Annotated in this window: 43 protein-coding genes; 41 read left to right on the top strand and 2 right to left on the bottom strand. The window is 48.6% G+C overall.

Annotated elements, in window-relative coordinates; translation table 11 throughout:
* The 30 genes from OXH39_02090 to OXH39_01945 form a co-directional block, all read left to right on the top strand.
* Nucleotides 1-3,015 (top strand): c-type cytochrome (locus tag OXH39_02090; GenBank protein ID MCY3549222.1); only part of this gene is annotated, 3,015 nt, incomplete at its 5' end.
* Between the two features lie 132 nt (nucleotides 3,016-3,147).
* Nucleotides 3,148-3,504 (top strand): cytochrome c, encoded by a 357-nt coding sequence (locus tag OXH39_02085; protein ID MCY3549221.1) that lies wholly within the window; start codon nucleotides 3,148-3,150, stop codon nucleotides 3,502-3,504.
* Nucleotides 3,505-3,620: 116 nt separating this feature from the next.
* Nucleotides 3,621-4,370: a hypothetical protein gene (locus tag OXH39_02080; protein MCY3549220.1), complete on the top strand. Its 750-nt coding sequence runs from the start codon at nucleotides 3,621-3,623 to the stop codon at nucleotides 4,368-4,370.
* A 94-nt stretch (nucleotides 4,371-4,464) separates the two neighbouring features.
* Nucleotides 4,465-6,360, top strand: a complete 1,896-nt coding sequence (locus OXH39_02075; GenBank protein ID MCY3549219.1) for a cytochrome ubiquinol oxidase subunit I — start codon at nucleotides 4,465-4,467, stop codon at nucleotides 6,358-6,360.
* Nucleotides 6,361-6,428: 68 nt separating this feature from the next.
* Nucleotides 6,429-7,937: a hypothetical protein gene (locus OXH39_02070; protein MCY3549218.1), complete on the top strand. Its 1,509-nt coding sequence runs from the start codon at nucleotides 6,429-6,431 to the stop codon at nucleotides 7,935-7,937.
* 191 nt (nucleotides 7,938-8,128) lie between these two features.
* A complete protein-coding gene (locus OXH39_02065; GenBank protein ID MCY3549217.1) occupies nucleotides 8,129-8,905 on the top strand; it encodes a cytochrome c in 777 nt (258 codons plus the stop codon).
* Between the two features lies 1 nt (nucleotide 8,906).
* Nucleotides 8,907-10,625, top strand: coding sequence for a c-type cytochrome (locus OXH39_02060; protein ID MCY3549216.1), 1,719 nt, complete (start codon nucleotides 8,907-8,909; stop codon nucleotides 10,623-10,625).
* A 184-nt stretch (nucleotides 10,626-10,809) separates the two neighbouring features.
* Nucleotides 10,810-11,586, top strand: a complete 777-nt coding sequence (locus OXH39_02055) for a carboxypeptidase regulatory-like domain-containing protein (GenBank protein ID MCY3549215.1) — start codon at nucleotides 10,810-10,812, stop codon at nucleotides 11,584-11,586.
* Between the two features lie 36 nt (nucleotides 11,587-11,622).
* Nucleotides 11,623-12,597, top strand: coding sequence for an ABC transporter ATP-binding protein (locus OXH39_02050; GenBank protein ID MCY3549214.1), 975 nt, complete (start codon nucleotides 11,623-11,625; stop codon nucleotides 12,595-12,597).
* 96 nt (nucleotides 12,598-12,693) lie between these two features.
* The gene (locus tag OXH39_02045) at nucleotides 12,694-13,464 is read left to right on the top strand and encodes an ABC transporter permease (GenBank protein ID MCY3549213.1); all 771 of its coding nucleotides are present in this window, start codon (nucleotides 12,694-12,696) and stop codon (nucleotides 13,462-13,464) included.
* A 72-nt stretch (nucleotides 13,465-13,536) separates the two neighbouring features.
* Entirely contained in the window at nucleotides 13,537-14,202 is a 666-nt protein-coding gene (gene coxB / locus OXH39_02040) for a cytochrome c oxidase subunit II (GenBank protein MCY3549212.1), read from the top strand.
* Between the two features lie 20 nt (nucleotides 14,203-14,222).
* On the top strand, nucleotides 14,223-16,043 hold the full coding sequence (locus OXH39_02035; protein ID MCY3549211.1) for a cbb3-type cytochrome c oxidase subunit I: 1,821 nt from the start codon (nucleotides 14,223-14,225) through the stop codon (nucleotides 16,041-16,043).
* Between the two features lie 17 nt (nucleotides 16,044-16,060).
* Nucleotides 16,061-17,146, top strand: coding sequence for a COX15/CtaA family protein (locus tag OXH39_02030; protein MCY3549210.1), 1,086 nt, complete (start codon nucleotides 16,061-16,063; stop codon nucleotides 17,144-17,146).
* A 125-nt stretch (nucleotides 17,147-17,271) separates the two neighbouring features.
* Entirely contained in the window at nucleotides 17,272-18,195 is a 924-nt protein-coding gene (cyoE, locus tag OXH39_02025; protein MCY3549209.1) for a heme o synthase, read from the top strand.
* Nucleotides 18,196-18,286: 91 nt separating this feature from the next.
* The gene (locus tag OXH39_02020) at nucleotides 18,287-18,529 is read left to right on the top strand and encodes a hypothetical protein (protein ID MCY3549208.1); all 243 of its coding nucleotides are present in this window, start codon (nucleotides 18,287-18,289) and stop codon (nucleotides 18,527-18,529) included.
* Nucleotides 18,526-19,128 (top strand): cytochrome c oxidase subunit 3, encoded by a 603-nt coding sequence (locus OXH39_02015; GenBank protein MCY3549207.1) that lies wholly within the window; start codon nucleotides 18,526-18,528, stop codon nucleotides 19,126-19,128. Before OXH39_02020 ends, OXH39_02015 begins: the two co-directional genes overlap by 4 nt.
* Nucleotides 19,129-19,157: 29 nt before the next feature.
* A complete protein-coding gene (locus OXH39_02010) occupies nucleotides 19,158-19,430 on the top strand; it encodes a hypothetical protein (protein ID MCY3549206.1) in 273 nt (90 codons plus the stop codon).
* 104 nt (nucleotides 19,431-19,534) lie between these two features.
* Nucleotides 19,535-20,185 (top strand): cytochrome c oxidase subunit 3, encoded by a 651-nt coding sequence (locus OXH39_02005; protein MCY3549205.1) that lies wholly within the window; start codon nucleotides 19,535-19,537, stop codon nucleotides 20,183-20,185.
* 12 nt (nucleotides 20,186-20,197) lie between these two features.
* The gene (locus OXH39_02000; protein ID MCY3549204.1) at nucleotides 20,198-20,533 is read left to right on the top strand and encodes a cytochrome C oxidase subunit IV family protein; all 336 of its coding nucleotides are present in this window, start codon (nucleotides 20,198-20,200) and stop codon (nucleotides 20,531-20,533) included.
* A gap of 131 nt (nucleotides 20,534-20,664) precedes the next feature.
* The gene (locus OXH39_01995; GenBank protein ID MCY3549203.1) at nucleotides 20,665-21,303 is read left to right on the top strand and encodes an SCO family protein; all 639 of its coding nucleotides are present in this window, start codon (nucleotides 20,665-20,667) and stop codon (nucleotides 21,301-21,303) included.
* The gene (locus OXH39_01990; protein MCY3549202.1) at nucleotides 21,300-21,569 is read left to right on the top strand and encodes a hypothetical protein; all 270 of its coding nucleotides are present in this window, start codon (nucleotides 21,300-21,302) and stop codon (nucleotides 21,567-21,569) included. The genes OXH39_01995 and OXH39_01990 overlap by 4 nt, the downstream gene beginning before the upstream one ends.
* 127 nt (nucleotides 21,570-21,696) lie before the next feature.
* A complete protein-coding gene (locus OXH39_01985) occupies nucleotides 21,697-23,604 on the top strand; it encodes a universal stress protein (protein MCY3549201.1) in 1,908 nt (635 codons plus the stop codon).
* A 134-nt stretch (nucleotides 23,605-23,738) separates the two neighbouring features.
* A complete protein-coding gene (locus OXH39_01980) occupies nucleotides 23,739-23,951 on the top strand; it encodes a hypothetical protein (protein MCY3549200.1) in 213 nt (70 codons plus the stop codon).
* Between the two features lie 69 nt (nucleotides 23,952-24,020).
* Entirely contained in the window at nucleotides 24,021-25,004 is a 984-nt protein-coding gene (locus OXH39_01975; GenBank protein ID MCY3549199.1) for a site-specific DNA-methyltransferase, read from the top strand.
* 20 nt (nucleotides 25,005-25,024) lie between these two features.
* Nucleotides 25,025-25,588 carry a BglII/BstYI family type II restriction endonuclease gene (locus OXH39_01970; GenBank protein ID MCY3549198.1) on the top strand — a complete coding sequence of 188 codons (564 nt, stop codon included), beginning with the start codon at nucleotides 25,025-25,027 and terminating at the stop codon, nucleotides 25,586-25,588.
* 45 nt (nucleotides 25,589-25,633) lie between these two features.
* Nucleotides 25,634-26,062: a hypothetical protein gene (locus OXH39_01965; protein MCY3549197.1), complete on the top strand. Its 429-nt coding sequence runs from the start codon at nucleotides 25,634-25,636 to the stop codon at nucleotides 26,060-26,062.
* Between the two features lie 175 nt (nucleotides 26,063-26,237).
* Entirely contained in the window at nucleotides 26,238-27,506 is a 1,269-nt protein-coding gene (locus OXH39_01960) for a PQQ-binding-like beta-propeller repeat protein (GenBank protein ID MCY3549196.1), read from the top strand.
* On the top strand, nucleotides 27,503-28,384 hold the full coding sequence (locus OXH39_01955) for a P-loop NTPase (GenBank protein ID MCY3549195.1): 882 nt from the start codon (nucleotides 27,503-27,505) through the stop codon (nucleotides 28,382-28,384). The genes OXH39_01960 and OXH39_01955 overlap by 4 nt, the downstream gene beginning before the upstream one ends.
* Nucleotides 28,385-28,394: 10 nt before the next feature.
* Entirely contained in the window at nucleotides 28,395-28,925 is a 531-nt protein-coding gene (locus OXH39_01950; GenBank protein ID MCY3549194.1) for a PCP reductase family protein, read from the top strand.
* Between the two features lie 766 nt (nucleotides 28,926-29,691).
* On the top strand, nucleotides 29,692-31,914 hold the full coding sequence (locus OXH39_01945) for a lamin tail domain-containing protein (GenBank protein ID MCY3549193.1): 2,223 nt from the start codon (nucleotides 29,692-29,694) through the stop codon (nucleotides 31,912-31,914).
* Nucleotides 31,915-32,460: 546 nt separating this feature from the next.
* On the opposite strand, the gene OXH39_01940 is transcribed toward OXH39_01945, so the two are convergent.
* Nucleotides 32,461-33,261: an SDR family oxidoreductase gene (locus OXH39_01940; GenBank protein MCY3549192.1), complete on the bottom strand. Its 801-nt coding sequence runs from the start codon at nucleotides 33,259-33,261 to the stop codon at nucleotides 32,461-32,463.
* Nucleotides 33,262-33,348: 87 nt separating this feature from the next.
* A complete protein-coding gene (locus OXH39_01935) occupies nucleotides 33,349-34,521 on the bottom strand; it encodes a Gfo/Idh/MocA family oxidoreductase (protein MCY3549191.1) in 1,173 nt (390 codons plus the stop codon).
* Between the two features lie 391 nt (nucleotides 34,522-34,912).
* On the opposite strand from OXH39_01935, the gene OXH39_01930 reads away from it, so the two are divergent.
* The 11 genes from OXH39_01930 to OXH39_01880 all read left to right on the top strand — a co-directional run bounded on the left by OXH39_01930 (nucleotide 34,913) and on the right by OXH39_01880 (nucleotide 49,221).
* Nucleotides 34,913-35,719, top strand: a complete 807-nt coding sequence (locus tag OXH39_01930) for a LamG domain-containing protein (GenBank protein ID MCY3549190.1) — start codon at nucleotides 34,913-34,915, stop codon at nucleotides 35,717-35,719.
* A 286-nt stretch (nucleotides 35,720-36,005) separates the two neighbouring features.
* Nucleotides 36,006-37,322 carry a serine hydrolase gene (locus OXH39_01925; protein MCY3549189.1) on the top strand — a complete coding sequence of 439 codons (1,317 nt, stop codon included), beginning with the start codon at nucleotides 36,006-36,008 and terminating at the stop codon, nucleotides 37,320-37,322.
* A 126-nt stretch (nucleotides 37,323-37,448) separates the two neighbouring features.
* A complete protein-coding gene (locus OXH39_01920; protein ID MCY3549188.1) occupies nucleotides 37,449-38,633 on the top strand; it encodes a serine hydrolase in 1,185 nt (394 codons plus the stop codon).
* Nucleotides 38,634-38,666: 33 nt separating this feature from the next.
* Entirely contained in the window at nucleotides 38,667-39,872 is a 1,206-nt protein-coding gene (locus tag OXH39_01915; GenBank protein ID MCY3549187.1) for a serine hydrolase, read from the top strand.
* Between the two features lie 139 nt (nucleotides 39,873-40,011).
* Nucleotides 40,012-41,196, top strand: coding sequence for a serine hydrolase (locus OXH39_01910; protein ID MCY3549186.1), 1,185 nt, complete (start codon nucleotides 40,012-40,014; stop codon nucleotides 41,194-41,196).
* 57 nt (nucleotides 41,197-41,253) lie between these two features.
* On the top strand, nucleotides 41,254-42,177 hold the full coding sequence (locus OXH39_01905; protein ID MCY3549185.1) for an ATP-binding cassette domain-containing protein: 924 nt from the start codon (nucleotides 41,254-41,256) through the stop codon (nucleotides 42,175-42,177).
* Nucleotides 42,167-43,498 (top strand): ABC transporter permease, encoded by a 1,332-nt coding sequence (locus OXH39_01900; protein MCY3549184.1) that lies wholly within the window; start codon nucleotides 42,167-42,169, stop codon nucleotides 43,496-43,498. Before OXH39_01905 ends, OXH39_01900 begins: the two co-directional genes overlap by 11 nt.
* Nucleotides 43,499-43,602: 104 nt before the next feature.
* Entirely contained in the window at nucleotides 43,603-44,217 is a 615-nt protein-coding gene (locus tag OXH39_01895; protein MCY3549183.1) for a ThuA domain-containing protein, read from the top strand.
* A 248-nt stretch (nucleotides 44,218-44,465) separates the two neighbouring features.
* The gene (locus OXH39_01890; GenBank protein ID MCY3549182.1) at nucleotides 44,466-45,461 is read left to right on the top strand and encodes an aldose 1-epimerase; all 996 of its coding nucleotides are present in this window, start codon (nucleotides 44,466-44,468) and stop codon (nucleotides 45,459-45,461) included.
* A gap of 47 nt (nucleotides 45,462-45,508) precedes the next feature.
* Complete coding sequence (locus OXH39_01885; protein ID MCY3549181.1) at nucleotides 45,509-46,450, top strand: hypothetical protein; 942 nt, start codon at nucleotides 45,509-45,511, stop codon at nucleotides 46,448-46,450.
* Nucleotides 46,451-46,983: 533 nt separating this feature from the next.
* A complete protein-coding gene (locus OXH39_01880; GenBank protein ID MCY3549180.1) occupies nucleotides 46,984-49,221 on the top strand; it encodes an ABC transporter substrate-binding protein in 2,238 nt (745 codons plus the stop codon).
* Nucleotides 49,222-49,528 lie beyond the last annotated feature (307 nt).

Raw genomic sequence — 49,528 nt, 5'->3', positions numbered from 1 at the left:
TTCTGGAGTGAGATGATTACCCGCCGCCCATGGAAGCAGATCCAGCAGCAATTTTATCAATATGAATATGAAAAGACACACGCGGAATTGGAGAACGCGAGGTTAGTTCTGCCTGAACTCCCGACACCTCAAGAACCTGACCCCAGGGAACTCGGAAGGTTAACGAAAGAAGTCAGGAACGCCCAAGTTGCTTTGGACGAAGCACTGCAGGAACGTAAGTTTCGGCAGAGCGAATCGGATGCGATTAATTATAAATATCAGCATAGCCTCCACGAAGCGAAGGGTAGACACAATGCGACTGTTGACAAATGGCAGAAGAAATTAGCGGATTTTGAATCCCAGATTGAGAGTGAACTGACCGAAGCCGTTTTGAAAGCGGAAGCCGCCTTTGCAGACGCGAACAAAGCTTTGGCGCAATTTTATCAAGCCAATGGAGACGCACAAAGTGCCCTCAGTACCTACCTCATCGCCCAGAAATATAACACGGCAGATACAGAAATCACTGATGGCATTACCGCTGCCCAAGCGTCGCTTCAATCTCTGCAAGCCGACAAAGCAAAGTATGACGAAGTTGCACGTCTTGAGGAAAAACTCCATTCAGTGGGTGGTATCAAGCGAACCTTCCTCGGTAGCCTATTAGAAAACCCCTTCCGTGAAACGCGAACGATCACGCAATACTATCTTGAAGACTTTAGCCATACTGCAGACAGGTGTGCGACGTGTCACTTCTCTGTTGATAGGAGCGGCTATGAGCAATCCGCCCAAGAGATATTTGAGGTAGAAGGTGATGGCGAAAATCCGGTTGTCCATCGTCTCAAGCATGCGAGTGTTAAAGTAGGGAGTGAGAATATTATAATTGATGGATTTGAGGCAGAAGCAGACGAATATACATTAGAAGAGAACGGCACCCTTACTTTCAGTGATGTTGATGTCTTCGGCGAAGTAGAGATCTCTTATGAGACCGGCTACCATTCAGTCCTCCAGACGCATCCGCATCGAGATGTTCTTCTTGAGAAACACCCTGTTGATAGATTTGGGTGCACGCCTTGCCACGGTGGACAAGGGCAGGCTCTCACAGCGAAATCTGCCCACGCCTTGACGCATGCTGAGTATTGGCTCACCCCTGTCCTTGGTTTGGATGAGCATACCGGCAGAACCTCTGAAGAGACAAAAGGATATATGGAATCTAACTGCCGCCGCTGTCACGATGGTGTGGTGATGTTGGATTACGGTGTGAATCCTGAAACAGATGAACCTCAGGACTATGCCCCTAATCTCACAAAAGGATTGGCACTCTTTGAAGACCTCGGCTGTCACGGATGCCATGCTGTAGAAGGCTATAGTGCCATTGAAGACCTCGCCAAAGTCGGTCCGTCGCTCGCGAAAGTCGGTAGCAAGATAAAAGATACGGCTTGGCTCGAAAGTTGGCTTAAGAAACCTGAGGCGTATCTGCCGAATACGACGATGCCAAACTTCTTCCCTGCCGATGGCATGACGCAAGTCGTTTACCTCAAGAACGGTGGGCAACGTACCGGTGTTGTCACCAAAACAGCGAATGGTATTATCGTCAAAACGGATGACGGCACGGAATATCCGTATCCTGACAGTTATGTTATTCGCATTGTTGATGAGGTGAAATCTATCGCAGCTTACCTTGCCCAAATGAGTGATGCGAATCTCGATGAGGTCAGTGCAACCTATTCCGAATCTCAACGCGCCATTGAAGCAGGTGAAGAGACTGTTAAAACTGTTGGCTGTCTCACGTGTCATGCTGTTGGTGGTTTAGGAAGCGATTTTGCTCCGGCACTGGACAGCGTTGGCGAAAAGGTTACGCCGAATTACCTCCGCCAGTGGATTCGCGATCCGAAAGCTTATGATCCAGATACGAGTATGCCGAGTTTGCGATTGAATGATAACGAAGTTGACGATGTCGTCGCGTACTTGATGAGTCTACAGCAGGCAACCCCCAACGCGTCTGGTGAATCCATCGGTGAAGTGGACGTAGCAGAGGGTGAGGCACTCGTCAGGACCTACGGATGTTTCGGTTGCCATGAAATCCCTGGATTTGAAAATGAATCAAAAGTCGGTGCCGATCTCGGCGAATTCGGTGCGAAACTCGCTGATGAACTTGACTTTGGTGATACGGTAGATGTTGAACATAGTTGGACCGGATGGACCCTTGGTAAGGTAACCAATCCACGGCGTTACCAGACCCGACGCATTGTCTCTCGTATGCCTGTCTTCCAGATTAACGACGAAGAGGCGAAAGCATTGGCTGTGCTTTTGAAGAGTTTCCAACCTGAGAAGTATCCGCTCAGTTATATCCATAACCGATCCGAGAAATTGGACCGTATTGATGCGGGCAGACGGTTGGTGAAAAAGTATAATTGCGCTGGGTGCCACGAAATTGAGGGCGCGGGCGGCGATTATCAGGATGTTATCATCGCACACGAAGGGTTGGGTGAGATGGTTGCCAAGCAGTTTGCACCGCCGACGTTGAAAGCTGAGGGTGCGAGAGTTTATCCGGACTGGTTATTTGCGTTCCTCAAGGAGCCGTCAGAGATTCGTTACGGGCTCAAAGTCCGAATGCCAACATTTGGTCTATCGGATGACGAAGCGACAACGTTTGTCGAGTACTTCTCTGCGCTTGACGATGAACCCTTCCCTTATGAGACGCTTGAAATGCCGACACCGACGCGTGCTGAGTTGCGAGTCGGTAAGCAGATTTTTGACGCGCTTCAGTGTATCTCCTGCCATCCATCGCAGGGTGAAGTTATCCCTGAAGGCAGCGACAAAGCTGGGCGACCAGATCTTGCCCTGGCGAAAGAACGTCTCAAGGCTGATTGGCTTATTGATTGGATGAAGGATCCGCAGTCGTTCCAACCTGGAACAGCGATGCCTCAGGCGTGGCCCCTCATTGGTGGACAACATGTACCGCTTGAAGGCTATGCTGACGATGATGCTGAGAAACAGATTCGACTTGTGCGAGATTACCTCATTAGTATTAGTCAGTAATCAGTTAAGGTGCCTCCCTGTAACAATTCACCACTGCTTGACGTACGCCAAGTTTAGATGGATTGTTACAAAAGCACCTCTTAACTCTCACTGCGAGGCAGACTGATAACTGAGAACCGATAACCATAAAATATGAGACACCTTATCGTCGTTGTTGTCATGATTCTTGTGTGGCTCAATGGGTTAATTTGGTTGGCAAGACAGGTTGACCCGAGTACGAAATATCAGTCGCAGGTTGAATACAAGTATGCCCGATACTGCGCGGGGTGCCATGGGAACAACGGGGAAGGCAACGGACGGATCGGACGTTTCAAAAAATTGGATCCCGCAGACTTAACAGACAACAGCCTGTGGGAGATGCACAGCGATGAGCAATTGCTGGATAGCATCAACGCTGGGAAAAACGATATGCCAGCGTTCTATTACTATCTCAATGATGAGGAACAGCGGGAGATTCTTGACTATATTAAGGAGACGTTTCGTCGGTAACCCGAAAATAAGTTTTTAGAAAACTTGGTTAAAATTTTAGGTTTTTTATTTGCATTTTGGAACCCTGTGGTGTTAATATATTGCAGGTTAAATTTAAACTATAGAGGAGAAAAATCATGAAAATCGTAGTTGCTTTGCTTGTCTTTGGGATGTTGACGAGTGTTGCGTTTGCAGGCACTATCACCGGGACTGTAATGTATGATGGTGATGCGCCAGCACGTCCTGCCCTGACTGCGACCAAAGATCAACATTGCGTTGACGCTGTAACAGGTACAAAGTCCGAAGCACTCGTTGTCTCAAAGGGCAAAGGCATCAAGAACGTTGTAATTTACGCCCGCGTCCGTGGGGCAAAACCTACTGTTCCAGAGAAAAACCCAGTTATGGACCAAAAGGCATGCGCTTACTACCCGCACGTTCTCGCTGTTGTTGTTGGTTCTACCGTTGATATTACCTCCAGCGATCCGATTGCACACAACGTCCATTCTCATGCGAAAAAGAATGACGCGATAAACTATCAGATTCCGCAGCCTGGCAAAATTCTCCCGCACAAAATCGAAAAGGTTGAAGAGATTAAATTCACATGCGATATTCATGATTGGATGACCGGTTACATCGTCGCTGTTCCTAACAACTTTTTCACGGTCACCGGTTACAAAGACGCTGATGGTGCCTGGATCAGTTCAGATGACTATGAAAAATCCGCAGATGCCGGTAGTTATTCGATCGCTGATGTGCCAGCGGGTAGGGCACGCGTCGTCGCATGGCATGAAGAACTCGGTTCAGCAAACAAAACGGTTGAAGTACCAGCAAGTGGTGATATTGCCGTAAACTTCACGAGTGCTGACTTTAAGAAACGCGCGAAATAAATAGCGGTCAGCAGTCAGTTTTCGGCAGTCAGTAAGAAACTCTCTTGCTGACGGAAACCGAAAGCCGATGGCTGACAGCCGAAAGCCATAAAAAATGTCTAAAAAGAGAGTCTATCTCATACTCGGTTGTGTGCTGCTTGCTTATGCCTTTTTAGCAGTTGCACCGGTGTTTGCACAAGATGCAACCGAGGCAGAATATCGCCCCTTCCCGAAGATCGGCAGTCGGAATGCAGCATGGATTGCTGCGCAGCTGCACCTGTTATTCGGATCCTTTATTCTCGGTGTTCCGATGTTCGCTGTTATCATCGAATTTATCGGCTGGAAGACCAAGGACATGCGATATGACCGGATGGCGCAGGAGTTCATTAAACTCTGTATGGGTGCGTTTTCGACGACAGCCCTGCTCGGTGGTGTGCTCGTCTTCATCCTCATCTGGTGTTATCCAAAGGTCATGACCAAGCTCAGCGGAATATTCGGACCGACGATGATTTTTTACGTTGTTCTGTTCTTCGGTGAGACCTTTACGCTTTACCTCTACTCCTACGGATGGGATAAGATGCAAGGCCGCCATAAAGGGTGGCATCTCTTCCTCGGTGTTTTATTAAATGTGTGGGGGACGGCAATTATGTTCGTCTCTAATTCATGGTTGAGTTACCAAACGAGTCCGGCAACGCAATATGGCGTGCTATCTGAAGGACGGCGGAAGTCTTGGATTGAAGAGAGATTGGCTGCTGATCCAGAACTCACACCTGAAACCGCTATGGAGGGTGTTACAAGCCACACAATGGTGCCACTCCACAACGAGACAACAGGCGAGTTCATGGGCACGCTTTGGGATGCTGTCAACAATTTTACGTGGATGCCTGTTAATATCCACCGTCTCGTTGGAAACATCGCCTTCGGCGGTTCGATTGTGGCGGCTTATGCCGCGTTCCGATTCCTCGTCGCAAAGACGAAAGAGGACAAAGCACACTACGATTGGATGGGCTATACCGGAAACTTCATCGCACTCTGCGGACTGATACCGCTGCCGTTCCTGGGTTATTGGCTCGGTAGAGAAATCTATATGTTCAATAACACAATGGGCATCAACATGATGGGTAGTCTCTTTTCTTGGCTGTTCATTATTCAGGCGGTAATGATTGGTGTTCTATTTATTGGTGCGAACTACTACCTCTGGTCGGGTATGGGGCGCATTGAAGGGGCGGAGGTCTATGCGCGATACCGTCCGTATATGATTACGGTCATTATTATCTGTGTCGCCATCTGGATGACCCCGCGGACGCTCTCTAAAATCTCAAGTGCCAGTGAGCTGAGTGCGATGGGCGGTGCAAACCATCCACACCTCGGATTATTTGGCTTGATGACTGCCAAAAATACGGCTGTTAACATCATTATTCTCACGACTTTTTTGAGTTTCCTATTTTATCGGCGTTCAGGAAAGATACCTACGGCAAGTTGGAAAAAGGTTGGCAACGTTGCCATCTCTGCGATCTTTTTCCTTGCGACAGTCTCAATCGTAGTTATCGGCATCGTCGGATTTACCGTTCCGACAGATTTGCGTGTCAATATCCTGACCCCATATCAAGTTTTGGTTGCGCTTGCGGTGATGGCAGTTGTCACTATCGTTGATATTTTCATGTACCGCAAGGCGACAACGTCTGGTACCATTAAATGGGGCGAGATGACGGATCGCTCACAATACGTGTTAATTCTGGTGGCAATTACGTTTACGTCCCTGATGGGATTGATGGGATATGCGCGCTCAGGACTTCGAGAGGCGTGGCATATCTTCGGGGTTATGCAAGATACATCGCCGGATGCATTTACGCCGCTTCTCAGCGAAGCAGTGAACATGGTAGCGATCATCATGGTGGCCTTCTTCGCACTCGTTGGGTTTATTTTCTGGCTCGGTTTGTGGGGCGAAAAGAAGAAGCAAGCGGCAGTTGCTCCTGTAGAGGGAGAGATTGCTGTGGAGAGTGATGATTAGCGTGAAAGAATGAATCGGGACCAAAGCGATTCTGTCTTGAAGAATTGGGATTTTTGAAAGAGGCAAAAATGTCAAGAAATACGCTCATAAAAATTGCGAGTCTAATTTTAATGGTGGTGAGTTTCATCGCCTATATTGCTGGGGCATCTGCGTTTCCGATTGCCTCGGAAAACTTACTACCGTGGTCAGTCTGGTTTCTCATCTCGGTCGTCATAAACATCGTTTTATGGTCAAACGTCATGAAGTTGTTGACGTTCTCACTCGCCGTGATATGGTTTTACGCCTTTGTTGCGAGTCTTGTCCCGGAAAGTTCGACAGCAGTGAGTCTAACTGAGCTTGATTGGAGTGACCCAGAGGCAGTCGCTGAGCAAGGTGCTTTGGTGTTTAACGGCAAGGGGCAATGTAGCGCGTGTCATACAGTGGATACCTCTGCTCCGCCAGGAAGGTGTCCTGACTTGACAGACATAGGTGTTAACGCCGCAAGCCGCATCCCCGGTATGGATGCGAGAACGTATTTAATTGAATCTCTGTATTTCCCGGCGAACCACCTCATCCCTGGCTACGGTAAGATTATGCCAGAGATATGGAAAGCCCCGATTGCGCTTTCTCACGTGGAGATTCAAGCGGTTATCGCTTACCTTGAGAGTCAAGGCGGCGAAATTGATCCGACTCCGTTTGAGGAACCTATAGATCGGAAAGATGCAGCGGTAGTCGCTGAAGCACTTCCACCCTTGCTCACTGGCGATCCGGAACTCGGTAAGAAGGTTTTTGTGAGTGCTGCGTGTAACGCTTGCCATGTCGTACAGGGTGTAGAAAGTCCAGCAGCTGGGGAAACGAGTGCGGACTTTGAAGTGGTCACCGCACCGGACCTTTCTGAAATTGCTGCCTTTAACGACATGCGGTATCTTGAAGAGTCAATCCTGATGCCGAGTGCACAAATTGTGAGCGGTTACGGTGCCGTGACCGTCCGTGCCAACGGAGTAACTTACCAAGGGACACTCGTCTCGCAAGATGAAGAAAAAATAGTCGTCCGAACCAAAACTGCGGATGGCGTGGAAGAGGAACACACTATCTTACTGAGTGATCTTGATGAGGAACCGATTGAAGAACTCACAGATCTGCAGGCGAACGGCTATTTTACGTTGACACTAACACCTACAGATGCCGATGCCCCGGTCAGTGGGACAATCGTTTCAGAAACCGCGGAGACTGTGACACTTAAAGTTAACGGTGAAGATAAGACGTTCTCCAAAACGGATGTCAAAAGTATGATGACGGTTGTCACTTTTGATGGTGATGAAATTGTTGGCGAGTATGTTTCAGGCACAATGGACGACGACGAAATCGTCTTAATCGTCGATGGAAGTGAGGAGGCATTTGATACATTTGATCTTGAGGAAGTTACCTTTACCCGTGCCTCCGGCAAGAAGTTGCTGGTTACATCACCGATGCCGGAAAACTTCCCACTGCTGTTATCGGTATTAGATATGAGCAATTTGCTCTCTTTCTTAAGCACGCTCACTGGCGCGACAGCGGAAGCAGTGCCAGCAGAGACAGGTGAGACTCCCGCGGAATAACACACAACACAGGGTGCTATGGTGAACATGAGCCCATACCGTCGTTGGCGAAGATTGCATCCTCGCGCGGTAATATCCAAGTAAAGGATTTTCTTTTAATTGCTTGAAAAGTCTCAAATCCAGTCTTGAATTAACCAAAAGCCTGCCTGAAACGAAGTGGAAGGCAGAGCAGAAACTTAATAATTAAAAATATGAAAAGATTGTCGCTCTTCACAATATGTCTCATAATTCTGGTCGGTTCTTGGATCTTCCTGCGATTTATTATTGGGAATATCATCTCAGTGCCGATACCGGCAAGCGTGATTGCGATGTATATGGGGTTGATTCTACTCGCTGTCTTGGTGCATATCTCTGTTGAGGATTCACTGTTTCGCGAGTTTCTGCGCCCCATCCGTGAAACGCTCGTTGATAACAATCGCCGTGTCCGCCGCCGCGTTATCGCTGTGTTGATTCCGCTTTTTCTGCTCGGTTATACCTATTCGATTATTGCCCAGCGGGCAAACCCCCCTGGAAGCCCGCGTGACGCGCACCCTTCGCCGCCGCTTGAATTGACTTATAAAGATGAGGTCATTGGCACGATGCAAGATGTCGTGAACCCCTTCCGGCATTACGAAAAAGATGATCCGGAAGCGTTCAAAGCGCATGTTGAAAACGGTAGACGTGTCTATCATCAGAATTGCTTTCCGTGCCATGGAGATCATCTTGATGGGCAAGGACATTTCGCACCATATCTCCAGCCGCTCCCTGCTAATTTCCAAGACCCGGGAATTATTCCGAACTTCCAAGAATCTTTCTTCTTTTGGCGAATAGCAAAAGGCGGCCCGGGATTACCTGCATCGGGAACGCCGTGGGATTCGGCAATGCCTATCTGGGAAGACTCCTTAACAAAAGACGAAATTTGGGATGTCATCCTTTTTCTGTCTGACTACACCGGTTATCAATTCCGTACCTTTGGGGAGGCACACTAAGATGAGAAAAAAGAATGTAGTCCTCCTGATGCTGGTTTTAGGAATACTATGTGTTCTTACGTTGGGACGCGCGCAAAACGCTCCCGAAGCGTCCGAAAAAGGAAAAGCGGTTTACGAGAATAGCTGCGCGCACTGCCACGGTACTGAAGGTAGAGGCGACGGTTCCGCGGCTGAGAACCTTCTTCCGAAACCGAGGGATTTCACACGCGGTTTGTATAAAATCCGGTCTACGGAAGCTGGAGAACTCCCAACAGATCAAGACCTATTTGACATTATCACCGAAGGGATGCCCGGTTCATCTATGCCGGGATGGGAAACTGCCTTAAGTGCGAATGATCGTTGGGAAGTAGTCGCCTACATCAAAACTTTCTACGATGGCTTTAAGGAAGCTGAAGCACCGCCAAAGCAGATTAACCTGTCTGGGAAAATTTCTTACTCTGAGCAGAGCGTGGAAACCGGAAAAGAACTTTACATCGAACTCGGTTGTGTGGAATGCCATGGAAACATCGGAAGAGGGGATGGCACCTCTGCACCGGACCTGACCGATGAGTGGGGATTCCAGACGTGGCCGGCAAATCTGGCACAGGGTTGGAATTACCGAGGCGGCGCTGATGTCGAAGACATCTTCAAGCGCTTCATCGGCGGAATTGCCGGTTCACCTATGCCAGCTTTTGAAGGCGATACCTTTCCAGGCTTCGGACTGACATCTGAGGAATCCAGTCGCATGATCGAATTAGACAACAAAGATGAAATGACGGAGGCTGAGGAAGAGGAATCCGCGCAGCTTTACGAGAAATACGATGCTGCTGTTGACATGGCGCTCAATCTTGCAGAAGGTACAGAACTTACAGCTGCAGAAAAACAGATGTATGATGATGCGATGAAGGTTGTTTATGAAAAGAGTTGGCATTTAGCGAACTACGTGAAATCTCTTTCGCCTGAGAAACGTCCTGAATCGGCAATTGGGAATAACGTGCTCCGAGCACAATACGTTCAAGGTGCGTTACCGCCAATGGATGATGCTGCATGGGAAACGCTTCAATCTCGGTATTTCCCCCTTGTCGGACAGGTCGTCATTGAGCCTCGCCAGTTTAACCCGACAATTGATTCCGTAAATGTCAAATCGTTTTACAATGACACAGAGGTCGCGTTCCTCTTTACGTGGGATGACCGCACACACACGGTTGGCGACGAAACGGATGAAGAAACCGGGAAAACCCTTGAGGACGCATTGGCGATTCAATTTCCGGTGAAGGTGCCGCAAGGTCCGACCGCACCGAAACCCTATTTCTTATGGGGTGGTAGGTTACCGGTCTATCTGTGGCATTGGAAAGCCTCCGCACCTGAGCAGGTGACAGAGTTGACTGCTAAGGGAATCAACAATGCCGAAGTTCAAGAAGCACAAGGCGAACTCCAAGTACAGAGTGCCTACACAGATGGACAATACAAATTGTGGGTGAAACGTGCCTTAAAGACCGATGATAAGAAGGATTTGCAGCTTGAACCCGATGTCTTTGTCCCAATCGCTTTCTCTGCATGGGATGGCGCGAACGGTGATGTTGACACAAAACGGGTGATGACAAGCTGGTATACTTTTGTCCTTGAACCTGTTCCATCTTCAAGACGGTTCGTTTATCCGCCTTTGATTGCAATTCTCTCTCTCGGCTTGCTTTTCGGTTTAAGGGCAGTCGTACAGCGGAGAAATTCGGAAGAAGTATAAAAATATAGAAACACCTGCTGGTAGGCGCGCTTTGGAAGCGCGCCGATTGATGGTGTATCATTGATTATAAAGATCTATTATCTTCAGTTATCAGCACTCAGTTCAAAAGATACCTAAGCTAAATCGAAAGGCTCTTTAACTGAAAACTGACAACCGATAACTGATAACTATTAAAGGAGAAAAAATGAAAACCTATTTGTTGACAAGTTTCACGGTATTTCTCGCGTGTTGCTATGCCGGTGGTGCCTTCGCGGCTGACTCCGGTTCAGGAGACATGGAAATGTTGGTGTTTCCTAAAGCGTATAAAGCTAAGGCTGTTAACAATGGCGGCACAATTAGCGGCGTAGTCAAGTTTGAAGGGGACGTGCCTGAAAAGAAAGCACTGGAAATCACCAAAGACGAGAAGGTTTGTGGTGCTGACGAAAAATTTGATGAATCACTGGTCGTCGGTGAAGGCAACGTTCTAAAAAATACGATTGTCTATCTAATTGACATTTCGGAAGGTAAAGATTTTGACAAAGCAGCCAAACCGGAAATTGATCAGGATGGTTGCAAATTCACACCACATGTGCAGATCGTTCCAGTCGGTGCTCGGTTGACGATGCTGAATTCGGATAAGATTATGCACAATGTCCATATCTTCAGTAGCAATCCAGTTAACAAACCGCAGTCGAAAAACCGCCGAAGAATGCCCCTCAAAGCGGTGAAGAAGGCGGAGGGTCCCGTCTCAGTCAAATGCGACATTCACGGATGGATGTCGGCTTGGATTGCCTACGTACCGCATCCCTATTTTGCCGTGACGAACGAAAAAGGTGAGTTCACGCTTGAAGATGTCCCAGCAGGCGACTACAAACTCGGCTATTGGCATGAAGCATGTGGTACTAACAACGAGGCACCTGTCGCTGTTACTGTAGCAGCTGGCGGCACTGTCACGCAAGATTTCACATTGAAACTGAAGTAGCCATCAGCGGTCAGCGGTCAGCAAGAGGGTTTCCTTGTGGTAGACACAGAGATTTTGAATTCCGTAACTACTGAAGGTTTCCGACAACTGACAACTGACAGTCGAATTAAGATAGAGAATCTTTCGCACGCCTATCGAACACGGCGCGCACTCGACAATGTCAGTTTTGATGTGTCATGCGGTGAGATTTTTGGACTCCTCGGACCGAATGGGAGTGGCAAAACAACACTTTTTCGTATCCTGTCTACGCTGATGCCGGTAACATCTGGCAGCGTTCGTATCCTCGGACACGATTTAGCGACCGAGGTAAAAGCGATTCGGCACCTCTTGGGTGTTGTTTTTCAACAGCCAGGGTTGGATGCGAAACTCACGGTCGTTGAGAATTTACGACACCAGGGACATCTTTATGGTCTCGCTGGTAAAACGCTGCGCTCCCGAATTTCGGAACTGCTTGAGCATTTTGGGCTCGCGGACAGAGCAACCGAACGTGTGGAAATTCTATCTGGCGGTTTGCAAAGACGCGTTGAAATTGCGAAAGCCGTGCTGCATTCGCCTCGCATTCTGCTCCTTGATGAGCCGACGAGCGGATTGGATGTAGTAGTGCGTCGGCAACTCAATGACACTCTTGAGGTGCTCGCACGGACGGGAAATATTCTTGTTCTACTCACAACGCATTTACTGGATGATGCCGAAGCATGCGACAGGGTAGGTATTCTGGATACAGGCAAGTTGGTCGCTCTCGGAACACCGAATGAACTCAAGGCACAGGTCGGTGGCGATGTTGTCCTCATAGAGAGCACAAACAGCGGGACACTTGATGCCGCTATTGCTGATCGGTTCGGCGTTTCGACAGTCTTAATGGATAATTGGTTACGCATTGAATGTAAACGTGGGCATCAGTTCGCCCGGGATGTGGTTGCGGCGTTTCCAAATGAGATTCAATCGGTGCGGTTCGGGAAACCGACGTTAGAGGACGTATTCGTAAAGTTGACAGGAAACCCATTCGTATAGAGGAATGGCTATCGGCTGTCAGCCATCAGTTGAAAGAAGGCTCTTCAACACTGAACGCCTCTTTGCTGACTGCTGACTGCTGATTGCTGACTGCTAATGAGACCGATTGCAACGATTTGGTGGCGCGAAATCATCAGGTTTTATCGTCAGCGAAGTCGGCTTTTCAGTGCTATCGCACAACCTTTAGTATTTTGGCTTCTCATCGGAAGTGGTTTGAGTGCCTCTTTTCAACCTTCTGGTGAGGTAGATGGACTTAGTTATATTGCGTATTTTTATCCCGGTATCGTCGTTTTAGTCTTGCTTTTTACGTCTATTTTCGCTACAATTTCTGTGGTGAACGACCGGCGTGAAGGTTTCTTGCAAGGCGTACTCGTCGCGCCTGTACCGAGGTGGCAGCTTGTGCTCGCGCAAGCGTTAGGTGGAACCACGTTAGCACTTTTACAAGGCGTGTTGTTGTTACTCCTCGCACCGATGACCGGCATTCGATTCAGTGTAGCATCGCTCTTTCTCACGCTCGGTGTGATGGCACTTTTGGCGTTTGGCTTGACAAATCTCGGACTACTCATCGCGTGGCGGATGGATTCAACCCAGGGGTTTCATGCGATTATGAATCTCCTGTTGATTCCGATTTGGCTTCTCTCCGGTGCGTTTTTTCCGAGTATAGGCGTACCTGGTTGGTTAGCATGGACAATGAAACTGAATCCGTTAACATACGGACTCGCTGCTTTTCGGCAGAGTCTCTATCTTAACACAGCTACAGCAGTTGGCGAGGGACCCCCGTGGACACTCTCGATGCTGATTACCGGTCTATTTTGTGTATTGACTTACGTGGCGGCAACTTTCACAGCGTCTGCACAAACGAATTAGACTTGTTAGGAACGAAAATCTTACGCGCCTTTCGCTTTTCAACAAGCGGAGCGCATTATTAAGGAGGACTGGATGCTTCAATGGCTACCAGAGAACGTATCAACGTTTGGGCAAGGCGTTGATAACCTCTTTCACGCTATCTATTGGCTTACCCTTATTGTGTTCGTCCTTGTAATGGGAACCCTCATTGTTTTCTTGATTAAATATCGGCATCAGGAAGGCAAGAGAGCGGCTTACATTGAAGGAAGCACAACGCTGGAAATTGTTTGGACAGCCGTTACAACGGTGATTGTCTTTGTGCTCGCGATGTTCAGTTACCCGCAGTGGAATAATATTAAGTCGCCTACACAATTTCCTGAGAATCCAGATGTTGTTGTCCAGGTCAGTGGAAAGCAGTTTAACTGGGATATGACGTATCCCGGTCCCGATAACGAGTTCGGGACAGATGATGACTTGGACTTAGAAAACGAATTGCATGTGCCGATCAACGCGGTCGTGCATATCCGCTTAACCGCTGAGGATGTCATCCACAGTTTCTTCGTGCCACAGTTACGGCTCAAACAGGATGCTTTGCCCAACCGATTTATCGATGTCTGGTTTGAGGCAACAAAGGCAGGTCGTTATGAAATTCCGTGTGCCGAATTGTGTGGATTTGGACACTCCGGAATGCTCGGGTTCCTCAATGTGCATGCCCAAGATGACTATGATGCCTGGGTACAAGAAAGATGGCCTCAGTAGGCGGAAGGAGGACTATAACAATGCACGATAACGAACATTCGTCACATCATGAAGAAAGTTTTATTCGCAAATACATCTTTTCACTTGACCACAAGATGATCGGTAAGCAGTTCCTCATCTACGGACTGATTATGCTCTTCCTCGGTGGCGGGCTTGCGCTCCTCTTTAGATGGCAACTCGCCTATCCCGAAAGACCATTACCCATCATCGGCGCATCGCAACAGTATCTGGACGAAGGTGAAGTTGTCACCGGTGCTGATAGGATGTGGGAACGGATTTATGAATCTGAAAAAGAGGAATGGCTTGAAGTCAATATGCCGAGTGGGGTCGTCGAGCCAGCATTTTACAACATGCTGTTCACGATGCATGCCACTATTATGGTGTTCTTCGTCGTGGTCCCTATCTTGGTGGGTGCCTTCGGAAATTTCCTAATTCCGTTGATGATCGGTACACGGGACATGGCGTTTCCTATCCTGAACATGCTCTCCTTTTGGCTTGCAGTCCTCGCTGCGATTATCATGACAGTCGGGTTCTTTGTCCCCGGCGGACACGCAGCTGCTGGATGGACAGGCTACGCGCCTCTCTCTTCTGACCCGCAGTGGACAGGTGTTGACTGGGGGCAAAACCTTTGGGCAATTAGTCTGCTGATTCAAGGATTTTCCTCCTTGGTGGGGTCTATTAACTATATCACCACGATTATCAATATGCGTGCGCCCGGAATGACGTTTTTCCGACTGCCGTTAGTCATTTGGTCGCTTTTCATTGTTGCGATTCTCTTGCTACTTGCGTTCCCTGTGCTTTCTTCGGCACTCGCGCTTCTCATCTTTGATAGGCTTGCGGGAACAACTTTCTTTACCGCTACGGCGGAAGGTGGCGGTGATCCGCTCTTGTGGCAACATCTCTTCTGGTTCTTTGGACACCCTGAAGTCTATATCCTTATCTTGCCGGGGATGGGCATTGCCTCCGAATTGGTGGCTGTCTTTTCACGGAAACCGATCTTCGGATACCGTTCTATGGTTTACGCCATGATCGCCATCGCGTTTTTGGGTTGGATCGTCTGGGGACACCACATGTTCCAGAGTGGCATGCAGCCCGGTCTCGGTTCTATATTCATGACGACAACGATGCTCATTGCGGTGCCATCAGCCATCAAGACGTTTAACTGGCTTGGGACAATGTTCCGCGGTTCAATCCGATTTACAACGCCGATGCTTCACGCGATTGCTTTTGTTTCGATGTTTGTGATTGGTGGACTCAGCGGTATCTATATGGCAAATACGCCGGTGGACATCTTCATCCACGATACCTATTACATTGTCGCACACATCCACTATGTTGTGTTCGGTGGAAGTCTGTTCGCTATGTTCGGTGGCATCATCTTCTGGTTTCCGAAGATGTATGGTCGCCACATGAACGATGTACTCTCGAAGATTCATTTTTGGTTGACGTTCATCGCTTTCAACTGCACCTTCTTCCCGATGCATATTCTCGGTGTAGGCGGACACATGCGGCGAATCTCCAACCCGATGCAGTATGAATTTTTGCAGCAGTTTGAGGGTATGAACATCTTTATTACGATGAGTGCGTTTACCCTCGGCTTCGCACAATTGATACTGGTCTTTAACTTCTTCTGGAGTATGTACCGCGGCAAAGTCGCCGAGAAAAACCCTTGGCATGTAAATACGTTGGAGTGGGAGGCACCTACACCGGTGCCGCACGGCAATTTCGGTCAAATCCCGACTGTTTACCGGGGTCCTTATGAATATAGTGTACCTGGTGAGGAATCGGATTGGATTCCGCAGGCAGAACCTGAACACGCCCCCGCGACAAGCGGCGATTAACAGAGGTAGATGGAAGGATGGAAGAGAAGATTGGAAGGATGGAAGAGAAGAAGGGGGGACACCCCATCTTCCAATCTTCCAACCTTCCACCCAATTATAGCCCATGGCTGCACAGAACGGCACGCCTCACTGCAGGTGTGACATTCTTGTTGATTGTCATCGGTGGAATTGTCACGAGTACGGAGTCCGGATTGGCTGTGCCCGATTGGCCAACGACCTTCGGGTATAACATGTTTCTCTATCCGTTGTCGGAGATGGTAGGCGGTATCCTATATGAGCATAGCCATCGGCTTATGGGATCTCTTGTTGGACTCTTGACAGTCGGTCTCTTTATCTTCGCTTTGGTGAGAGATTCCCGTAAGTGGTTGAAATGGCTTGGACTCATTGCACTTGTCGCTGTTATTGTTCAGGGTGTTCTTGGTGGACTTCGGGTTACGCAGATTAACCGCAACTTCGCGATCGTGCATGCCTGTCTGGCGCAGGCGTTTTTTGCACTGCTCTGTGGGATTGCTTGGTTCACCTCTCGTGATTGGTGGCAAAACGGGAGTCAGTCGTCAGCCGTCAGCCATCAGCAAGAAGGTTTTGTGGAGTCCGAAATCGTTTCTAACAACTACAACGATGGTAGCCGAAAGCCGAAAGCCGATAGCCATCTTGAAGCACAGAAGCTGCGGCGGTTAAGTCTGATTACGACGTGTCTTATTTATCTGCAGCTCATCTTTGGCGCGATTTTACGGCATACCGGCAGTAGGCTTGATGCGCATCTTCTTTTTGCCTTTTTGGTTGCGCTGCATATCTTTTTGTTGGCGAGACGTATCCTTGGGACAGACGATGAAACACAGAGGATTGCTCCGTCAACGGCATTCTTGTTGTTGGGGCTGCTTGCTGTTCAGTTGATGCTCGGCACAGGGGCGTTTTTCGCGAAACTGACCGCTTTCGGAGAAACATTCGCAACCGCGCTCACAGTGACAATTACCACAGCGCACGTTGCGGTCGGTGCCCTCATGTTAGTAAGTAGTTTTGTGCTTACTTTAAAAATCTACCGGTTTACTGATGCATCGGTAGCTGTTGAGGCACCCGTGAGTGATGTGTTAGTCACAGAATGAGACAGGCACCCTGAGGACGTTTGTAGTAGTGCGATTCATCGCACGTTCTGAAGGTGCATACAGTGGGCAATAAATTACCCTACTACGAACCAATGGAACGGTCACCAGATTTAATAGTGTAAAAAATGCGTTCAACAACTGCAACCTTACCAGACAACACAGACGCGGTAAACCCACCGTCGAAGCAGACGGTTTTTGTGCATCGCGCTGCTGATTATGTCGAACTTGTCAAACCGCGATTGGTTGTGATGATACTCATTACAACTGCGGCGGGTTTTTATCTCGGTGCCCAGACCGTGGATTGGCTCCGATGCCTGCATACACTTATCGGCGCGGGGTTGACAGCAGCGGGTGTATTAGGTCTCAACCAATACTTGGAACGCGATGTAGACGCACAGATGAAACGGACGCAGGAAAGACCCTTGCCTGATGGCAGAATGAATCCGTTGGAGGCACTCCTCGTTGGTGCTGTGCTTACAGGGGGCGGAATGTTGTATCTGACGTTTATGGTCAATGTGCTAAGCGGGTTTGTTATTTCGCTGATAGTCGTCAGTTATCTGTTTCTCTATACGCCGCTTAAGCGGAAGACTTCGTTGTGTACCCTCATCGGTGCGGTGCCGGGGGCGCTTCCACCTGTCGTTGGATGGGTTGCGGCAAGAGGTTCGCTGACAGGTGAAGCGTGGGTGTTATTTACGATACTCTTTTTGTGGCAGATACCTCACTCACTCGCAATAGCCTATATCTATCGCGAAGATTACGCGAAAGCGGGTTTCCGTCTGTTACCGGTTATTCATCCAGACGGTGCGAGTACATGTCGTCAAATTGTGATTAATTGCGTCGCACTCCTTGGGGTTGGCTTGTTGCCTGCACTGTATAACATTGCCGGTAGTATCTATTTCTTTACAGCACTGCTGGCAGGTGCAGGGTTTTTGGCAGTCGGTATCTATTTGGCTCGTGCGCGCTCGGTGAAGGCGGCACGCTATCTCTTATACGCTTCGTTGCTTTATTTGCCGTTGGTGTTCATTACCATGGCGTTGGATAAAATTTAGGGATTGGTGCTATTTGGGCATTTGTCGAATTGGGTTGTCTTAGAGGAACTTACGGTCGGAACCGTTTTGGACCCGACCCATTGGAGCGTTCATGAATACGCTGGAGGATCGTAAGCGAAATCGCCGTCTTGGACTTGTCTTGTGTCTACTGTTTGCCGGATTGTTTGCCATCGTAACGGCAGCGATTGTTACAGGCAGCAAAGCACCTAAGTCTGTTGAGAGTGTTGTCGGCAGTCTTATCGTCCCTGTTTTGGGTATTATCGGATTGTTACTAATTATCGTGGCGGTCGTTGAGATTGTTCTTCGGATTTTGAGAAACAGAAAGCGTCAATGATGGAAACCCAGAATAACTCTGAAATACACGAGTCCACCCGATCACCTTTGAGCAACGCACGCTTGGGAATCTTAATCTTACTCGGTGCGGAGACGATGCTATTTTCAGGTTTGATCGGGACATTTCTCGTGTTTCGGGTTGGAAACGTTACTTGGCCCCCGCCATCACATATCGGGATTGAGTTGCCGCGTGCAGTGACTGGCATCAATACGGCACTGCTGCTATTGAGCGGTTACACGATGTTTCAAGCGCGCCGTGCGATTCAGAAGGATTTGGTGAAGCAGCTCCACAAATGGCTTCTGCTCACGGGGGTCCTTGGACTTCTCTTCCTTGGAATACAGGGGAGCGAGTGGGTGCAGCTGATTCGTAAGGGGCTTACGCTTCAGTCTGGGGTCTACGGTGGCATCTTTTACGTACTGATTGGGTGCCATGCGGTTCATGTGTTGAGTGCTGTTATATGGTTGTTCATCGTTTTTGGGATGGCGTTGAAAGGACGTTTCTCCGCTGCGCGTTACGTCGGCGTTGATACCTGTACAATCTATTGGATTTTTGTTGTCGCGCTCTGGCCAATTCTCTACGTTTTAGTGTATCTCTCGTGAACCTGAAAATTGTGGAAGGAACTGTTGGGATGTATAGATTTTTTTGGTGGGCTTTCGTTTTGATATTTGTCATGCTCATGGTACCGACATATCTTGAAGCGTGTCCCGCTTGTAAAACACTTGATGACCCGATCGGTAAAGGTTTTAATTGGAGTATCCTGTTTATGATAGCGATGCCCTTTACTGTTTTCGGTATCATCGGCGGTACGATTTTTTTACAATGGAATGGTTATCGGTTATCGGTTATCGGTGGTCAGTTAAAGAAAGAATTTCTACGCATCAGAAATCACCTTAACCGATAGCTCTCACTGCGAGGCAAACTGATAACTAATAGAACTTACGCACTTCATCGGTAAGTGCGGTTTCAAACCGCACCTACTTGTAGACAGAAAGGAGTTTAAATATAGTGGAACACGCTACCACTTCGGATCATATTGAAGATGTATATGAACCTTCGCTTACGCCAGACAGTCTCGGTAAGCTTGGCATGTGGATTTTCCTCGTCGGGGATACCATGTCGTTTGGGGCGTTGTTGGCGGCTTATGCTGCTGTCCGGGCAGGGGCAGGTGTAATCGGTTGGGTGCCGCCAGACGAGATTCTCGGCATCAACCTAACCGCAGCAATGACGTTCCTGTTGATATGCAGTAGCGTCACGATGGTGAAAGCACTGGAATCGATTCAAAACGGCAATGTTTCACGCATGTGCACGTTTTTAGGGTTGACAATTGCTGGGGGAGTCATTTTCCTTGGATTGCAGGCTTATGAATGGTATCATCTGATTACCCACGGATTGACGCTTACCGGTATTCCCGACCACGGGTTATCAGGTGCAGCGATTAGCGGTTCGACGCTTTTTGGTCCCATGTTCTATGCCATCACAGGTTTCCACGGGATGCACGTGACCGGTGGTGTTATCTATCTCATTGTTATCTTAATACATGGCTTGCGTGGTAGATATACGGCTGAGTTTAACCATGAGGTAGAGATCGTTGGACTCTATTGGCATTTCGTTGACCTTATCTGGATTATGGTCTTCACCTTCATCTATCTACTGTAGGAGGATATGAAAATGGCAGGAAACGGGCACAAAGAGCATCCAAAATATATGAATATTTTTTGGTGGCTTGCAGGGCTAACCATTGTTGAGATTGCTGTGGCGATACCGGACTACTCGACCGTCTTGAAAGCGATACTCCTAATCGGTCTTGCTTGTGGGAAAGCTATCTTGGTCGCTAACTATTTCATGCATCTAAAGTTTGAAAGGAAAACGTTGGCGATTATTGTGATAACGCCTTTTCTTATCTGTGTTCTTCTCGTGTTTGCGCTGATGCCCGACCTCACATCAGATACGCGGCACGAAGGGATAGAGAAACCGGCAGAAGTTGTTGATACGTCGGTTCACTAAAAAGGGTAAGCACGAGGCATTACCCCTACAGTAAGGGTAGGCACGAGGCATTACAAAGGGTAAGCACGAGGCATTACCCCTACAGTAAGGGTAGGCACGAGGCACTACCCCTACAGTGTAGGTTCGCAAACATGGAAGCACAGAACGACAGTTCTAACAAGGCTGAACGGCGACTTGATAAAAGCACTCTGATTTGGGTGGTGCTGGGTGTTATCATTGTTGGCATCGCGGGTATCAATTTATGGTCGGTGTTTGACACCAAATCGGAGGTGCCAGTTTCTAAAAGTGCCGTTGTCAGTGTGCCGGATTTCAGTCTAACTGACCAGCGGGGACAGATGTTAGGACTGTCGGATATGAAGGGCAAAATCTGGGTGGCGGACTTTATCTTTACTAACTGCCCGACGATTTGTCCGGCGATGACGCAGGAGATGGCACGCCTTCAATCCGAATTTGTCGCAGATCCGGTCTATTTCGTTTCTTTTTCTGTGGATCCGGAACGGGATACGTCGGCTGTACTTTCACGCTATGCGAAGGCTTATGGTGCTGACGAAAGACGTTGGCACTTTCTTACTGGGGACAAGGGGCATATCTATCAGTTAGCTGAAGAGGGGTTCAGTTTAGCCGCGGGACACAAAGGTACTGAATTACTTCATAGCACACGGTTTGTTCTTGTTGCACCGGATGGAAACATCTACGGTTACTACGATAGTCGGAGTAAACCCGCGCTGCTGCGTCTACGGCGGGATGTTAACGCGCTTCTCAAGCAATGAAAGATCCGAACCTCTTAATCTCCGTCGTGGCTTTTGTGATTCACTTCGCATTCGGGTTTTTTCGTGGGCGGTTTAAGAGATTCAGCCGTCCGTGGAGTAGGTGCCTCTATATTCCGATCGTTATTAACATCGTTGTGCGGCGTTTTGTGCTCGGCTGGGGCTGGCAAACAGCAATGGTTTACTTATGGCCAGCGACACTGATTGCGCATATACTTGGCGGTTTTCTGGGGGTTCGCTACAAACCGGATGAACAGGATGAACTGTAGAGATAAAGGTTGGGTGCCCTAACCCGAAAGACCGAAACCGTAGCCCGTAACGTAGCGGAGGGCGACTCTTGGGGAAGGCGCGTGAAATACGAAACCTACGTTGTTCTCACGCAAGGAAAATTAAAAAATGATCAAAAAGATTTATGTACCCGTTGACAATTCGGACTACTCGGATGCGAGTATCGCCTTAGCGGTCGCGTTCGCGAGGCAGTTCGGGTCCCAATTGGTCGGTTCGCACGTCTATGCCGCAAAGATGCACGATGTCCGCTTTAAGCAGATGGAATACACCCTACCAGAGGAGTATCAGGATGAGGTCGAACTTGAAAAGCAACGCCGCATCCACGATACCCTTATTACGATGGGACTGCAACTGATCTCCGATTCCTATCTGGAGGTTATGAAGGAGAAGTGCACCGAGTTTAACATCCCGTTTGAAGCGAAAATGCCGGAGGGCAAGCACTACATAAAACTCGTTGAGGATATTGAGGAAAACGACTACGATCTGGTGATTATGGGGGCACTCGGCATGGGTGCTGTCAAGGATAGCCTCATCGGTGGTGTCTGTGAACGCGTTGTCCGTCGTATCCATACGGATACGCTCGTCGTCCGAGACCTCGATCCGATTGAGGAACATGACGGAAATATCCTCGTCGGAATTGATGGAAGTCCTGAATCTTTTTCCGGGTTGAAAACGGCGATCCAACTCGGACGTAAGTTCAACAAACAGGTCGAAGCCGTCGGGGTCTACGATCCGTATCTCCACTACATTGTCTTCAATTCCGTTGTGAATGTGCTGACAGAACGCGCCGCGAGGACCTTCAGATTTAAAGAGCAGGAACAGCTCCACGAGGAAGTGATTGACACAGGATTGGCGAAAATTTATCAATCACACTTAGAGGTTGCACGCTCTATTGCCAAAGAGGAACACGACTACGCACTAAAAATTACACTGCTCGATGGAAAAGGCTATGAAAAGATCCTACAATACACCCGAAAAACAAATCCTTGGCTCCTCGTTTTAGGCAGAATTGGCGTTCACAGTGAACAGGATACGGACATCGGTAGCACTGCCGAGAACCTGTTGCGCCTTGCCCCTTGCAATGTTCTCTTATCGAGCCAGCGTTACTTCCCACAGATTGATGTAAAGGCAGAAGAGACACTTGTCTGGACTCAGGAAGCGTTGGATAGAATGGAAAAAGCCCCGCCTCTCGTGCGCGGTATCGCCAAGACAGCCGTTCATCGGTTTGCGATTGAGCGTGGTCATTCCGTCATTACAGAGAGCGTCATTGACATGGCGATGGAAGCGATTATGCCGCAACGTGCTTCTGAAAAGCTGACGCGCGTCGCGAAAGAGATCGCGGAGCAGAAGGTGCTGGAGTCAGATGCCGTACAAACATACATCTGCGGCGAGTGTGGTTATGCCGCACACAATCAGCAGCCTGTTCAGTGTCCCGTCTGTAGTTCGGAGCCGGAACGGTTCCAGATGGTGGATAAAAATTCGTTGGATCACATCGCTGTAGACGAAGGCGGTGCGGAAGAAGAAGAGACATTCGACGGGGTGCGACTCCAATGGTCAGAGGAATCCAAAAAGGCACTGCGGCGTGTTCCGCGCGGTTATATGCGTCGAAACGTCAAGGCACGAATTGAGAAGTCCGCACGTTCCCAAAAGATTGGCACTATCACGAATGCCTTCGCAACAGAGATTATCAACGACAGCATGGGTGAAGCGGCTGCGGTTCGTGAAGATGCACCGGAACTTAGGGAGGTGCAGGCACAGGCTCCTGACTCCCAAAACGCTGAAGCCGTTCAAGGTTTTGAAAGCCCCGTACAGTGGACAGAAGAGGCGATCGAACGTTTGAATTTAGTTCCTGCTGGGTTCATGCGGAATATCACCCAAACCCGGATTGAACAGCGCGCACAGGAGAACAATATCACCCAAGTTACGCTCGATTTCGCCGCACGGGTCATTGAGGATGGCAGAAGTCTCGCCAATGAGGTGCTTGGTGAATATTATCAGCAGCCGAATCAGGACTGATATTCTCTAAATCACTTGTTAATCTATATTGAGTAATTTTCCTTGAATTTTTGTGTAGGATATGGTATCCTTTTGTATATCTGCTACGTGAAGGTCCGAAAAGAAAAAGTCCAAAAGAAGACTCCTTGTGCAAGATGAAAACAAAGACAAACGATCAAGGAATAGACATCATGTTTCAACGTATCAGAGATACCCTCAAGAGAGAAGAACGACTTATCGTTAAGGCGAAAGATGAGGTCTACAAAGAGATCGAAGATTGGGATCAACGTAGAAAGCAAGCCGAGGCGCGAGGCGAACCATTCACGGAACCACCACCGGCATCGCGAAAAAAGCCATCCGAAAAATAGTGTTATGACTCCAGAGAGTCACCAACCTCCATAACTGGCGACTCTCTTTTTCTGTTTTGGGAGATTTACATGGGATCCCAAGATTCTCACGTTGAAACAGTTGAAGTTGAGACGGGTATTTTCGACACACCACGTCAGATTACGGTTTCAAATACCTATAACACCGATGTGGACGTTGTCCTGTTTAATGGGGATTGTAGCGAGCTGCTAAAGGGCGTTCCGTCAAGTTCGGTGGATTTAGTCATCACATCTCCCCCGTACAACATAGGCAAAAAATACGAGAAAAAAACATCCTTAGCGTCATATCTAAAAGATATGGAGCCTGTAATTGCGGAAATAGAACGAGTGCTTGCTGCGACTGGAAGTCTCTGTTGGCAGGTTGGAAATTACGTCCAGAAGGGGGAGGTATTTCCGCTTGATATTTACTTTTATGAGATTTTCAAACGTTTTGGATTAAAATTGCGGAATCGCATCATCTGGCGGTTTAATCACGGATTGCACTGCACAAAGCGGTTCTCAGGTCGATATGAAACTATTTTGTGGTTTACGAAGAATGACGAATATGTTTTCAATCTTGATCCGGTACGCGTTCCCGCAAAATACCCAGGCAAGCGACATTTCAAAGGGCCGAAACGCGGTCAACTTTCAGGAAACCCGCTTGGCAAAAATCCGTCTGATATTTGGGATGTGGTTAAACAGGATTGGGAAGATGAAGTTTGGGATATTCCAAACGTAAAAGCGAACCATCCAGAGAAAACCGAGCACCCTTGCCAGTTTCCCGTCGAGTTGGTCCAGCGATGCGTCTTAGCACTTACAGAACCTGAAGGGATTGTTTTAGACCCATATTGTGGTGTTGGATCAACTATCATTGCTGCCTTGCAGTATAATCGAAAAGCGATCGCTGCTGAACAAGATTCAAAGTATGTGGCTATTACTCGTGAGAGACTACAGAAATTTGCACAGGGAACATTACCTCTTCGCCCCTTGGGAAAACCTATTCACAAACCAACGGAAAAAGAAAGTGCGGCACAGATGCCTTTGGAATGGAAATAGATTGAGAAAGTCGAATAATCATGATTATTGCTGCCGAGTACTCATTCAACAATGGGTATTCCATTCAAAAGACACACCCGTACCTGTTACAAGAGGTGAAGGATATTATTGCTGTTGTTGATGCCTCGCTCTACAAAATTAAAGAAAGCAAAGAACTCACGATGCCGGGCAAAAAGTTGTATAGTCCTCCCGACCTTAATCGCTCTTTTGCCCAAGGTTTTGGATCCAAAGGATGGCAGAAGAAACGTGTAACGTGTCACTATTCAACAGACTACTACAGTTCTGGATATTCACCTAAACAAATGCGTCCGGCATACCGAGAAATGGACTTTCTGAAAGAACGTCTTGGAGTGGAGGTTCAGTTTGGAAAATACGCATTTATGGTCTACAATGTGTGTGCAAAAATGACTATTTTTCGCAACTTGGGCTACATTGATGCTGGCGTTGAGATTGTCCCAGTGAAATCTTTTGCTGATGATATGTCTACCGGTGTCTCATATTTTGAGCAATTCGTGTGGGATTTAGAACAGCGGGGAGTCGCTGATATTGATATCCCTGTCCTCATTTTTGGTATTGATGTTTAGATAGCTGCAATTGTTGATTGAGTAATTAAAACGGAGAGGTAAATAATGAGTGATATTCCAGCGGTCACATTCCAAATTCTCGGTCCAAATGAGGGCGTTGCAGAAGGTTCACATCGAGGTTTATGGTTTAAGGTGCAGTCAGATCCGCCCCCGCCGAATAATCTTGTCGTTGGCGTGAAGGTGCGTTCATCTAATGGTGAGGTTCAGCAGTCCGGGACTATCATGATTCTGAAACGTGAAAGCCATTCCGCGGATTTGTTTTATAAGACGGTGGAAGGTAAGCTTGATGTATGGCTGGAAATCGAACCTTTTGATTCTCTTGCCGAACTGGAGTTTCCTATTTTCACAAACGAAGGGTATGTTGTAGAGGCGGGACATGAATTTTTGGAATATAGCGTCGGCGACTTGTCGAAAATAGTTCCTTACGAGTGGAATGGACATGATCGAGGATTGTGGACGGATGAGAACCGTTGAAGGATAACAGGCGGCGGTCAGCAATCAGCAGTCAGCAAGAAATTGGAATGGAAGGTGGGAAGGATAGAAGGGAGGAAGGGAAAAAAGAATCTTCCAGTCTTCCAATCTTCCAACCAAACGCTGAAAGCCGAAAGCGATTCCGTATTTGAGTAGATTTTATCGAGGAGGGATCACCATGAAATATATACTAAGAAATACACTAACACTGCTACTTGGGGTGTTTATCCTTGTGGGGTCTTTGTCTGCTGAAAATTGGCACCAGTGGCGCGGCCCAAACAACGACGGCATCAGCCACGAGACCGATGTACCTATCCAGTGGAGTCAAACTGAAAATGTTAAGTGGCGTTTACCGCTCCCCGGTGAGGCTGCCTCTACCCCTGTTATCTGGGAAGACAAGATTTTTCTCACTTCGGCTGAGGGGAATGCCCTCGTTCTGATGTGCATTAGCACTGAGGGTGAAGAACTTTGGAAACAGACTGTAGGGCATGGTAACCGAAGCGTCCGCGGCGGTGAAGGCAATTCTGCTGCACCCTCGCCAGTAACTGATGGGGAGCATGTCTGGGCATTCCTTGGAACTGGGGACCTTGTCTGCTACGATTTCGATGGAAATCAGGTCTGGCATACCAATCTCGCTGAGCGTTACGGTAGCTTCAACCTCTATTTCGTTATGTCTACGACACCGCTGGTTGACAAGGACCGACTTTACATTCACCTCATCCATAGTAATGCATGGCTTGTGCTGGCTCTCGACAAAATGACGGGCAAAGAGATTTGGAAACATAAGCGCGAAAGTGATGCGACCGATGAATGTGAACAGGCTTATACCTCTCCGATTCTCTATCGCGATGCGGAACGTGAATACCTTGTTGTCCACGGTGCGGATTATGTCACTGCCCACAGTCTTGAAGATGGTAGCGAAATCTGGCGATGTGGCGGTTTGAATCCGGTGATGGGGTATAATCCGTCCCTTCGGTTCGTCGCTTCTCCGGTTGCGACAGAGGGGCTTATCGTCGTTCCGTCGGCGAAAAACGGACCTGTTTTGGGCATTGATCCCGCTGCAAAAGGCGATATAACTGATAGCAAATGGCAACTTTGGAAACTTCGACAGGGGACACCGGATGTTCCCTCCCCGGTTATTCAGGATGGCTTGGTTTATCTCTGTCGAGAGCGGGGTGATCTGATATGTCTTGATGCCGAGACTGGAGAACAACTCTATCGCGAGCGGACGCATCGACACCGACATCGTGCCTCGCCTGTGTATGCGAACGGACACATCTATCTAACGTCTCGTGACGGCATTGTCAACGTTGTAAAAACGGGACGTGCGTTTGAAATCGTCGCCAGCAATTCGTTAGGGGAGGTCATCGCTGCATCTCCTGCTATCTCAAACGGGGTACTCTATTTGCGCAGCTACCAAGCACTCTATGCGATCGGCAAGAAATGAAAACTTACAAAGAACTGCCGAACGATGCTGGCTCCAACATTATTGGGCAGGTCACAGCGCAAGCGGACCGGGTTCAGAAACGGCTTGCCTCCGTCAAACATACTGTTGCCGTTATGAGTGGGAAAGGTGGGGTCGGCAAGAGTGTCCTCACGGCTAATCTCGCTACTGCCCTCACGCTGAAAGGTAACACTGTCGGGGTTGTGGACGCTGACATCAACGGACCGACGCTTGCCAAGATGATGGGAGTCCGAAACGCGACGCTGGAGTACATATCTGCTGGTGTTAAGCCTGCGGTTACGGTACTCGGCACCAAGCTTATCTCTATGGACTTACTCTTGGCGGAAGACGATGCGCCGGTGCTCTGGAACGCGTATACCCAAAAGGACGCGTTCACATGGCGTAGCACAATGGAGGTCGGCGCGCTCCGAGAGTTTATCGCTGACACCGAATGGGGCGAGTTGGATTACCTCCTGCTTGATCTGCCACCCGGCAGTGATCGACTTCCAAATGTGGCGGAGCTCATCCCGAACCTCGGTGGTGTAGTCGTTGTGACAATTCCGTCTGAGGTATCGCAGCTGGTCGTCAAAAAATCGATAACCTTGGCGAGAGATGTGCTCAAGGTCCCAATCATCGGTGTTGTCGAGAATATGGCTTTCTATGTCTGTCAACACTGCGGCGAAGAGGAGCCGCTCTTTTCCGCTGATGAGACACTGGACGCTGCGTTCCAACAGGTCATCCTCGGTAGTATCCCTTTTGATCCGAGACTTGCACGTTGTAGTGACACCGGAACCCCTTATATTGACGAATATCCAGATACGCCAGCAAGCGCAGCACTCATGCAAGTTGGTGAAAAGATTCAAGCGTTTTTTGAGAACTAAAGGAGAAAAAATGAAGTTCCTGTGCATAGACTGTGATACGGCGATGAAGTTTAAAGACGTTACCCGTCCGGAACAAGGCTCTGTGACAGCACTTTTTGAATGCCCTGACTGCTTCACAGAGATCGCCATGTACCTCAATCCGTCGGAGACCCAGATGCTGAAGTCTTTGGATCTCAAACTCGGTGGTAACAACGAAGCAGCGCAGCCGATGCAGCTGGTGCGTTCACAGCTGGAAACAGCGAAAGACAATGTGATGCCTAATGAGGTTTCTCCAGAGACGGGTTCAGGTGAAACCGCTGAGGGTGGTAAGTGCCCCTTTACTGGCGTTATCTCCGAGGCGTTTCAGGAAACTTCTGAACCGACCGAACCAACGGGTCCCGTCTGGTCGGCGGAGGCACTTGAACGTTTGGAACGGATTCCGGCGTTTGTTCGTCCTATGGCGAAGATGGGGATTGAGAGTTTTGCGAAAGAAAACGGACATGACGAGATTACAGGCGAAATCATGGATGCCGCCCGTGGAAACTTCCCCGCCCAGTTCTAATGTCTATTTCCTCTGAAATCCGTAGGGATGCAGAGGTCTCCCAAATGCCTGCTGGCGAGGATTGTATCCTCGCCTCGTGATTTTTTATGGACTCTCCCGAATTAATACCGAACTAAACTATCTTCTCCTACCCTATACAACAGGCACTTGTTGATGCTTGGAGCTTGGCCCCATTAGGGATGTTGTGTTTATAGAGTCCGTGAAATTCGATTGAGGGTGTGTGAGGTTTTTGACACCAAATAGATCAAAGCATCTTCTACGTGGTTCTGACATAGCACTCCGCTGGAGTGTGAGAGGGTTCCGTTTCTTGTCTATAGATATATTGCTCCGCTGGAGCAAAGAGGAATCCCTCTTGACAGGTCAAGGGTCTCCTCACGCCAGAGGCGTGATATGTCTATAGACAGGCATCGGAATGCCAAAAACACAGCACTCCAGCGGAGTGCTATGTCTTAGGGTACCTCTCGGGGACGCTGCCAAAATATTTATACACCCTTAGAATCCGCAACCTCTGTGAAACCTGCAGTAACGCGTAATTCAGACAAGACACACCACGCTCGATCTTCCGCTTTATCCCCGTTTGTTTATAGCACTTTTTTGTAACGTCCTTGAGGAAAATGACGTTATTTTGTTAGGAAGAAAATTTTAAAAATTCGCGGTGTTTTGCTTGGGCATTTTTTGAAAGTTACATCTAAGAAAAAAGGTCGGCCAGATCAAAAGTTAAAATATATTCCTGAGCTTGAATTTGTCTGAAGGAGGAAGATGACGAATGTTCTTTAATAAATTGAGATATCCGTTGGTTTTGGTGGTGTTATTCGTTGCTGGGCTTGCCTTCGTTGCAACACCCGCAACTGAAGCTGTGACACCAGTCCTGTCAGTGCCAGATGAGTTAACAGCTGACCCAGATACCGCGGACACAGAAGGTATCCAAGTATACGGCATCAGAGCCGAATCTGTTTCTTTTGAGTTAACCATTACGTTTGGGGATGGCAGCAATCCGCCTATGCCGACTCCAGTAACTGGCTTTGATGCTACTGATATTGAATTGTTTGCTTTTGATGTGAATGAGAATTCTGTTCAACGCGGAGCAGCAGCGGATGCGGTTCATTCCAACGCTGCAGGCAGTGTGTACACGACAACAATCACTGCCGGAGGTAGGGTCAATAGTGTCATTATACGAATACCAGCGGCAGCCGCCAACACTATTCTTAGCCCACAACAGGTAAGAGATAGTGTTAACGCGACCCCAAGTGACGCGGCGACTCCACTAGAAGTCGAAATAATTCGGAGTGCGGCACCCCCACTCACGCTGTCTCCTGATAAATCTATTGGGGGCAATGCTCCGTTTACGGTGACGCTCACCTCAACGACTGCAATTACACTGACAGAAGCTGATATCAAAGTTACTGACGGATTTATCCCAACGAACGGTATCACATCTGATGCCGCAAAAAGGGTTTGGACGGTGACAATTCATCCCGGTGCCGGTGTAACGCAGGTAACGGTGGAACCTTCTGCTACCGGGGCGTATATCTTTTCAAAAGGCACGTTTACCGTTGATACAACCGGACCTGTCGCGAGGATTACACCGATACCCGTGGGAGGCGGTGTGTATAGCGTAACTATCGCCTTCGATGAGCCCCTGCAGGCGGGGGCGACGCTAATTGCCAGTGAGATTAGCGTCATCGGTGCCTCGATCGGTGTGCTCAGCCCGATCCCTGCTACGAGCAGTTACGTCGCAACGCTCATTCCTGATTCCGGTGCTACAACGGTGACCGTGCAGATCAAGGCGGGGGCTGTAGCAGACGCGGGCGGGGTGCCAAACGCAGCAACGCCTTCCCCGGCACATACCTTCCAAATTGCTGCAACCGGTACGCCCCCAGGAACAGGAACTGCACCAAGACGCGGAAGTGTCAGAGAACTTACCGGTGGTAAAGTGACGATTAGTGAGATCATGTTCGCTACTGCTGGTGGCACACGTGACATCCAATGGATTGAACTTTTCAATAGTTCTGAGACCGAAGCCGTTGCATTAGATGCTGATACCGGATGGGAGCTGATTATTAAAAACTACAACGATCCTCGCTCAAGTGAAGAACCCCGGTCCGGAACAATTAATTTTAAGGATAGCGGTGACGTAAAAACTATCTCCCCGAATCAGTCAGTGCTAATTGTCTCATCGAGTGGCAGAAATTCTGATAGTAATCACTTCGTACTTACCCGCGTCTTCAGCGTCTACTCAGAACTCCGTGCTGAATTTGGGATGAACTCTGGGCGAGATCCCTTCTTGAACCCGACTGAGGGATTCCATATCAAGCTCGTCGATGGAAGGGGGAACGACTCCGATGAAGTTGGCAACCTTGATGGGAGAATCCGGACCGCCGATGAACCGGCGTGGACATTACCTGACGGTTGGACAGAAGACGATGATCGCACCTCGATTCTCCGTCGGTATCGCAGAGGCACAGAACGCGATGGCACCCGGCAAGATGGATGGATCCGCGCAGCAGACACCGATTTCTCGTGGATATCGAGAAAAAGAGTGACCAGAAACGGAAGAAGCCTTGAAACTTGGTACGGCAGTGTATCCGATTACGGTAGCCCCGGCTTCCGAGCAGGACACGCCCTCCCTGTTGAACTCTCACACTTCCGTCCGGAACGCACCGAGAGCGGCGCAATTGTCATCCAGTGGACGACCCAATCTGAGGTGGACAATGCAGGGTTCAATATCCTGCGGAGTCAAACGAAGACGGGTGAATTCAAGGTCGTCAACGCGCAGCTGATTCCGGGAGCTGGTACAAAAGCGGAAAGTACTACCTACACTTGGACGGACACCACGGCGAAACCGAATGTCGTCTATTATTACCAGATTGAAGACGTATCCTTCGCGGGTGAGCATCAGACGTTGGCGACAGTCCGCTTGAAAGGGTTTGTTTCCGCTAAAGGTAAGCTTGCTACGCAGTGGGGCGTATTGAAACAATCACGTGACTAATCCATGAAGAGTAACACTTAATAATCCCTGAGATAACAACGGGCAGTGCCCAATAGGGCATTGCCCGTTTTCTTTTTTGTTTTGCTGGATTCGGTGGGTGCGGTTTCCTAACTGTATCATAGGGGTCAATTTAGGGATTTTTCGAGGGATTTTGGAACAGCCTTTCCACAAATGCCGCCCCTACGGGGCTTAGCTCCTTTGGTTTTAACGCTGCTACACAGATGTCGTCCCTACGGGACTAAAGAGGCGTTCTGGTGTGGACAAAGTTTATGGCTAAAACCCGGCGCAGTTGGAAACAGTGCCTACCAGACCGAGTTTTACACAAAGACTTTGAAGCGTTCAAAACCCTCTTGAATCCCGTAGGGATGGTATCTGTGTAGAAATGGGAATCAAAAAAAATAAAGCCCCGTAGGGGCGGCATTTGTAGAGACGTTCCTACAAAAAATCCTTAAATTGACACCTATGGTTCGGTTAGGAAACCGAACCTACCGGTCCTGGTCCCGAGACGGTTGTTTTTCTAAAATTGACGGTTATGGTGGGCTACGCCTATTCATCGAGCTGATGTACAACGGCGAGTGGTGTTGCGGCGAGTAGACCTGCATCAATCGGAATAGTGACACCGGAGATCCATTTCGATTCGTCACTGGCGAGAAAAACGGTTGCCCAAGCGACATCCCATGCGGTTCCCTCTGTACCGAGCGGCCCGATGAGACGGCGTCGCTCCCGCTCTGCTTCGCTCAGATACGGTGCCGGAAACGAAGCGTAGAGGTGCCCAGGCGCGATACAATTTACCCGAATGTTGTCGCGTCCATGATGAACCGCCATCACTGTTGTTGCGGAAATCATCCCGCCCTTCGCAGCGGCGTAGGGCAGATTCCGAGATGAGCCTGCACGCAGCGCGTCGATTGATGAGACGTTGATGATTGAGCCACCGCCTGCCTCAGCCATCCGAGGTACGGCGTGTTTGCACGCCATGACCATGCTCTTGAGGTTGACATCCATCACCCTGTCCCACTTTTCTTCGTCTACCTGTGTGACCGTCCCGGAACCGCCGAGTCCAACGTTGTTGAAGAGGACGTTCACTTTACCAAAACGTTCGACGGCAGCTTCTACCATTCCAGCGCAGGCTGCCTCTGTGGAGAGGTCACCGATGAATACCGATGCTTCGCCACCCTCTGCCTGGATTTCTGCGAGTGTTGCGTTGGCGTTCTCAGGGGAGATGTCCGCTAACAGCACTTTCGCGCCTTCTCTCGCGAAAAGCATTGATGTTGCGTAGCCGGTACCGTCAACTTCCCCTTTTTTTCCGGCACCTGTAACGATCGCAGCCTTCCCTTCCAATCGATTCATAATTCTAATCCATCATAAGACTGGAAGGTTTTCGGGCTTTCCTGCCTTCCCACCTTCCAATCTTCCAACCTTTTGTCAGGTATGTATCTATGTTCCAATGCCCAGCTTATCGTTAATTTCCTTCTGGTAGCCTTCCAATTCGCAGTTTTCGATTTCCTCTATTGTTACTGGGCGACCGAACCATCCGGATTCATAGACTGCCATGCAGATGGCTTCTGATCGCATGCCTTCGACATCGTCTACTTCCGGTTTACCACCTGTCCGAATTGCATCGGCGAAATATTTCAGTTCAATCGCGACAGTATCTTCTACGCCGCCCGGGAAGTAGTATTCCCGTTCCGAATCGCTGAGGCTATCGGTGAATTCTTTCATCAGGTCTTCGTTGGAAATCGGTTCACCGCCGCGGGGCACCAATCCTTGATTCCAGTCAAGCGCGCCTTCGCTGCCGTAAACGGTATGTTGACCGAAGCCTCGCCCGGGGGCTGAACCGACCCAGGTCCACTGCGCCGTAACACCCTGTTCAAACTTGATGGTAGCGATCATGGCATCCTCGACATCAACGGCATAACCGCCTTCTCTTTCTGCCGGATTGTCGTATCGGAAAGGTTCGTAAGCCTTGTTGATGGCATAGACCTCTTCGGCTTCCATGCCGAGAATGTAGCGCATCAGATCGGTGAAATGCACGCCGCCATCTAATGCCCAACCGCCGCCTGCGTCCATTTTGAAGTTACGCCAACCCCATTTCCCTAAGCCTTCGTTGACCTCTATCCAGAAGAACATACGAGGGTCGCCGATACGTCCTTGAGCGATTGCCCAGCTGCGTGTGCGTTGGATACGTGCCAGACGATAGTTTTCGGCGACGGAGATAATCTTGTCGTTTCGAGCTGCTGCTTCCATCATCAGTTTGCATGCCCGCATTGTGATACCGAACGGCTTTTCGATGATAACGTGCTTCCCTGCCTCCAGTGCAGGCACGGCGAGTGTGTGGTGCGCACTGTGAAGTGCGCAGATGTCAACACACTCCAGATCGGGATGTTTCGCCAGCATCTCGTCGAGTTCTGCATAGACGGCTGGCTTCGTGCCACCTTGGAACTCTTGTGCCTGATTTGCACGCTCCTCAGCGCGTTCTTCGGCGATGTCGCACGCCGCCACGATTTCATAATCCTTGATGCCTTTGGACCAGAGTTGGCGATACCCGCCCATGTGAGCACCTGACATACCACCGCATCCGACTAATCCCATTTTAATTCGTTCTGCCATATCAGCCTCCTTGTGTATCTCGCTTGTCGTTCGCACACGTTCACTGCATGCCTACGAGTGGACATGCGAAATTATATGCGATGCATAATCTCGTGTCAACATTTTTATCTTTGATGAGCAGAGCGATTTAGTTTTAAATAAATTATCGGATTGTCTGAACGTTTGAATCTTCTTTTTTAAGTATGGTGCGGTTGGGAAACTGTGAAGAAATCCGCAGAAACACCCAGCAAAAACCCTACCAGGCCTGGGGTCTGAACCATAAATCTGTAACCACACCGACGGTGTGCGGCTAACTCCTGACTGTTGATAGTTGACGGTTGAATACCTCGCCAAAGTCCTTGACTTAACATTCATTTTTTGGTAGGATACCGCAATAAAGGAGGAGATAACTATGTGCACCATAGGTACAAAATTTTGCTATAGCATCAAGTATATTTTTATTGTAATAGCGGTTTTGACTCTGTTTATCTGTGCATCTACACACGCAGCGGTTGATGAAAATACGGTTGCTGTCTGGCTCTTTGAAGAAGGTGCCGGAAAGATCGCGGAAGACGCTTCTGGCAACGGGCACGATGGCAAATTCGCAGGAAGTCCGAAATGGGTCAAAGCGAAATTCGGGGCAGGATTGGAGTTCCCTGGCGATGCTGGCGGCTACGTTGTTGTGGACTCTACAAAAAATTTGGAATTAGAGACGCTCAGTATTGAAGCGTGGGTTAAAGTGGAAGATGCTACAGGTAAGTGGCAAGGTATGGTCTGCAAACAGCAGGCGGGTTGCACTAATCGAAACTACGGTATTTGGGTTCATGTGGATAAGAGCGTTCTGCATGCACAGATCGGGGCAAATGGTGGATGCGCCTTCAGTATAGATGGGACGACCGATATCACCGACAATAAATGGCATCACCTCGCCTTTACCTACGATGGCAAGATGGGACGCGTTTACGTTGATGGCGAATTGGAGACCGAGGCGCCTAACGCACAAACATTTCAGAGCGCGGATCCAATTACAATCGGGGTACCGAATCTCAATAACGCAAATGGATTGAAAGGTGTCATTGATGAGATACGCATCTCCAATGTCGCACGAACTGAAGATGAAATTCAAGAGGCGATGGATGTCGGGTTAGCGCAAATTCTCAGCGTCGAACCCGGTGGGAAACTCTCAACGCGCTGGGGATACCTTAAACGGGTACCGTAAGTCTTTTCAGAACCGGTAGATTCGGTTTCATGAAGTTTAATTATTTAAATCGGTAATGCATCAACAGTCTCTTGGTAGGAGCGAGCTGTGCTCGCGATTTGTAACAATTACCGAAATATTTATTTAATCTTCATCCAACCGAATCATAGCAGCAAAATCTTTAGAGAAATAGCAAGCACCTCCTTTTCGCTGCTGGCGAGGTTTGAAACCTCGCCTACCAACACAAACCGCAGCGGAGCGACATCTGCAATTTAAGGTTACATATAGTTTAAAAAAGGAGAACGGATTGCGGAAATTATTAACCTACATATATTTACTGCTTTTTTGTGTTACTACACTTGCTTTCGGGCAAGGTCTTCCAATGGCAGTACCGGAAGAGGTCGGTGTCTCTGCCGAACGCCTTGAACGCATCCGTCCTGTGATGCAGGGTTATGTCGATGACGGACGTATAGCGGGGTTCCTGACGGTCGTGGCGAGACGCGGGAAGATTGTTCATTTTGAAACCATCGGTATGGGAGATATTGAAAATAACAAGCCTGTTGAAGCAGACACAATATTTCGTATCCACTCCATGTCGAAACCGATTACGAGTGTTGCTGTGATGATGCTCTATGAGGAGGGGCATTTTCAACTGGACACGCCGGTATCTGAGTTCATCCCTGAATTTAAAAACATGAAGGTCTACAACGAGGATCAGAACGAAATCTCGGATGCGACAAAAGAGGTAACGATTAAACACCTGCTCACGCATACCGCAGGGATAATATACGGCTGGGGCGGTGAACCCGCCGATAAACGCTTTCAGGAGGCGAACATTTTTGCACCCGGCACGACGTTGGCGGATATGGCAAAAAAATTGAGTACTGTTCCGTTAGTCCACGAACCGGGTGAAGCGTGGACTTATGGCGTATCTACCGATCTACTCGGCTACCTCGTGGAGGTGGTTTCGGGGATGCCGTTTGAAGAGTTCCTCCAAACGCGGCTCTTTAGACCGCTCGGTATGGTAGACACCGCATTTTCAGTGCCTGTAGAGAAGTTGGACAGGTTTGCCGCACTCTATGAACTTAACAAAGAAGGGGCGATGAAAGGGGATAAAGAGAAAGAAAAAAAGAAGGACGATGCTATAGAGAAGAAGGAGATGAAAGGGGATAAAGAGCAAAAAATGAGGCTGGAACGTGTTGATAAGGATCCACAACTCGCGAGTGGTGAGATCCGTTTCTTTCCAGGGGGTGGTGGCGGACTCGTCTCCACTGCTCCAGACTATATGCGCTTTTCTCAGATGTTGCTCAACGGTGGCGAACTCGACGGTGTCCGTATATTGGGGAAGAAAACGGTTGAACTGATGCGCTATCCGCATCACGATGGTTGGTTTGGACTCGGTTTTTCCATCGTAAATGATAAGGAATCGGGAGACACCGATGATAAAGAACCAAAAGACACGCCGGAGTCGATAGGAAGTTACAGTTGGGGCGGTGCTGCCGGTACCATCTTCTGGATTGACCCTGAAAAGGAGTTGATCGGTTTGCTCATGACGCAGATTAGTGACGTGTCCTCTTCCCACGATCAATTTAAGGTGCTAACTTATCAGGCACTGACTGAATAATAGTTATCAGTAAAGAAGTGTTTGGTTTAGTCAGACCCCGTCTTTGCTGATATTTGATGGAAACTGACAGTTACTCCACTGACTACTGACTGCTGATGGCTGATAGCCACATTATAGGAGATTTTGATGACAATAGATGAAGGATTGCCGCGGGCTGTCCCTGAAGATATGGGCATGTCAACCGCGCGGTTGGCGCGCATTGCCCCTGTCATGCAAGGCTATGTTGACAACGGCAAAATCCCTTGTGCATTGACGATGATCGCGCGTGGGGGCAGGCTCGTCCATTTTGAGAAGTTCGGCATGCAGGATATCGCTGCCGCCAAACCGATAGAATTCAACTCCATCTTTCGCCTCTACTCAATGACAAAGCCGATTACGAGTGTCGCAGTGATGATGCTCTACGAGGAAGGGCATTTTCAACTCAACACACCCGTCTCCGAATTTGTTCCGGCTTTCAAGGACATGAAGGTTTACACTGAAGATGGCAGTGCTGTTGTTGATGCGGAACGCGAGGTGACGATAAAACATCTGCTTACACATACTACTGGACTTATCTATGAAAGCGATAGGGAGGATCACCCGATTGATCAGCGATATGAGGATGCGGATCTCTACGGTGGCAACCTCGCAAACATGATACAAAAGCTCGGAGGTATTCCGCTCCTTCACCAGCCAGGTACTGCATGGAAGTATGGCATGTCTACCGATGTGCTCGGCTACCTTGTAGGTGTCGTATCCGGTATGCCGTTTGAGACGTTTTTGAAAACCCGTATTTTTAATCCATTAGGTATGAACGACACAGGTTTTTCGGTGCGGGTTGAAGATGCTGACCGATATTCAAAGGTATATGAATTCGGGGAGGACGGTGCGCTTCAGGAGATTGAGAATATCCATGCTGCGACTGGACCGCTGAGTTTTTTCCACTCTGGTGGTGGAGGGTTACAATCGACCGCTGCGGATTATCTCCGCTTCTGCCAAATGTTGCTCAACGGTGGTGAACTCGATGGCGTGCGGTTGCTCGGGAGAAAAACTGCTGAACTCATCAAGATGAGCCACGTTCCAGCAGATTGGTTAGCACCTGGGAGAACGGGAACGGGTTTCGGGCTTGGGTTCGCCGTAGTCACAGATGTCGCTGAAACGCACACGCTCGGTTCTGTCGGTCCTTGCAGTTGGGGCGGCATGGCAAGTACCACGTTTTGGATTGATCCTGTGGAGGCGTTGATTGGTATTTTTATGACCCAATTGGTCGGTGCCGATTCACCATTCCACGCCCAATTCCGTGTACTAACTTATCAGTCAATTGTTGGTTGAGAAATTAATCGGCTTAGAAAGGAGGAGAACGGATTGAGAAAATTATTGGCTAACATATATTTACTGCTTTTCGGTGTTACCACACTCGCTTTGGGACAGGGACTACCGATGGCGGTGCCAGAGGCAGTCGGTGTCTCTGCCGAACGACTTGAGCGTATCCGCCCTGTCATGCAGGGTTACGTCGATAAGGGGCAACTACCGGGGTTCCTAACGGTTGTGGCGAGACGCGGGAAGATTGTCCATTTTGAAACCATCGGCATGCGAGATGTTGAGAATAACGAACCGGTTGAAGCAGACACGATATTCCGCATTTACTCGATGTCGAAACCGATTACGAGTGTTGCAGTAATGATGCTCTATGAGGAGGGGCATTTTCAACTCGGCACACCTGTCTCCAGGTTTATTCCTGAATTTAAGGACATGAAGGTTTACAATGAGGACCAGACTGAAATCTTGGATGCGAAAAGAAAAATAACCGTCAAACACCTCCTCATGCATACTGCGGGGTTTACCTACGGTTGGGGCAATAAACCTGTCGATGCCCGCTATAAGGAGGCAAAGATCCTTGAACCCAGCTCAACTTTGGCGGATATGGTTGTGAAACTCGGCAAAATTCCACTCGTTCATGAACCGGGTGAGAAGTGGACTTACGGTGTCTCTACTGATGTGCTAGGCTACCTTGTAGAGGTTGTATCTGGCATGCCGTTTGAAGAATTTCTCCGAATACGCCTCTTTGAACCTCTTGGCATGGTAGACACCGCATTTTCGGTGCCGTCAGAGAAGCGGAACAGGCTTGCTGCACTCTATAGACCTACTAAAGAGAATGGACTTGAGCGGACTAAACGCGCAGCGATTGCGATTGATGAATTCACCTTTTTCCCATCGGGCGGTGGCGGACTCGTTTCAACCGCTGCAGATTATATGCGGTTTTCTCAGATGCTACTCAACGGTGGTGAACTCGATGGTGTCCGTATATTGGGCAAAAAGACGGTTGAATTGATGCGGTATCCGCATCACAACAATCGGTTTGGACTCGGTTTTGCGATTGTTACAGATAGAAACCCTCCGAACATCTTGGAGTCTGTTGGGAATTTCAGTTGGGGCGGTGCTGCGGCTACCACCTTCTGGATTGATCCAAAAGAGGAATTGGTTGCTGTGCTAATGACGCAGCTTCTCAATAACCGTTACCCTTTCCAACAACAATTTAAAGTGCTGACCTATCAGGCACTTACGGAATAATAGCAGTCGGCAGTCAGCCATCAGCAGTCAGCAAAAGTATCTTATGGCAGTTGGGTTTATCTTACATGCTGAACTATCTCTTTACTGACCGCTGAAAGGGTTGCGTTGAAAGCCGACACCCATCTTAGAGGAGATCTTTATGGCAAGACATGGATATGAAGGATTACCGCGGGCAGTGCCTGAGGATGTAGGCATGTCAACCTCGCGTTTAGGACGTATTGCTCCGGTCATGCAAGGCTGGATTGACGATGGTAAAATACCCTGTGCATTAACGATGATCGCGCGTGAAGGGAGGCTCGTCCATTTTGAGAAGTTCGGGACGCAGGATGTCGCTACTGCGAAACCCGTAGCGTTTGATACCATCTTCCGCATCTATTCAATGACGAAGCCGATTACCAGCATTGCTGTGATGATGCTCTATGAGGAAGGGCATTTTCAACTCGGCACACCCGTCTCCGAATTGATTCCAGCCTTTAAGGACATGCAGGTTTATACTGCGGATGGTGATGCTATCGTTGATGCTGAACGCGAGATGACGGTAAAGCATCTGCTCACACACACTGCTGGACTTATCTACGGCGGGGACTGGGAGCACCCGATTAATGAGCGGTATAGGGATGCGAATTTCTACGGTGGAGACCTCGCACAGATGGCGCGAGAACTCGGAAATATCCCGCTCCTTCACCAACCGGGTGATGGGTGGAACTACGGTATGTCTACCGATGTGCTCGGCTACCTTGTAGAGGTCGTCTCTGGTATGCCGTTTGAAGCGTTTTTGAAAACCCAAATTTGTGAGCCTTTGGGTATGGTTGATACTGCTTTCTCGGTGCCAAACGACAAGGCTGAGCGATATGCGACGTTGTATGAACCTACGGAAGACGGTGGTATTCAGGTAATAGAGAATGCACCGGTTTCAAGCGGACCGCTGAGTTTTTTCCACTCCGGTGGTGCCGGATTACAATCGACCGCTGCGGATTACCTCCGTTTCTGCCAAATGTTGCTGAATGACGGGGAACTTGATGGCGTGCGACTCCTCGGAAGAAAAACGGTCGAACTCATTAGGATGAATCATATCTCTGACGGTTGGCAACCGCTTGAGAGAACAGGGTGTGGTTTCGGTCTTGGGTTTGCTGTTGTTACTGATGTTGCTGATACACATAGCCTCGGTTCCTTGGGGGCTTACAGTTGGGGTGGACTCGCAAGCACTACGTTTTGGATTGATCCCGCGGAAGAATTAATCGGCATCTTGATGACGCAATTGATTGGCGATTCCCCATTCCATGCGCAATTCCGTGTCCTCACCTATCAAGCGATTACCGATTAGATCTGCAAGGTAGTAGGCACACTCCGTGTGCCGTAAACATATTTGGTGATAAAAACGATGAATCTCCTCCACCTTGAGAATGTCCATAAAAAGTTCGGCGATTTTACAGCGGTGTCGGATATTTCTTTCAGTATTGAAAAGGGGAGCGTATACGGACTCTTGGGACCCAACGGTGCCGGAAAAACGACCACACTCCGCATGATAATGGACATTATTGCGCCGGATGCGGGCAGTATTACGTTCAGTGGCAATCGGCAGGTCCGAGATTTTTTGGACCAGATTGGGTATCTGCCAGAAGAACGCGGCTTGTACCGCAAAATGAAGGTGCGGGATGTTATCCTTTTCATTGCTGAATTAAAGGGCTTATACAAGCAGCAAGCACTCGGCGAAATTGAGCGGTGGTTGGAGAAGATGCAGCTATCGGAATGGAGCAACAAGCGGATTGATGAACTTTCTAAGGGGATGGCACAGAAAATTCAGTTCATTACGACGGTCATTCACAAACCGGAGTTGATTATTCTTGATGAACCCTTTTCCGGGCTGGACCCGATTAACATGACACTCCTTAAAGATTTGATGCTTGAACTGCGTGAGGACGGCAGTACGATTATCTTCTCAACCCATGTGATGGAACAGGTAGAGAAACTCTGTGATCGCATCTGCCTCATTCATCAAGGCAAGGTATTGCTTGAAGGTGAGCTCCGTGCTGTGAAGCGTGGATTCGGCAAGAATTCCGTTGAGATTGAATATATCGGGAGTCTTGAACCGATTCGCAATTCCGCTTACATTCAAGGTGTCAACAACTTCGGGCAGTATGCTGAGATCAAATTAAGGAACCCAGAGGACTATCGTCCATTTCTCCAAGAACTGGTTGAAAAAGGTGTTGATGTGACACGGTTTGAATTGATGGAGCCAACGCTACACGAGATTTTTGTCCAAAGTGTTGAAGCACATGGAGGAACAGTACAGGATGCTGAGTAAGGTTGTCACCGTTATCAAACGTGAATATATGACGCGCGTTAAATCTAAGGGATTCATTGCGTCTTTGTTTCTCATGCCGGTGTTGATGTGTGGATTGGTATTATTGTCCAGTTTTCTCGCAATCATGGAAGACAAAACCGAAGAGATGAGAAAACTTGCGGTCATTGATGAGACGGGTGAAATCTTTGAGCAGATGCAGGAGGCTATCGCTAAACATCGAACCTTTCAGCATAAGGGTGAACTCGTTTATCAGCTGCGTGAGGAAACCGCTACCACAGAAGGCGAAAAAACTGCCCTCCAAGAACGCGTCAGGACAAAAAATCTCTACGCCTATCTTGAAATCCCGAAGGATGTTTTTGAGAACGGCCAGGTCCGTTTCTACGCCAGAACAGCAACAAATTTTAATATACAGAACGCGCTCCGCCGTATTATTTCAGACATCGTCCGGGACAAGCGGTTTGCCGAGAGCGGTTATTCTCGGCGCGAAGTTAGTAGACTTATGCGCTCCGTTGGATTCAACGCTTATGCTGTTAAAAGTAGCAAAGGGAAAGACGGTGGTGCTAAAGTTGAAAGTGCTATAGAGACGGGGGCGCGGCTCGGACTCGGATACATCCTCGTTTTTGTGCTTTATATGTTCGTTCTCATCTACGCCAACTCCATCATGCGGAGTGTGCTTGAAGAAAAAACAACCCGAATTGTTGAGGTAATCATTTCATCGGTAAAACCGCATCAACTACTCCTCGGCAAACTCGTTGGGGTTTGCTCTGTCTGTTTGACAATGTTTGCTATCTGGGTGATATTTGGCGTGTTATTGGTTATGAACATAAAGCCGATACTCGGCATCTTTGGCATTGATAGCCTACCGATACAGTTTGTCCAAGTAATTGGGACTATCAAAGCGAGTAGTGGCGAGGTGCTTACCTATTTCTTTATTTATTTCATTATTGGTTTCTTCATGTATTCGACCCTGTATGCTGTTGTTGGTGCGATTTGCAGCAGCGAAGAGGAAGCGCAACAAACAGGCGTGCCCCTCACGATGCTCATTGTTGTTCCATTCGTACTGATGTTCCAATTGTTTAGAATCCCCGATTCGACACTCAGTGTACTACTCTCACACGTTCCGTTTTTCTCGCCAATACTTATGTTCATGCGTATCAATGTGCTGATGCCACCTTTATGGGAAATTTTGCTGAATATCGTATTGATGTGTGCCACTGTTTTGCTTGTTACACTTATCAGCGGGAAAATCTATCGGATTGGGATTCTAATGTACGGGAAACGCCCGACCTTGGGACAATTATGGCAGTGGGCGCGATATTAAAGATTTCTTTCTATGGATTTCCATGCAATAATTCTATCCTAAAAAAATCCACTGTAGGGGCGGGTCTTGTGCCTACCCCCACATTACTTGAAAGGAGAAAAATCATGCTAATTGCAGTCGTAACCGGTGAACACGGATTTCAGGAGAGACAGTTTGACGCAGTGTTTGAGAGTATGGAAGGTGTTCAATTCCTCCGAGAAGATCTGGACGATTTTGTGGACGACCCTGACCAGCAGGACTACGACACTGTTGTCTTTTACAACTTTCACCGTCCGTATCCGACAGATGCGCAAGCAGAGGCTATTCTCGGTTTAACAAAGCGTGGACAAGGCATGGTAATTCTGCATCACGCTATCTTGGCGTTTCCAGAATGGGTTGCCTATTCCGAAATGTGCGGAATTGGTGATCGCGGCGAGTTCGGATATTATCCTCGTCAAACGCTACAAGTGCAGGTTGCTGATGCGACCCATCCAATTACGGAAGGATTTACCGAATGGGAGATGGGAGACGAAACCTATACCATGGCATCCGCTGGTGGTGATAGTTCGATCCTGTTGACGGTTGATCATCCAAACAGTATGGATGTCCTCGGTTGGGCGCGTGAATATGGAAACTCCCGTGTCTTTTGCCTCCAGAGCGGACACGATGATGTTACTTTCTCGAATCCGAACTTCCGAGAGGTGTTGCGGCGCGGTATCCACTGGTGCGCCAAAGCATAATGGAGAGAACGATGACTAACATTTTGGCGCAGCTTGCAAGCCAAAACTTGCTGTTCAAAAAGCCTCTGACGCAAGGGCGAGGATACAATCCTCGCCAGCGGTGGTGGGATGCTTGTTTCCTGACGAACTGTAAACATATTTTCGGATTTTACTATAAAAGAACTTGGAGGCATGCACTCCGCATTGGAATTGGTTGTGTTTTTTTCTTACTTTCAACGATACTTATAAATGCAGATAAAGGGGAAACGATGGCGAATAAAGCATATTCAGTAGCGGCAAAGACGGTTGAAAGCTTTCAAGTTTACTACATTCAGCAGGATGGAAAAGCCGTCGCCGAGATTGTGCCTGCACTCGGCAACAACTGCTACGCGTTCAGGGTGGCAGATGGAGACACGTGGTTGAACCTGATAGACGCACCGCCGGATCTCGCCACGCTGGAGGAACGCCCAACCGCTTACGGCAATCCGATTCTGTTCCCTTTCCCCAATCGAATTCGGAACGGCACGTGGCAATTTGAGGGAGAAACCTATCGGTTTGACAAACCACCGGAATCCCCAACAACAATCCATGGATTGCTGTTGAATCAACCGTATCAGGTCGAAAGCCATGTTGCTGATGAGGATGGGGCGACTTTGGTGTGCTCGCTCAATTCGCGAGATTTTCCCGATGTCAGTCGTCAGTATCCGTTCCCTTTTAGAATTGAGATTACCTATACACTCAAGGATGCTGTGTTGACGATGGGGATTGCTATCAAAAATACAGGCGATCGGAATATGCCTATGGGTTTCGGTATCCACCCTTATTTCAGCGTGGATCTTGGCACCGAAGCGAATGCGGCTGAAGCGGTGATTACCGTTCCTGCTGCTAAGTATTGGGAATTGGACGAGGTCCTCGTGCCAACGGGTGTTCAGCATGATGTTGCTGACACACTTGACCTGCGGAATGGGCAACCCTTCGCGAAACTGAAGCTTGACCATGTCTTCACGGACGTTCAATTGGTTGACGGTGTAAGTCGGTGCCTTATTGAGAATAAGGATACGGGATACGGCATGGTAATGGAATCGGACGCGCAATTTCGCGAATTAGTTGTCTATACACCGCCCGACAGGGATGCCATCTGTTTTGAACCTTACACCTGCCCGACAGATGCTATTAACTTGGAGACACGTGGAATTCCCGCAGGCGTGATTGTGCTGGCACCTGATGAGACGTTTTCAGGGACTGTTCGTTTTATGTTACAGTAGTAGGCAGACGCCGCTTGGTTTCTATCATCAAATAGGGAGAACACGCTTTGATTCGTGCCTTATTACTTCTTTCTGTTTTCTTTTTTACCGTGCAGCCATCGGTGGCGATCCGAGAAGGTACAGCCACCGCCGAGGTTTTTATCAAACGCTGCGAGCAGTCTGGTGACTTTGGAAAGCTCGCGCTCTGGCACGAAGCCGCAGCAGAATGTCTCATACGTATTTCTGTTCCCATGAACGAGATCGCATACGACTACTACAAAAGGCACGGGTACGAGAAGTGGGCAGCACGGGCGAAAAAAGAAGCGCGTGAGATTCAGAAACAGCACCAATATCACTGCACTCGCGCCGAAATTGCTTGGCAGAAATTTGTGAAAAAGGGTTCTAACCGCGATGTCTTTTCAGGACTGGATGCCGAGCGCGAGAATATCGCGAAGTTTATTGCAGTATGGTTACCGCGCTATCCGGATCGGTTTTACGAGTATGGCATCTATCCGACCTTCTTCAGGAAACAGCGGGAGTTGGCGGAACGGAGTGGCGATTATGTAAGGGTACTTCACCTTGAAGCGGATGCAGCGGGGATGTGTGCAGCGCAATATGAACGGATTCCAGTTGCCTACGGACTCAAGAACTATCAAAAGCACAGTGACGCATATCGTCAACAGGCATCGCTACTCCGAAATCTGGCGCAGCAAAACCCAAAAGCGTTGCCGCGAGCGGTAGATAAGGGTAAGCGGATATTGGATTTGCTGAAGACCCAGAAGGCTTCGTCCGAGCAAAGGAAGGACGCAGTACTTCGCATCGCAAAATCGGATGCGCGTGTCAAAAATGCTTTAACCCGTCAAAACGGTGTTCACGCATATCCATCGTTCCAAGGATTCGCGTGGGTGGTCAATTTTTCTAATCACAGTCGCGGGAATCTCGTAACTGTTATTGTTGATGAAAAAACTGCAGAAGTGTTGGACGTATGCATTTCGAGTCCCGGTAGGTAAAGTTTCTAATCTCGCCTGTTTTCAACCCCGTTCATCCTTACAATCCTGAAAATCTTAATTCTGACAATTAAACTCTACACGCTCTGCTAACGATAACGCAAGTTATACCTATTGATTCTCACTGCGAAGCAATAGCACTCCGCTGGAGTGCAATCACGTAAATGCGTCGTTTTCTATAGACATACCACCTCTCTGGGGTGTGGGAAGGTTTGAAAAACATTTCTGAAATGTGCAAAATCTATTAGTAGCAACTTAGGTTAACGATAACTGAAACCGAAAACTATATCCTTCGTTTTTTGAGTTGACACCAACTTCCAACCAAAAAATAATGGTTGGTACAGATTTTGTTTTTACACCAGAACGTTGTCTTAGGATACTTAACCCCAAATCGGTTTTTGGGTGTCAATGGGGCTTAATACAAAATTTCTTTTTTCTGAAGACAATAAATCTGGTTGAGGGTGGTGGCGTTTTTGTTATTTGTTTTGATTGCCCTGCCCGAACTTTTCATTTAATAAAAATAAAGGAGATTTAACATGAACGTAAGAAGAATCGTAACATTCGCGTTTGTTTTCGCGATTGTTGCCTTAGTTGTGGGGCTTTCCGGTTGCGAAAAGGTCGCTAAGATAGTGCCTGATGCTGAAACCTCTCCGATGATGACTGAAGGGATTACCATTGGTGTTGCTGTAGCTCTGACAGGGGATAACGCCGAACCGTATGGGCTACCAATGCAACGTGGGCTTGAGTTAGCAAGAGAAGAGATTAATATGCTCAGCGATGCGAACATCACGTTCGTCACCGAGGACGCTAAAAGCACCGTAGAAGGTGCAGAGGCTGCCGTTCAGGCATTGGTAGATCAAGGTGTACCCGCTATCGTCGGTATTGGTATCTCAACACATCTCGAACAGGCTTTTCCGATTGCGCAAGAGGCGGGAGTTGTCGCTTTTAGTCCGATCTCCTCCGCTGCCGGTTTAAGCAGTCTTGGTGATTATATCTTCCGCGCCGGTCTCGCAGTAGATATACTGAATCCGGTTGGTCTGATGACGACGCAGGCAAATCTCAAGTATACAAAAGTTGCGACGATACACGATGCCGCTGATACCTACTCCACAAGTAGCAATGAGGTGATAATGCAAGCACTTGCGGCAGGCGGTGTGGATATTCTGACCCAGGAAACCTTCCAAACCCACGATACCGATTTTTCTGCGCAACTCACCAATATAATGGAGATGGCACCTGATGCGGTCTTTATCTCTGCGCTGGCAACAGAGATGGTGCAGATTATTGTTCAAGGGCGCGAGATCGGTATTCCCGACTCCATTCACTTTATTGTCCCTGATTTGACTTCAAAGGAGATACAAGCAGCGGGCAAAGCCGCCGAGGGGGCGATAACTTTTTCTGGATGGTCTGTTGGATCTGACGCTCCCGGAAACCAAGCCTTCGTCCAGAAGTATCAGGCGGCATACGGTCATGAACCTGGACCGTGGGCGGCACAGGCGTATGCGACGCTTCATATTCTCGCTAACGCCATTATGAATGCCCAGTCGACAGATTCCGCTGCGATTCGGGATGCTTTGGCACAGACAATGGATCTTCCGACGATTTTAGGAAATTTCTCGTTTGATCCCAACGGAGAGGCGATGTATGATCGGGTTAGAGAACGGGTTGTGCATGTCGTGAAAGGTGGGAAACTTCAGCCCCTTGAAGCGGTAACACCTCAAATGACTGCTGGTCCGACGATTCCGATCGGTCTTGTCGTATCCTTGACAGGGGAAGATGCCGAACCGTATGGACTTCCAATGAAACGCGGCTTTGAGTTGGCGCAAAAAGAGATTAATATGCTCAGCGATGCGAACATCATGTTCGTCCCTGCCGATGATCATAGTTCCGAAGCGGGGGCAATCGCAGCTGTACAAGGATTGGTGGATCAGGGCGTCCCTGCCATTGTCGGAATCGCTATCTCAGATTACCTTGAAGACGCTTTTCCGATTGCGCAAGAGGCGGGAGTGGTCGCTTTTAGTTCGGTTTCTACCGCTGCAGGTTTGAGTTCGATTGGGGATTATGTCTTCCGCGCCGGTATTGCCGTAGACATAATGAATCCGAGTGGTGTGAAGACGACTCATGAGAAACTCGGTTATGAGAAAGTGGCACTGATATACGATGCCGCGGATACCTACGCCAAAAGTAGCAACGATGAGATAAAGAAAGCACTTGAGGCGAGCGGTGTCAAGATTTTGACCGAGGAAACCTTTGAAAAGGGAGAGACCGATTTTTCTGAGCAGTTAACCAACATCATGAGCTTGGATCCGCAGCCTGATGCCCTCTTTGTCTCTGCCTTGTCAGTAGAGATGGTGCAGGTTATCATTCAAGCGGGTGAGCTCGGTATCCCTGACACTATTCAACTGATTGTTCCTGATCTGACTGCAATAGAACTCCAACAGGTGGGCGATGCCGCCGAGGGTGCAATAGCGTTTACGGCATGGACGGGTCTGTCTACCATACCCAGCAGCCAAGCCTTCGTCCAGCACTATCATGCGGAATACGGTTATGAACCTGGACCGTGGGCGGCGCTGTCGTATGCGACGCTCTACATTCTCGCCGACGCGATTGCGGACGCACAATCGATAGATCCCGCTGCGATCCGAGATGCCTTGGCGCAGACGATGGATTTCCCAACGATTTTAGGGAATTTCTCGTTTGACCCCAATGGCGAGGCAGTATATGACGCGACTGTACTTATGGTCAAGGACGGGGCACTTCAGCTTTTTGAATAACCTCACCATTGGATGAATATAAACAGAGCCTTGTCATCGGTCTTCGTTGATGGCAAGGCTCTTGTTTTTATTTAATCAATTCTATAAAACCAAAAGATGTATAAACAGTTGATGACCGACAGATGTCCTGATTCCGCTTTTGCTATTTTTTTCTTTAATGATATGGTAAAATAATTTGGATTGTTAGTGTCAATGTATGCGTTACTTTCATGCTTATTACAAGCCACTTTCTTTGGTCGGGGGTAGTTAATAGAGGGTGTTTCATAAATCATTAATATTCTATCGAAAGACAGTTTTAATGTGTGTG

Source organism: Candidatus Poribacteria bacterium, assembly GCA_026702755.1.
Classification (GTDB): Bacteria; Poribacteria; WGA-4E; order WGA-4E; family WGA-3G; genus WGA-3G.
Note: the sequence above shows the minus strand (reverse complement) of the source record. Positions and strands in the feature narration are given on the sequence as shown.

What these genes read in the sequence shown, in the direction of transcription:
- OXH39_01940 (MCY3549192.1), bottom strand. Translation starts at nt 33,261, where the DNA reads ATGAATCGATTGGAAGGGAAGGCTGCGATCGTTACAGGTGCCGGAAAA.
- OXH39_02010 (MCY3549206.1), top strand. Translation starts at nt 19,158, where the DNA reads ATGTATAGATTTTTTTGGTGGGCTTTCGTTTTGATATTTGTCATGCTC.
- OXH39_02060 (MCY3549216.1), top strand. Translation starts at nt 8,907, where the DNA reads ATGAGAAAAAAGAATGTAGTCCTCCTGATGCTGGTTTTAGGAATACTA.
- OXH39_01970 (MCY3549198.1), top strand. Translation starts at nt 25,025, where the DNA reads ATGATTATTGCTGCCGAGTACTCATTCAACAATGGGTATTCCATTCAA.
- OXH39_01975 (MCY3549199.1), top strand. Translation starts at nt 24,021, where the DNA reads ATGGGATCCCAAGATTCTCACGTTGAAACAGTTGAAGTTGAGACGGGT.
- OXH39_02030 (MCY3549210.1), top strand. Translation starts at nt 16,061, where the DNA reads ATGGAAGAGAAGATTGGAAGGATGGAAGAGAAGAAGGGGGGACACCCC.
- OXH39_01960 (MCY3549196.1), top strand. Translation starts at nt 26,238, where the DNA reads ATGAAATATATACTAAGAAATACACTAACACTGCTACTTGGGGTGTTT.
- OXH39_01920 (MCY3549188.1), top strand. Translation starts at nt 37,449, where the DNA reads ATGACAATAGATGAAGGATTGCCGCGGGCTGTCCCTGAAGATATGGGC.
- OXH39_01980 (MCY3549200.1), top strand. Translation starts at nt 23,739, where the DNA reads ATGAAAACAAAGACAAACGATCAAGGAATAGACATCATGTTTCAACGT.
- OXH39_01890 (MCY3549182.1), top strand. Translation starts at nt 44,466, where the DNA reads ATGGCGAATAAAGCATATTCAGTAGCGGCAAAGACGGTTGAAAGCTTT.
- OXH39_01965 (MCY3549197.1), top strand. Translation starts at nt 25,634, where the DNA reads ATGAGTGATATTCCAGCGGTCACATTCCAAATTCTCGGTCCAAATGAG.
- OXH39_02015 (MCY3549207.1), top strand. Translation starts at nt 18,526, where the DNA reads ATGATGGAAACCCAGAATAACTCTGAAATACACGAGTCCACCCGATCA.
- OXH39_01905 (MCY3549185.1), top strand. Translation starts at nt 41,254, where the DNA reads ATGAATCTCCTCCACCTTGAGAATGTCCATAAAAAGTTCGGCGATTTT.
- OXH39_02080 (MCY3549220.1), top strand. Translation starts at nt 3,621, where the DNA reads ATGAAAATCGTAGTTGCTTTGCTTGTCTTTGGGATGTTGACGAGTGTT.
- OXH39_01950 (MCY3549194.1), top strand. Translation starts at nt 28,395, where the DNA reads ATGAAGTTCCTGTGCATAGACTGTGATACGGCGATGAAGTTTAAAGAC.
- OXH39_02070 (MCY3549218.1), top strand. Translation starts at nt 6,429, where the DNA reads ATGTCAAGAAATACGCTCATAAAAATTGCGAGTCTAATTTTAATGGTG.
- OXH39_01935 (MCY3549191.1), bottom strand. Translation starts at nt 34,521, where the DNA reads ATGGCAGAACGAATTAAAATGGGATTAGTCGGATGCGGTGGTATGTCA.
- OXH39_02020 (MCY3549208.1), top strand. Translation starts at nt 18,287, where the DNA reads ATGAATACGCTGGAGGATCGTAAGCGAAATCGCCGTCTTGGACTTGTC.
- OXH39_02000 (MCY3549204.1), top strand. Translation starts at nt 20,198, where the DNA reads ATGGCAGGAAACGGGCACAAAGAGCATCCAAAATATATGAATATTTTT.
- OXH39_01945 (MCY3549193.1), top strand. Translation starts at nt 29,692, where the DNA reads ATGTTCTTTAATAAATTGAGATATCCGTTGGTTTTGGTGGTGTTATTC.
- OXH39_02075 (MCY3549219.1), top strand. Translation starts at nt 4,465, where the DNA reads ATGTCTAAAAAGAGAGTCTATCTCATACTCGGTTGTGTGCTGCTTGCT.
- OXH39_01990 (MCY3549202.1), top strand. Translation starts at nt 21,300, where the DNA reads ATGAAAGATCCGAACCTCTTAATCTCCGTCGTGGCTTTTGTGATTCAC.
- coxB (MCY3549212.1), top strand. Translation starts at nt 13,537, where the DNA reads ATGCTTCAATGGCTACCAGAGAACGTATCAACGTTTGGGCAAGGCGTT.
- OXH39_02065 (MCY3549217.1), top strand. Translation starts at nt 8,129, where the DNA reads ATGAAAAGATTGTCGCTCTTCACAATATGTCTCATAATTCTGGTCGGT.
- OXH39_01955 (MCY3549195.1), top strand. Translation starts at nt 27,503, where the DNA reads ATGAAAACTTACAAAGAACTGCCGAACGATGCTGGCTCCAACATTATT.
- OXH39_01900 (MCY3549184.1), top strand. Translation starts at nt 42,167, where the DNA reads ATGCTGAGTAAGGTTGTCACCGTTATCAAACGTGAATATATGACGCGC.
- cyoE (MCY3549209.1), top strand. Translation starts at nt 17,272, where the DNA reads ATGCGTTCAACAACTGCAACCTTACCAGACAACACAGACGCGGTAAAC.
- OXH39_01985 (MCY3549201.1), top strand. Translation starts at nt 21,697, where the DNA reads ATGATCAAAAAGATTTATGTACCCGTTGACAATTCGGACTACTCGGAT.
- OXH39_02045 (MCY3549213.1), top strand. Translation starts at nt 12,694, where the DNA reads ATGAGACCGATTGCAACGATTTGGTGGCGCGAAATCATCAGGTTTTAT.
- OXH39_01910 (MCY3549186.1), top strand. Translation starts at nt 40,012, where the DNA reads ATGGCAAGACATGGATATGAAGGATTACCGCGGGCAGTGCCTGAGGAT.
- OXH39_02055 (MCY3549215.1), top strand. Translation starts at nt 10,810, where the DNA reads ATGAAAACCTATTTGTTGACAAGTTTCACGGTATTTCTCGCGTGTTGC.
- OXH39_01880 (MCY3549180.1), top strand. Translation starts at nt 46,984, where the DNA reads ATGAACGTAAGAAGAATCGTAACATTCGCGTTTGTTTTCGCGATTGTT.
- OXH39_01930 (MCY3549190.1), top strand. Translation starts at nt 34,913, where the DNA reads ATGTGCACCATAGGTACAAAATTTTGCTATAGCATCAAGTATATTTTT.
- OXH39_01895 (MCY3549183.1), top strand. Translation starts at nt 43,603, where the DNA reads ATGCTAATTGCAGTCGTAACCGGTGAACACGGATTTCAGGAGAGACAG.
- OXH39_02085 (MCY3549221.1), top strand. Translation starts at nt 3,148, where the DNA reads ATGAGACACCTTATCGTCGTTGTTGTCATGATTCTTGTGTGGCTCAAT.
- OXH39_02035 (MCY3549211.1), top strand. Translation starts at nt 14,223, where the DNA reads ATGCACGATAACGAACATTCGTCACATCATGAAGAAAGTTTTATTCGC.
- OXH39_01995 (MCY3549203.1), top strand. Translation starts at nt 20,665, where the DNA reads ATGGAAGCACAGAACGACAGTTCTAACAAGGCTGAACGGCGACTTGAT.